Raw genomic sequence first — 54,234 nt, forward strand, 5'->3', positions numbered from 1 at the left:
GCTCACGAAGATCATTCGATAACGGTGCGGTCATGAGATGCCGGCCTCCATCCAACCAGTATCAGTGAATCAGAACAAAGCCGATTTGGGAATCCGGTATGATTCTGAAAAATGCGGAAACGCTCTAACGGAAAGGCTAATCATCTAAGCGCCTTGAGAAAGGATTGAGGACCAGTTCAACGCAGGTCGGCGCCTGCCTTTACCTTTGCTTTAGAGGAAGCCGTCTTACTGCCTTTAGAGATTTCCACCGTTGGAGTCCTGGGTTCCGCTGTTTCCCTTGATCGGGCCGCCTAATGTGGCATTGAACCACTCGACCACCCGGTTGATGATCGGGGGCTGATACCAGGTGAGATCACCGTGACCGGCGCCCTCGACAAGAACGTATTCGACCTTCTCGCCCTTCTTCTTCAGGGCCTCAAAAAGCTGGACGCTTTGCCTTGGCGAAACCAGCGTATCGGCACTACCATGCAGGATCAGAAAGGGTGGCTTGCTGCCCGCGACATGGCCCATGGAGCTCGCCTGCAAGGCCTTTGCAGGATTGCTGCTGATCGATGCCCCGGGGAAATCAGCAAAAGCCGTGCCGTTCACCAGCAGCGCCTCGGTCACCGCTGGCGATTGATGCACTTTAGCGATGGCATCCGGGAAGCCGTCGCCGATCTCAAGCAGATTGGAGATTCCGTACATCGTCACGGCCGCCTGGACATCGGAGGATTTATCGAGAAACTGGCCAGTGTCAAAGGCCTTCTCGCCATTGGTCATGCCAATCATCTGCGACACGTATCCACCAGCGGAATCACCGAGCACGCCGATGCGGGCAGGGTCTATTCCATACTCGTCGGCATGTTCGCGCAGATAGCGGATAGCCGCCTTGCCGTCCTCGACAAGTGCCGGATATTTGTTGGGACCGTGCGATATTGTGCGGCTGCGACCACGAATCCGGCCTTGGCGAGCGCCATGCGCAGATCGATGAATTTCTCATGATCCGCTGATATGAAGCCACCACCCGGGAAATAAACAATTGCCGGTTTAAGATCTTTCGTCCGGGGCACAAGCAGTGACATTTCGAGCTGGGTGATGGCTCGAACCTGCTTGATTTGCGTATAAACCACACCGCTGATCTCATCGATCTGGCCTTGTGTTTTTTCGATGCGGACAACCTGCGCACCCTCCGCGTAGCCCGGAAGCGAGGTCTTATCGTCAGCTTGAGCAAGACTGCTGGCCACTATGGTTGCTCCCAAGAACAAGGTGCCAAGACGTATTTTTTGCTTCGTCTTCATTTCGATTTTCTCCTAGGGAAGGGTGGATCAGATCACACTTTAGACGGTGGTTGGTAATTGCAGAACAAGAGCCCGCACGTCCGGCGGCTCAGTCACACTGACGGTTATGCCGGCTTTCGCTTGGATGCACTTTCGACCGTCGTCCAGAATTTCTCTGCCAACTCCGTCATCCTCGATCGGGATCGGATCAGCACGATCTTGACCGGGACCATCCACTTCTCGTCGCCGGCGATTGCGAGCTTTCCTTCAGGCTCCAGCTCGGATTTGGCAAGGCTGCGTGGTATCCAGGCGACACCCTTCCCCTCGAGTGCCAACGCTTTCAACACCATTGCCAGATGAGATGTGAACACACGAGCGAGATGCAGTTCGCTCCCGACGTGGGGCAGATTAGCCGCCAGGATCCGCCCCATGCCTGATTTCTCGTCAAACGATATATGAGCGATGGGCTCGGATGGTGTGCCTGGCAGTTTATGGATCGGCGTTCCATTTTTATCTTTTTGCGCCACCGGGAGAAGAACGTCGCTGGCCAGTTCCACGTGCTTGAAATCGGCTTCATGCAAGCGAATTTCGCTGTTCGGATGGAAGTGGCAGAGAAGAAACTGGGCTCGGCCTTCCGCCATCATCTTCTCACACTCGTTCATATTGTCCGAAAGAAGCCGGATCGGCACGGTAGAGACCGACGAGCCGAGGCTTTGGACCCAACCCGGGAAAAACGTGAAGGACAGAGCGTGCGTTGCCGCAAAGGTCAGGGTCGCGGTGGCGGATCGTTCCTGGCTCAAGTCGTGGACGGCCCGTTCGATCCTTTGAAGAATATCGTTTGCGGCATCCAGCATGATTTCGCCAGCAGGCGTGATCCTGATGCGGTGCGTCGACCGGTCGACCAGAACGGATCCGCTCCAGTCCTCGAAAGCCTTTATCCGACGGCCAAACGCGGGCTGGGTAATGTTGCGCACCTCCGCCGCTCTCGAGAAATTCAGCGTATCGGCGAGTGCCCACAAATCCAGAAGCCAGGCTGTATCCATCTCTTTTCCTCACTTGCGGCACCAATTGAAGCCGAAACGGCATTGGACCGTCAATCGCTTGTTCGCGAATGTTGTCTTGAGGAGTGCCGTTGTTGGAGACGACGGCTAATGGAGGAAGAAAATGAAGTTACTACCGATCATAGCGGCCTTTACGCTATCAGTCACCCAGGTTTTTGCCGCAGACTACCCGGAACGCAATATATTCATGGTGGTCCCCTACGCAGCGGGCGGGCCAACCGATACCATTGCCCGGCTTACCGCCGACGCCATGTCAAAGTCGCTCGGCAAGCAGATCGTCGTGGAGAACGTCGCAGGCGCAGGCGGTACGATTGGTGCCCGGCGTGTGGCCGACGCAGATCCGGATGGATATACGATCCTCATCCACCATATCGGAATGGCGACAGCTCCCGCACTCTACAGGCAGTTACCCTATAAACCGACGGAGGCTTTTGAGCCGATTGGCCTGGTCAGCGACGCTGCGATGACGGTGATCGCGCGCAATGAGTTCCCGGCTTCGACGTTTCAGGAACTCGTCGCCTACATCAAGCAGAACAGCACACAGGTCACCTATGCCCACGCCGGCATCGGCGCTGCGTCCCATCTCTGCGGAACGCTGTTCATGTCAACGATCGGAACGCAGATGACGACCGTTCCCTACAAGGGGAACGGGCCGATCATGACGGATTTGCTCGGTGGTCAGATCGATATGACCTGTGACCAGGCGACGAATACCGTCGGGCCGATCACGCAAAAGCAGGTGAAGGCATACGCGATCACCAGTGAAGCAAGGGCTGCCACGCTGCCCGACGTGCCGACGTCCACTGAGGCTGGATTGCCCGAATTCAAAGTCGGCGTCTGGCATGGCGTGTACGCGCCCAAGGGTACTCCGAAAGATGTCCTGGGCAAGCTGACGTCGGCTCTCCAGGCCGCAATGGACGACGCCGTGCTGAAAGAACGCTTTGCGCAGATCGCCACTATGCCTGCGACGAAGGAGCAGGCGACCCAGGAGGCGCTCCGTACCAAACTCGCTACCGAAATCAAGCGGTGGGATCCCATCATCAAGGCTGCCGGCCAGTTTGCGGATTAACGATGATGGTTCGGCTGCGGGTAAAGCCCGCAGTCGAACGGAGGATTTCATGGATATCAAGAACATTGCCGCTTCAGGCACGCTGCTGGCTGTCGGGCTCGGGTTCGGCATTTCGTCCGTGTTTACAATGGACGTCGGCTCTGCACTCCGCATGGGGCCGGGCTATTTCCCTCTGATCCTGTCGATCGTCATCACGGTGATCGGCATCGCCATTGGCATAAAGGCCCTCAGGGACAATGAAGTCTTTCACCCGCAGATCGCACCCTTGAAGGCTCTGGCCGCTATTATCATTGCCCCGATCCTGTTCGGCCTGACCGTCCGTGGCCTGGGCTTCGTTCCGGCAGTGGCGCTCACCTCGTTGTCTGCCGCAACTGCCGCGACCGGGCAAAAACCGCTTGTCGTTCTTGCCATCACGCTCGGCATAACCGTGTTCTGTCTGGGCGTTTTCTATTATGGCCTCGGGCTGCCCGTCCGTCTTATCGGCCCCTGGTTGGGAGTTTAGGCCATGATGGATCTGATCGGAAATCTCGGGCTCGGCCTGAGCGCTGCGCTGACGCCCTACAACATTCTCTTTTGTTTCGTGGGCACGCTGCTTGGAACACTGGTTGGCGTTCTCCCGGGGATCGGCCCGACCGCGACGATCGCCATGTTGCTGCCGATTACGCTGTCGCTTTCGCCCGAGACATCCCTGATTATGCTTGCCGGCATCTACTACGGCGCACAGTATGGCGGCTCGACGACGGCGATCCTCATCAATCTGCCAGGCGAATCCTCGTCGGCCGTGACGGCTCTGGACGGATACCAGATGGCCCGGCAGGGGAGGGCAGGACCGGCGCTTGCCGCCGCGGCGCTCAGTTCCTTCTTCGCCGGAACCATCGCGACTGTCGTCGTGGCCGCCCTTGCGCCGCCCTTGACGACAATTGCGTTGAAATTCGGCTCGCCTGAATATTTCGGCCTGATGGTGCTCGGGCTCGCTGCCTCCATCGTTCTTGCGCGCGGATCGGTGTTGAAAACGATCGCCATGGTCTCGATGGGCCTCGTCTTCGGACTTGTGGGAACAGACATCAACACCGGCGCAATGCGCTTCACACTTGGTCGGCCGGAGCTGGCGGATGGTTTGAACTTCGTCGCCGTTGCCGTGGGTCTGTTCGGCATCGCGGAAATACTACGAAACCTGGAGACGACGATCGAGCGAACCGCCGTCATCAGCCGTGTTGCTGGCCTCTGGCCAAGTCGCGCAGATTTCAAGGCCATGATCGGGCCGGCATGCCGGGGCACGCTGTTGGGGTCGGCACTTGGCGTTCTTCCGGGCGGCGGCGCGATCCTGGCGTCCTTCGCATCTTATGCGCTGGAGAAGAAAATCTCCAAGACACCAGAGCGCTTCGGCAATGGCGCGATCGAGGGAGTTGCGGGACCGGAGGCTGCGAACAATGCCGGGGCGCAGACCTCCTTCATTCCCATGCTGACCCTCGGCGTGCCCGCCAATCCCGTCATGGCGCTCATGATCGGCGCGATGATCATCCAGGGCATCGTGCCGGGACCGCAGGTCGCGACCGAGCAACCCGTTCTGTTCTGGGGCCTCATCGCCTCGATGTGGATCGGCAACCTGCTTCTCGTCGTGCTCAACCTGCCATTGATCGGCCTGTGGGTTAAGCTTCTGACCGTTCCCTACACGGTGCTGTTTCCGGCGATCCTCGCCTTCGCCTCGATTGGCGTCTACAGCGTGAACTCCAACACGTTCGATCTCTATGTGATGGCAGCGTTCGGTGTGTTCGGTTACGCGTTGTCGAAGCTGGATTTCGAGCCCGCGCCCATGCTGCTGGGCTTCGTCCTCGGGCCCCTGCTGGAGGAGCATCTGCGCAGGGCGATGACGATTTCGCACGGCGACGTTTCCGTCTTCTTTACCCGGCCCATTAGCGCGGGACTTCTGACGGTTGCCCTCATCGTGCTGATCGTCGCCTTTCTCCCCAACATCGCGAGACGTCGCAACCAGGTCTTTGTCGAGGAAGACTGATCGAATTGGAGCATGACTTTGGAAAAAAGAACCAACCGCGTACACAAGATCGCCTCCATCGCCGGAGACGGCATCGGCAAGGAAGTCGTTCCCGAAGGCCTCCGGGTTCTTGAAGCGGCGTCGAAGAAGTTCGGCTTCGAGCTCCAGATCGACACTTTCGACTTCGCATCGTGCGACTACTATGTGAAGCACGGGCAGATGATGCCGGAGGACTGGAAGGCGCAGATCGGCAGCCATGACGCCATCTTCTTCGGCGCAGTCGGCTGGCCGGAGATCGTTCCCGATCATATCTCGCTCTGGGGCTCGCTCATCCAGTTCCGGCGGGAGTTCGACCAGTATGTCAGTCTGAGGCCCGTGCGGCTGATGCCCGGCGTCACGTCGCCTCTGGCCGGGCGCGGCCCCGGCGATATCGACTTCTACGTCGTTCGCGAGAATACCGAGGGTGAATATTCATCGGTCGGCGGGCGCATCTTTCCGGGGACCGAGCGGGAAACGGTTCTTCAGGAAACGGTGATGACGCGTATCGGCGTCGACCGGATCCTGAAATTCGCCTTCGAACTCGCGCAGACCCGGCCCCGCAAGCGGCTGACCTCAGCCACCAAGTCGAACGGCATCTCCATCTCGATGCCCTATTGGGACGAGCGCGTCGAGGAGATGGCTAAGTCCTATCCGGATATCACCTGGGACAAATACCATATTGATATTCTCTGCGCGCATTTCGTACTCAATCCTGACCGCTTCGATGTGGTGGTGGCATCGAACCTGTTTGGCGACATCCTGTCGGATTTGGGTCCTGCCTGCACGGGCACGATCGGCATCGCGCCTTCGGGAAACATCAATCCGGAGCGAAAATTTCCCTCTCTTTTCGAGCCGGTTCACGGAACGGCCCCCGACATTGCCGGGCAGGGGATAGCTAATCCGATTGGCCAAATCTGGTCGGCAGCGATGATGCTCGAACATCTCGGAGAGCATGAAGCTAGCGCCGCAGTCATGAATGGGATCGAGACCGTTCTGGCAGACGAGCGGCTTCGCACGCGTGATCTCGGCGGCACCGCGGATACCGTCACCTGCGGAAAGGCTGTTGCCGACACGCTTTAAGTAAATGCCTGCTGCGCGTGCCACTCGTGCGCGCAGCACGGCTGAAGCCGGGATGGCATAGGAGGCGACGGCCCACTGTGAACCTTGATCAAGGCGCGCAGTATTCAGTGCCGAAATGGCATCAATACAAATTATTTATGCATTGGGACGCTCGATCCGGTTCCGGTAGCTTTCGCCTCAGTCGGCTTGTCCGGCGCTGCGGAGGTCAGCAAATAAGAGGAGGTCATCATGGCACGACGGTTGCTGGGACAACTATATATTCAGGTCCTCATCGGGATCGGCATCGGTATCATCGTTGGTCTTGTATTCCCCGACGTTGCCACGAAGCTTCAGCCGCTCGCCGATGGCTTCATCAAGCTGATCAAGATGCTTCTTGCGCCGGTCATCTTTGCGACCGTCGTACTCGGCATCGCCAAGATGGGCGACATCAAGGAAGTCGGAAAGACGGGCGCCCGCGCGCTGATCTATTTCGAGGTCGTCTCCACCATCGCCCTCGTGCTCGGCCTGATCGTCGTCAACATCATGCAGCCGGGCGTCGGCATGAACATCGACGCCAACACGCTCGATGCCGGCGCCATCTCGCAGTACCAGCAGACCGCACAGACGCAGGGCGGGTTCGTCGAGTTCGTGATGAACATCATTCCGACCACGATGGTCGATGCCTTCGCCAAGGGGGCGATGCTTCAGGTCATCCTTCTGGCCGTGCTGGTGGGTATCGCCCTCGTCCAGATCGGCGAGCGCGGCAAGCCTGTCGTCGACGTGCTCGACGCGTTCCTGCTCGCCCTGTTCCGCATTGTCGGCATGGTCATGCGGCTTGCGCCCATCGGCGCCGGCGCCGGAGTCGCCTACACGATCGGCAAGCACGGCATCGGCACGCTCGGGTCGCTTGGCCACCTGATGCTGGCCGTCTACCTGACCTCGGCTCTGTTCGTCGTCTTCGTCCTCGGCACTGTCGCACGCTGGTCCGGCTTTCCGTTGCTGCACTTCTTCCGCTACTTCAAGGACGAGATCCTGATCGTTCTCGCCACCTGCTCGTCGGAAGCCGTGCTGCCGCGGATGATGGTCAAGCTCGAGCGTCTCGGCTGCAAGAAGTCGGTGGTCGGCCTGGTCCTGCCGACCGGCTACACGTTCAACGCCGACGGGACCTGCATCTACCTGACGATGGCCGCCGTCTTCGTCGCGCAGGCCACCAACACGCCGCTCGGCATCGAGGGCCAGTTGCTGATCCTCGGCGTCCTCCTCCTGACGTCGAAGGGATCGGCCGGCGTTGCGGGTGCGGGCTTCGTGACGCTTGCCGCCACACTGTCGAGCTTCCACGCCATTCCGATTGCGGGCCTTGTGCTGTTGCTCGGCGTCGATCGCTTCATGAACGAGGCGCGGGCCGTCGTGAACCTCATCGGCAATGGCGTTGCGACCATCGCCATCGCCAAGTGGGAAGGGGCTCTTGATCGGGCCACTGTTGAGGCTGTCATCGCCGAACAACACGGGGAAATTCCCCGCAGGATCACGGCTTCGGGCCAGGCTCTCGAAGTCCAGCACTAATCAAACCATCAACCCAACTCAGTGAAATGGAGATCCAGCATGCGTATCGTAGACGTCTGCGAAGTTACCAAGCCAATCGCGTCGCCCATCCGCAACGCCTATATCGACTTCTCGAAAATGACGGCCAGCCTCGTTGCTGTCGTGACCGATGTCGTCAAGGATGGCCGTCGCGTCGTCGGCTATGGCTTCAACTCGAACGGCCGTTACGGCCAGGGCGGCCTGATCCGCGAACGGTTCAAGGATCGCATCCTGCAGGCAGACCCGGACAGCCTGATCAACGACGCCGGCACGAATCTCGATCCGCACAAGGTCTGGTCGACCATGATGATGAACGAGAAGCCTGGCGGTCACGGCGAGCGCTCGGTGGCCGTCGGTACCATCGACATGGCCATCTGGGATGCGGTCGCAAAGATCGAGGGTAAGCCGCTCTTCCGCCTGCTCGCCGACATGAAGGGCCGTGAGGCGAACCCGAAGGTTTTCGTCTACGCCGCCGGCGGCTACTACTACCCCGGCAAGGACAACAGCGCGCTGCGCAAGGAAATGCGCGGCTATCTCGACCGCGGCTACAACGTCGTCAAGATGAAGATCGGTGGCGCCTCCATTGACGAGGACCGCGGCCGCATCGAGTCGGTGCTGGAGGAAATCGGTTCCGAGGCGAAGCTGGCAGTGGATGCGAACGGCCGCTTCGATCTGGAGACCGGCATTGCCTACGCCAAAATGCTGCGCGACTATCCGCTCTTCTGGTACGAGGAAATAGGGGATCCGCTCGACTACGCGCTGCAGGCGGCCATTTCTGAGTTCTACGACGGCCCGATGGCGACCGGCGAGAACCTCTTCTCCCACCAGGATGCCCGCAACCTGCTGCGCTACGGCGGCATGCGTGCCGACCGCGACTTCCTGCAGTTCGACTGCGCCCTGTCCTACGGTCTTGTCGAGTACCTGCGTACGCTGGACGTCCTGCGCCAGTTCGGCTGGTCGCCGTCGCGCTGCATCCCGCATGGCGGTCACCAGATGTCGCTCAACATCGCCGCAGGACTTGGGCTCGGCGGTAACGAGAGTTATCCGGATCTCTTCCAGCCCTATGGCGGCTTCCCGGACGGCGTGAAGGTCATCGACGGCCACATTACCATGCCGGACCTGCCGGGCATCGGCTTCGAAGGAAAATCCGACCTGATCAAGGTCATGCGCGAACTCGCCAAATAAGGGCGTCGGCCGTGGGGGGCGTTCATGTCGCTCCCCACGCTTTCACTTCACGGATACCTCGCCATGATCGATCTTTTCGCTGCAATACTGCCGGGGGTAGGCTCAGCAACCTGCTAAGTTGCTTGCGGAGATAGCAAGCGGATTGTCATCGCTGCGATGCAATTTTGCTGCGTGTCACCAAGCTTCGTCGGATCGCCGGTGGGCCAGACCACGCCACGAGAATCTGCTATCGCTGCGTGGTCCTGACACCAATGACGGTAGCTATCGGAACCGTCCACCGGGGTACGAATGGCGATAACTGGGTATTTTCTGCCGGTATCATACCCCCGAAACAGATCGCAAGCCGTTCGGATATCGCCAACTGCGCCGATTCAATGCTCGCGAAACCGAGCTGTCGTGATCCCCGAATGACCTTGTCGTGCCATCCCGCCCGTTCTATGTCGTGGCCCCTCCTCGACCTGTCCAGACCACCCCAAGTCCTAGTGCCGTCGACCACGACGCGTGGCATCGTCAACATGACCGCCCTGGTGGTGACCGAAGGCGTCAGCAATTGGTAAGGCGATTAGATGACGATTCCCTCCGCAGCCGAATTCGATCAGGCGAGCCTCCGGACGATGATCGATACGTTCCGTTCCTCGGGCAGGCGAGTGTTCGTTGCTTTCACTCGATGCAACTCTCCGTTCACGGCAGGATGCGCGGATCGAGCCCGTACTGGGGCGGTGCGCCGAGATGGTCGCGCAGGGTCGTTCCCTCGTAGTCGCGATGAAACAGTCCGCGATCCTGCAGGAGAGGGACCACTTCATCAACGAGCGCATCGATGCCGTCCTCGTAGACGTCGGGCGATACCCAGAAGCCGTCGGCCGCACCGGCCTCGAACCAGGACTGCATATGATCGGCAGCCTCGACGGCGGGTCCGGCGGTAACAGGGTGATAGTCGATCACCCCATGCGCCAGAATGTCCCGCAGGCTCCAGCCCTGCCGAGCGATATCGAGCGCATGCGCTGAGCGGGGATCGCGCGGCGACGGGCGGGCCGCCGAAAGCTGAGCCAAGGACAGCGGCTCGTCGAGCCGGGTCAAGTCGAGCTGCAACCCCAGCATCTGCCCAAGATAGCCGACGCGCTGCGGGAAGGTTTGCCCGCTCACGGCAATCCGGCGATCGAGCCCGCTCCGTCGGTCGGGCGTGATCGTCGTCATCAGGCCCGCAAAGAACTTGACGTCGTCGGGATCGCGCCCGGCACGTTCTGTCGCGTTGCGAAGCGCGGTGCGCTGAGCACGGGCCGCCTCGATCGTGTAGACTGCACCGATCACCCCGCTCGCATATCGAGCTGCAACCTCCAATCCCTGATCGCCCCCGCCAGCCTGAAAGATCACGGGTTGGCCCTGTTCGGACGGCGGTAACGGCAGTGGACCGCTGGAGCCGACATGGCTTCCGCGCAGGTTGACGGGCTGAATCCTGGAAGCGTCCGCGAAACGCCCCGATGCGGCGTCGTGCACCCAGGCGTCCTTTTCCCAACTGCCCCAGAGAGCCTGAACGATCTGGATCGACTCATGGAGCCGCTGGTACTTTTCGCCGCGGGACGGAAGGTCGCGACCGTAATTGGCGGCGATCGCCGGATCGCTGCTGGGGACCGCATTCCATCCCGCCCGGCCATGGCTCATCAGGTCGAGGGCCTTGAACTGGCGCGCCAGATTATAGGGCTCGTTGAATGTGGACGAACCGGTCGCGACCAGCCCGATCCGTTCGGTGCCCCGCGCGACGGCCGCAAGCGTCATCATCGGATCGATGTTGATCATCGGGGCTTCGATCTCGACATTACCCGTCAGCACCGGAAAGTCCGGCATGAACAGGAACTGAAACTTGCCGCGTTCCGCTGCCTGGGCGTATCTGACCTGGCTGTCGAAGTTCGTGTAGTTCCTGGAATCCACACCCGGCATTCGCCACGCACCCGGCTGCGAACCGTAGCCGTTCCCGAAAAGCATGCCGATGATCATTTGTCTGGTCATGATTATCCTCACGGCTGCTGCCGTCCACGTTCCGCTACCTTCAGGATGCGGCTCTTATTTGTTGAGTGTTCTTTCCGCCTGCATGGCAACCGTGCCCGCACGACCAGCCTTGTTCTCGGCATCAGGTTCGGACCGGTCGTGGTCTCGCAAGACTCTGGGTCGCCCCTCTTCAGTCCGTCGGAACGCGAGGTAGCCCAGGCAGATTGAGAGTGCATCACGTTGGAGATCAGAAGCGGCGGGCGGCGGCTCGACAGCTGCCACCTTCGTATTTACCTGTAGATCGCCCTGTTGAGGTTTACCAGATAATCTCCAAACGGCCCTTTCTGGCCACTCTCGATCCTTTCCTGGAAGGCAGCAGCGGCAAGGTCGCGTCTCTTGGGAAGGCGGGTCTTTTCAGCTGAAGCCAAAGCCCCTGGCATTTCGTCGCGCGTCAAGTCGGTGCAATATGCCGGCGAACCGGGTTGTTGCCGCCATGATTCTGAAATTGCGCCAGCATCGTAAGCCGTGAAACCGGTGGCTTCGACCAGGGTCATGCCAACCTTGCGGTCACGGTCATCGTCGGCCGCCACAGGAATAGCGATCCTATCAGGGTCGCCCTCAGGTTTGTTTTTGTAAGCAAATGAGTCTGTGCCGATCGCGTTCCACGCCTTCACGATAGGGCGACCCAGGTGTTCGCTGACCCAGACACTTTCGACTTTCCCCTGTTCCAGTTCGTCGATTTTGCCGTCGCGCATCGGATAGTAGTTCGACGTGTCGATGACGACCGTCTCTGCCGGCACAGACGATACCAGCGAGGCGATGTCGCCAATGCGGTTGAGAGGAATCGAAAGTATCAAGGCTTCTACATCCAAGGCGGCTTCCTGGGCCGTCACAGCGCGGGCACCCGAAGACAGGACGTCTGCATCGATCGTTTCGGGCCCGCGCGAGTTGGCGACCTTGACGTCGTGTCCTGCCGCGCTCAAGCGCTGTGCGATGGTTTTGCCGATATTGCCGACACCAATGATACCGATTTTCATTTTGTTCTCCTTTTTGTTGAATTCGTAAGGATGTCAGACGTAGAGCGTGCGCTCACGCGCAATCGTCTTGCCTACCGACACCAGTTGGCCGACGAGGATCGTAGGCGCACCTGCGATCCCGCGCCCACTGAGTCGCCGACAGCACAGCAGCTCGCTCATCGTCACGGGTGATAGTTCTGCACGGAATGTGCGTTTGCGGGCGACGTCACGGATTGTCTCCAGTCATGAGGTTCTCTCATTCGTCATTGCAGTTGATGGTGCTCCGAAGAGTAGGTACAACTGCAGCAATGGGCAAGAACCCACCAAAGGGTGTGTAACCCACATGGAGGTAAGTATGGCAGTAGAGCGTGACTGGCGCTGTGACGATCCCAAACAGCAACTGATCTGGGCGGCCGCGACCAGGGATGCATTACAGGTACTGGAGGGCAAGTGGAAAATTGTCATCATCTGCCAGCTGTTCGGTGCAAAGGGGCCGCTTAGATTTTCGGAACTCGAGAAGCGTGTAGAGGGCGTGAACCAGAAGATGCTCATCCAGCAACTCAAAGAGCTGGAAAAAGACGGAATCGTCACGCGGACCGTGTTCCCTCAGGTTCCGCCAAGGGTGGAATATGCGCTCAGTGAGATGGGGATCGCGCTTGGTCCATCCATGGCGGAACTTATCGACTGGGCTTTCATGCGACGCGACGCACGCGCTGCGGTGTCACTGGATCCGGCGTAAACGGCAAATACCGCTTCCAGCCACCACCCGTCGCGCATTGCCAGAACGAGAGAAGTGCGCTGCCCGGCAGCCTCCCATCTGCGGAGATTGATCCGCTTGCCTCGCTTCCGATCCCGTAAACGTCATCAAATAGTCCCGGCCTTCTGGGCGGGTGTCAGTCCATCAAACAAGATGCTCTCCGAAGAATGACTGTAGCTTTTTCGAAGGGAATCTCGTCATCCCGTCCGCTCCAGGTTCTCATTTTGATTGTATGTGGGCAGAATATGCGCGCCACAGCATAGATTAGGTGGGCGGGTAAACAGGTAGTTGAACTGGCGAAGATGCGAGCCTAGGCCGCTAGCTTTGGAAGACGCTTTTCAACCAGCCGCAGGAATGGTTGGTTGTGAGCCCCCACAACCAATCCCTTCTCCGCGCTACGCGGCTCTGCATGGCACCGGTGGCTCAGCAGGCTCGTCGGCTACTTATTTGGTGTCGATGGCCAACTGAAGGCCGTGCCAGCCCGCATATTTATCGCCCGTCTCTCGAATGTGCGTATATCGCTTAAGGCTGACCCACGATCGATGCCCGCTGACCGCTGCGACATGGGGAATATTCCAACCCATCTCAAACAATCGTGAAACTCCCTCGTGGCGCAGGTCGTGAAAGCGTAAATCCTTGATATCCAGTAACTTGCAGGTGCGCGTGAAGTTGGCTGTGATGGCATCGGTGGAGTAGGGGAAGATCTCGGGCTTGCTCCTGGGCATGCTTTCTATGATCCGGATCGCCTCGTCGGGAAGGTCCACCCACATGTCATTGCCGATCTTTTCTCCTGGGTGCTTCATATCGCGGACAAGAATACGTTCGTGCTCCTTCTGAAATTCGTCCCAGGCTACGCGAGTAATCTCTCTTGGCGGCGCGCGGAGAAGAGCGCGAAAACAATGACCTTGTGCATCGGCATCGCTTGAGGGACCTTCTTGCGGCGTTCCATGAAATGGGCGAGCAGTTGATCGAGTTCTTCCAACGTGGGTCTTCGATTGCGCTGGATGGAGCGGGAAACGATGCCCATACGGCGTGCGACCTTGATCGCATCCTTCATCTCCTGCTCGTCGAGCCGGTAATCCCACATCGGCCGCGCGATCGCGAAGATTGCAGCTAGGTGGCTCGCGTAGTTTCCAACCGTTTGCGGTTTGGCTGTCAGTGACTGCAGAAACGCAACGATGTCTTTTGACTTGATCGTGGAGCAGGGCATATTGGCGATGTCATAGTTCCCGATCGCTTTCAAAACTAGCGCCTTTGTATGGCCTATATCCTTGATGGACTCCTCTGTGTAACGATCGATGGCTTTCGCCAATGTCGGGTCAGCCGCTATAGCGCCAGCGATAGCTCCCGGCTTCGCGAGTTCCCGCTCGCGCTTCTTCATCCACGCAGCCGCCGCCGGCCATCTGTTAAAAGTCTCCGTCTCGTGATAAGTCACGCCATCCCGCATAACTCGCACGCGTGCCATGTAGCTGACGCTGCCATCCTTTAGCGCACGCGGGGTGGTAGCGCCTATGACCGCATCCTCGTTTGGTAGATGGCGATTCCAGTTGGTACAATGTATCAAGCCATGTCCGAAACGGGCGGATTTGGTACAAGATGAGCTTGAACAAAACGGAGAACAGAGTGTTACAAGAGCCTGTAAAACAAGAAAAAAATAGATACTTCAAGGCTCCAGTTTTCGCCGTTGCGCCGATGATCGATTGGACGGACAGGCATTGCCGTTTCCTGCATCGGCAATTGTCGAAATCCGCGCTGCTCTATACCGAGATGGTGGTGGCCGATGCGATCATTCATGGGCCGCGCGACAGGCTCTTGTCCTTTTCGCCGGCCGAACATCCGGTCGCGCTGCAGCTCGGCGGTTCCGACCCGGCAAAGCTGGCCGAGGCGGTGCGGATTGCTGCCGATTTCGGCTATGACGAGATCAACCTCAATGTCGGCTGCCCGTCGGACCGGGTGCAGTCGGGCACTTTTGGCGCCTGCCTGATGCGGGATCCGGCGCATGTGGCCGACCTCGTCACCGCGATGAAGCGGGTGTCGAGCGTGCCGGTCACCGTGAAATGCCGGATCGGCGTCGACGACCAGGAGCCGACGGACGTGCTGCCGGATTTTCTCGCCCAGGTAATCGGGGCGGGGGCGGATGCGGTCTGGATCCATGCCCGCAAGGCCTGGCTGCAGGGGCTTTCGCCGAAGGAAAACCGCGAAGTGCCGCCGCTCGACTACGAGCTGGTCTATGCCATGAAGCGGGCAAATCCGGACGCGTTCATCGGCATCAACGGCGGCATCGCCGACTTCGAGCAGGCGGCCAACCATCTCGCCCATATGGACGGGGTGATGCTCGGCCGCGCCGCCTATCACAATACCGGGCTTCTGGCCGGGGTGGATGCGTTTCTGAAGGATGCCAGCCCTGCGGGGGTCGCAACCGCCGAGTTCGACTGGCTGGCGCTGCGCGACACGATGGCGGACTATGCGGCGGAGCTGATCGGCCGGGGCGGGCGGCTGCATCACGTCACAAGGCACATGGTCGGGCTGTTCCAGGGGTTTGCAGGCGCACGGCGGTTTCGCCAGATCCTCTCCACCGACGCCACCCGCCCGGGTGCCGGACCGGAGGTCATCGCGGCCGCTTTCGCGGTGGTGGATATCGACGGCGGCCCTCGGGTTCAACACGAGGAGAAGAAGCTGGCTGGGTGAGGGGCGGAGATTTTCGAGCTCCCACAAGACACACTCCTCCCTTGGCGATCCTCGGATCTCCGCCGGTTTCTCCAATGGTATCGAACGGACTTCAAGAATCCGGCGACACCATCCGGTCAGCCACCACCACTGCCAGCAGGTGTATTGATCCTAGATAACAACTGGTGTATTCCTCATGATGAGGTACGTACCTCAGCCAAGCTCTTGTGGCGAGTGGTGGCGAATAGCCGAGGTCAGTTACGTTCCAGACTTTATGGTCGGCGACAGGATCAGAGGCAGTTTAGGAGGTGATCATGACGGGCTTGCAACTCAATCCAGATTTCGCCATCGCGGACGAGGAGTCGCTTCGGAGGCTTTTCGACCCAACTCACTCACTGGCAATACTGAAGAGTCAGGATTCACTGGGCGAGCACGCGCAAGAGTTCATTCGGCGCTCGCCTTTCTTATGCATAGGCACCCAGAACTTGGAGGGAAAGGCCGACGTCAGTCCCCGCGGTGATCCTCCGGGATTCGTCAAGGTTCTTGATGAGCGCACCCTTGCGATCCCGGATCGGCCTGGCAATAACCGCCTTGATACATTGAGCAACATCATCGCCAACCCAAGCGTCGGGCTGTTGTTCGTAATCCCCGGTTTTGACGATACATTGCGCGTAAACGGGCGGGCAACACTCACCAACGACCCTCAACTCTTGAAGGGCATGAGCATCACTGATCGAGTCCCGAAACTCGCTATCATCGTAAGAGTGAGCGAAGTCTTCATGCATTGCGCCAAGGCGTTCAGACGGTCCCGCCTGTGGAGCCCGGATCATTTCCAGGGCCGCACCGAGATGCCCTCACTGATAAAGATCATTCTGGATGAGACGACAGGGGCGCCGAGGGACAGGGATGAAATGCGAAAGATGGACGAAGAACTCGAACAAGACTACCGAAGGACACTCTACTAACTGCCCGGAACGGACCGAAGCGGGCTCCGCTATCGCCCCCCCTCAATCCCGCTTGATGCTCATCAGCACGGCCCACATGTCCGCGCCCGTCTCGAACGCTGCCGCGTTGGCCGCATAACCCTGTGCCGAGGTGAAGGCGTCGAGCATTTCGCTGGCCATGTCGACATTCGAGCTTTCGGGGAAGGTGACCGAGGTCGACGGGGTGACGGTGGTGGTGACGCCGCCGGAATTGGGGAGCGAGGAGACCTGGGTGTCGAGGCGGTTGTAGCCGGGGGTCTGGGCATTGGCGATGTTGTGGGCCGCGGTCGCGAGGCGTTTCGCCTGGGCTTGCATGCCCGAAACCGCAATGTTCATCACCGACGACAGACCCATGGCAAAGCATCCCCAAACCCGATGACAGATGTTTTAGGGCAAGAGCTTCAAGGAAGACTGAACGGGAAGGGTAAGGGAAACGTATTGCGGCGCGGCACAGATGTGCCGGAACGGGGCGGGGACCTGTCGGGAAGGCGCTATCTGCGCTTGAACGCGTTTCCGTCGCGTGTCCCGAGGCATCCTCGTCGGACGGATGCCGTCGCAATGACGGAGGCCGGCGCCCAGGCGGGTCAGATCGGGGGCGTCAGGTGTGGCTGCGCAGGTCCAGATGCACCACGACCCCGGATTCGGTGTGCGCCCGCTGGCGCTTCATCACGCGGGAACCGGACAGGAAGACGGCGACCGCGGCCAGCCGCGCCGGATCGGTCAGTCCGCGCCTGTAATAGCGGAAGACGATCCAGGCGAGCAGCTCCGTTTCGGTGGGGTCAACGGGAGGGCGGATGGTCTGCGCAAGTCGCACCGCTTCGCGCATCGCCTGCAGATCATGCATGGTCATGACATGCGGAAAAAACGTCCAATCATCGGACATGGGGGCTGTCCCGGTTCTGGAAACTGCCCTGATAGAATATCAAAAACGGCAAAGCTGTCAGGGAAAGTCCGGTAGCGTACCGAAGGGCCGAGCTCCGTCCCTGGTCGGCTTCGATTGCGCGCTGCGGTAGTTCACAGAAGGTCGGCCGGGATCACTTCGCGGATGGCGTCCGGAACAAAAACCTCCGCCAGCATCTCGCCTTCAGCGCTGCAGATCCGGGTGCTGCGAAGCGTGAACTTCGCCTGTGCCGCAAGGGAATCCGCGGCGAGTTCGCGGATGGCACGGCGCGCCGAATTTTTCGCAGCGTCGAGATCGGCGAATTCCACCCCTTCGGGATCGGTGACGAATTTGCCGGTAAAGTTGATGTGAAAAAAGAACCGCTGCATGGCGAGCTCCTTTGCCGCACCCCGCAAACCATGGGGCGGCGTCGGAGTTCCCGTGCGGTAGCGTACAAAGAGGGCGTCGGGTGGATCGCCTCGCCTCCGGGGATCGATCCGGGGCGAGGCGAGATGGAGGGGTAATTTACTCGGCTGCCTCCGCGTAAGCCTCCAGCGGCGGGCAGGTGCAGACGAGGTTGCGGTCGCCATAGACATTGTCGACGCGGTTGACCGGGGACCAGTATTTGTCGACGCGGAAGGCGCCCGGCGGGTAGCAGGCCTGCTCACGGGAATAGGGGCGGTCCCATTCGCCGACCAGGTCTTCCACCGTGTGCGGGGCGTTCTTCAGCGGGTTGTTCAACCGGTCCATGCGACCGTCCTCGATGGCGCGGGCCTCCTCGCGGATCGCCAACATCGCATCGCAGAACCGGTCGATCTCGGCCTTGGTCTCGCTTTCGGTCGGCTCGATCATCAGCGTGCCGGCGACCGGCCAGCTCATGGTCGGCGCATGGAAACCGCAGTCGATCAGGCGTTTTGCGACGTCGTCGACGCTGACGCCGGCCGAGACGTTGAGCGGGCGCGTGTCGATGATGCATTCGTGCGCGACGCGGCCTGCCTCCGACTTGTAGAGCACGTCATAGGCTTGCCTCAGCCGTGCGGCGATATAGTTGGCGTTGAGGATCGCCACCTTGGTCGCCTGGGTGAGGCCTTCGCCGCCCATCATCAGGCAATAGGACCAGGAGATCGGCAGGATCGACGGGGAGCCGAAGGGGGCCGCCGAGACGGCACCCTCACGGCCGTCCGTCGCCGGATGGCCGGGGAGGTGTGCCGCCAGATGCGACTTGACGCCGATCGGGCCCATGCCGGGACCGCCGCCGCCATGCGGGATGCAAAAGGTCTTGTGCAGGTTGAGGTGGGAGACGTCGGAGCCGATGTCGCCGGGGCGGGAGAGGCCGACCATGGCGTTCATGTTGGCGCCGTCGAGATAGACTTGGCCGCCATGCTTGTGCGTGATCTCGCAGATTTCGCGCACGGTTTCCTCGAAGACGCCGTGGGTCGAGGGGTAGGTGATCATGCAGGCCGAAAGGTTTGCCGCATGCTGCTCGGCCTTGGCGCGAAAGTCTTCGAGGTCGATATCGCCGTTGTCGCGGACCTTGACGACGACCACCTTCATGCCGACCATCTGGGCGGACGCCGGGTTGGTGCCGTGCGCGGACGTCGGGATGAGGCAGACGTCGCGATGGGTATCGCCATTGGCGATGTGGTAGTTGCGGATGGTGAGCAGGCCGGCATATTCGCCTTGCGCGCCGGAATTCGGCTGCAGGGAAAAGGCGTCGTAGCCGGTGATCTGGCAGAGTTTGGCGGAGAGATCGTCGATCATCTCCTTGTAGCCGAGCGCCTGGTCCGCGGGCACGAAGGGATGGATGTCGGCAAATTCCGGCCAGGTGATCGGCAGCATTTCCGCCGTCGCATTGAGTTTCATGGTGCAGGAGCCGAGCGGGATCATCGCCCGGTCGAGCGCCAGGTCCCGGTCCGAGAGCCGGCGGATATAGCGGGTCATCTCGCTTTCGGCGCGGTTCATGTGGAAGATCGGGTGGGTCATGTAGTCGGATTTGCGCAGGAGCGCGATCGGCAGGCGCCAGGTGGGCTCGAAATCCGAAACCTTGAAATTGCCTCCAAAAGCCCGCCAGACGGCTTCGAGCGTCGCGGGGCGGGTGCGCTCGTCGAGCGACATGCCGATGCGGGTTTCGCCGACCTTCCTGAGATTGACGCCCTCGGCAACCGCGGCGCGCATGATCAGGCCCTGCATATGGCCGACCTCGACGGTAATCGTGTCGAAGAACGTGTCGGGCTCGATCGTGTAGCCGAGCTTTTCCAGGCCCTTGGCCATCAGCACGGCCTTGCGGTGGACCTGCTGGGCGATCGCCTTCAACCCGTCCGGACCGTGGAAGACGCCGTACATAGAGGCCATGACGGCGAGCAGGACCTGGGCGGTGCAGATGTTCGAAGTCGCCTTTTCGCGGCGGATATGCTGCTCGCGGGTCTGCAGCGACAGGCGGTAGGCGCGGTTGCCGCGGCTGTCGACCGAGACGCCGACCAGGCGCCCGGGCATGGCGCGCTTGTGAGCGTCCTTCACCGCCATATAGGCCGCGTGCGGGCCGCCGTAGCCGACCGGCACGCCGAAGCGCTGGGAGGAGCCGATGGCGATGTCGGCGCCCATTTCGCCGGGGGATTTGAGGAGCGTCAGCGCAAGTGGATCGGCGGCGACGGCGGCGACCGCGCCGGTCTGGTGCAGGCGGGAGATCAGGCCGGTGAAATCGCGGACATGGCCGTTGGTGCCCGGATACTGGAAGATCGCGCCGAACACGTCGACCGGGTCGAGATCGGTCATCGGGTCGCCGATGACGACGCTCCAGCCGAGCGGGGCGGCGCGGGTTTCGATCAGCGCGATCGTCTGCGGGTGGCAGGCGGCATCGACGAAGAAGGCTGTCGCCTTGGATTTGGCCTGGCGCTGGCAGAGCGCCATGGCTTCAGCAGCGGCAGTCGCCTCGTCGAGCAGCGAGGCGTTGGCGACGTCGAGGCCGGTCAAATCGCAGATCATCGTCTGGAAATTGAGGAGCGCCTCGAGGCGGCCCTGGCTGATTTCCGGCTGGTAGGGCGTGTAGGCGGTGTACCAGGCCGGGTTTTCAAGGATGTTGCGCTGGATGACCGGCGGCGTGATCGTGCCGTAATAGCCCTGGCCGATCAGCGAGACGAGCGCCTTGTTGCGGTTGGCGGTGTCGCGCAGCTTGTCGAGCGCCTCGCGTTCGGTCAGCGCCGGACCCCAGGCAAGCGGTGCCGTCTGGCGGATCGAGGATGGCACGGTGGCGTCGATCAGGGCGTCGAGGCTCTTGTAGCCGACCACCTTCAGCATCTCGGCCATTTCGGCCGGCGAGGGACCGATATGGCGGCGGTTGGCGAAGTCGTAGGGCTGGTAGTCGGTAAAATGGAAATCGGTGCTGTCGGTGGTCATGCGATCAGTTCCTGGTAGGCGGCCTCGTCGAGCAGGGCGTCGGCGTCGGAGGCGGTCTTGAGCTTCAGCTTGAAGAACCAGCCTGCTCCTTGAGGATCGGAATTGACAATCGAGGGATCGTCGACGATCGCCTGGTTGACCTCGGTGACTTCGCCGTCCAGCGGACAATAGACGTCGGAGGCTGCCTTGACGCTCTCGACGGTCGCGGCATTGCCGTCCTTGGTGAGTATGGCGCCGACTTCCGGCAGTTCCACGAAAACGAGGTCGCCGAGCTGTTCGGCGGCGTGGGAGGTGATGCCGACGGTCGCGATACCGTCTTCGAGCTTCAGCCATTCGTGTTCGGCGGTGAATTTCAACATGGTTCTCTCCGGAGGATTATCGTTTGTAGGTGGGGGTGATGAAGGGCAGGGCGGCGACCGTGAGGCCTAAGTATTTGCCGCGCACCTCCGCGAAGATCTGACAGCCTGGTTCGGCAAAGCGGGTCGGGACGTAGCCCATGGCGACCGGGCCTTCGACCGAGGGGCCGAACGTGCCGGAGGTGACTTCGCCGAGTTCGGTCTGCCCCTCTGGATCCGCGTAAAGCTTGGCGTGGGAGCGGACGGGCGCCTTGCCTTCCGGCTTCAGGCCGACGCGGCGGCGGGAGGTGCCGTTCGCGAGCTCACCGAGGATACGGTCGGCGCCCGGAAAACCGCCGGCGCGGACGCCGCCAGCGCGGCGGGGTTTCTGGATCGCCCACTCGAGTGCGGCCTCGATCGGCGAGGTGGTCGTGTCGATGTCGTTGCCATAAAGGCAGAGGCCGGCCTCTAGGCGCAGCGAATCGCGGGCGCCGAGGCCGATCGGCTGGCAGTGCAGGTCTTCGAGCAGCGCCTTGGCGATCTGTTCGACCTGGTCTGCCGGAACCGAAATCTCGAACCCGTCCTCGCCGGAATAACCGGAGCGGGAGATGATGCAGTCGACATCGTGCAGGGACGCGTCGCGGACGTCCATGAACTTCATGGAGGTGACATCCGGCCAGAGAGCCGCCAGTGCGCCCTCTGCACGCGGACCCTGGAGGGCGATGAGCGCGCGGTCTTCGAGGAGTTCGACGTCGCAATTGGTCAGATGCGCCTGCAGGTGGGCGAGGTCGGCCTCCTTGCAGGAGGCGTTGACGACGACGAACAGGTGATCGCCGCGATTGGTGATCATCAGGTCGTCGAGGATACCGCCGTTGTCGTCGGTGAAGAAGCCGTAGCGCTGGCGGCCGGGTTTGAGGCCGAGGATATCGACCGGCACCAGGGTTTCGAGCGCAAGTGCTGCATCCTCGTAAGCACCGGATTTCGCACGGATGACGACCTGGCCCATATGGGAAACGTCGAAAAGCCCGGCGGCGGTGCGGGTGTGCAGATGTTCCTTCAGCACGCCGGCTGGATATTGCACAGGCATGTCGTAGCCGGCAAAGGGCACCATCCTGGCGCCGAGCGACAGATGGAGGGCGTGAAGCGGGGTGGTCTTGAGAACGGTTTGATCGTCCAAGGACGCCTCCAGGGTTGGCGCATTTCAAGCGCCGGCTCAGATTCAGGCGCAGTGATGCACCGGTTATGAGCCCCCTCTGTCCTTTGCGCCTGAGATTGTTATCCCTTCGGCGAGCCCTCTTCGGGCTTCTCTCCAGAGTTCCTGTCGGTCGACTGCTGGTCCTTTTGCCTGAGAGTTTCCGGGGCGGTTGCTCCTTCGGCACCGCATTTAAGCGGCTTCTCCCAGCGAGTCTGGGCGGTATTATCGGCCTCGATCACCATTTGGCAAGCCCTCCATGTCGCACGAAACACTATTTTTGTCGCAATGCAGCAAACGCGATTTGACCTAATGCAACGGCTGGCGAAATGACTGAAAAAAACGCGGCAAAAAGGGCTTTTGCGCTTTGCCACGATTTGGGTTATTCCGGCAGGCATTCGGACAGGCGAGACGATGACGACACGGCTCAACACGGCGGCGAACTCAACGCGCATTTTCTGCGCGATGCTGCTGCTTTTGCTGGGATTTGCCCATCAGCCGGTCCAGGCGGCAGCGCCGCTCGATTCCTACAGCGAAGCCTATCGCCTGCCGGACGGCACGTTTGCCGACATCTGCTCGGAAGGCGACCACGGCCATCAGATGCCGGCGGCAAAGCCGCTCTGCGAAGTCTGCCTGCTCTCCGCATCGGTCATCCTGCCGCCGCCGGAGAATGAAGCCTGGCCTGGCCGCGAGCGCGCCTCGCTCGCCAACCCGCTGCGCCAATTTTCGCGACTGCTCGGCACGAGTGCCGTCGCCCGGCCGAAATCCCGCGCGCCCCCGATTTCGATCTGATGCTTTAACGCTCTCAGATCAATCGCGGTCGACCGGCAAGAATGCTGTCACCGCATGGAGATATTCCATGAAGACTTTCACCAAACTCGCTTTCCTCGGCATTTTCGCTGCGACCGGCATTATTATTGCGGGAGCTGCGGCCGCTCAGGAGGCGCCCACCAAGCTCGCCGACCTGGAAATCACCAGTGCCTTCACCAAGGCGATGCTGCCCGGCCAGCCGGTTGGCGGCGGTTATCTCACCATCAAGAACAACGGCAAATCCGACGACATGCTGGTTTCGGTCTCGTCGCCGGCCTCGGGCACCGTGGAGATGCACGAGATGGCGATGCAGGGCGAGGTAATGAAAATGCGCAAACTCGATACCGGGATCGCCATCCCGGCGGGCAAGACCGTCGAACTGACGCCCGGCGGGCTGCACCTGATGTTCATCAAGGTCAAGGAACCCTTCAAGCAGGGCGGCAAAGTGCCGGTGACCCTGACGTTCGAGAAGGCCGGCAAGGTCGACATCACGCTGCCTGTCGAAGCGGCGGGGCCGGGCGGCCACATGCACAAGTAAGATTCGATGGAGCCTGCTCCCCGGAGCAGGCTCTTCGTCTCTAGCGCAGCAGTTTGAGGCTGCCGGTCAACGACTTTATCCATTTCGAAGGCCCGGCGAGGCCAAGGCCGTCGATCTCCTCTTCCGCGAGATCGCGATCGGGGAAGGCGGCCTCGTAGTCGTGGTAGTCGTGCAGCGATCTGGCGAAAGCCGGAAAGGGCACGACGGCGCGGTTCTCGGTCTGCTCCATGGCCTTCAGCATCAGGGATCGGATCGTATCCGCCTGCGCCTGCAGGATCGGCACCGGCAGGGAAGAACTGATATCGATCGTGCGACCCTGGCGATCGGTCAGCCGGCGAGCCGCGAGCGCAGGCACGCGAGCGCCAAGGCCGATCGAGATGGCGCCGGCCGTGTTGGCAAGGAGACCGAGCGGCAGGGTAGGGTTGACGATGATGGCGATGCGGGTGTCGTCGGTCATGGGCAGGCAGGATATCCATTCATGGAAGGGGATCTGCACATTACTCCGCATCGCCCGGTCGATCCTGCCTTTTACTTCTCCCTTTCGGGATTTTGGGGTAGGATCTACCTCTTAATGTGGAACTATGGGTAGAGTTTGATGGCAAACGACGTTGAGCCGGCGGATATACGAATTCTGGAAGCGTTGCAGGACGATGGCCGCCTGACCAACCAGGCGCTCGCGGACAGGATCGGCCTTTCGACATCTCCGAGCTGGCGGCGCGTGCGGCATCTCGAGGAGACGGGCGTCATCCAAGGATACAAGGCGGTGCTGAACCGAAAGGCGATCGGTCTCGGCGTACTTGCCTTCATCCGCGTCAAGATCGACAGTCATAGCGAAGAGGAGGCGGAAGCGTTCGCGGCCGAGGTGATCGGGCTCGACGAGGTGGTCGCCTGCTACAGCATCGCGGGTGACGCGGATTTCCTGCTGCAGGTCGTCTCACCGGATCTCGACGCCTATGCGGATTTCGCCATGTCGACGTTGCGGCGATTACCGCGCATAAAGGAAATGCAGACGACCTTCGTCCTCAAGGAAATCAAGGCCTTCGACGGATTTCCGCTGCGTTTTGCCGGCAAGCGGACCTAGCGAGCCGACGGGTTTCCGCCCAAGCGGCGCAACCGGCGGGGTTTTAGAAATTGCTTCGATACAACCTGATCGAGTTGCATCAAGGAATCTTAACAGAAGTCCGCGATGAATATCGCCAACACCTCTCATCAAAGGTTTCGGCAATGGAACTGCGGCGTTCTCGGGTGATTGCGGCGGCCATTTTCCTCGGCCTGCTGGGGGCAATCGTACCGATTGTCGCGATGGTCTACATTTCGTGGGTCATCACGGTCGAGAAACAACAGAACAATCTCGAACGGCTCGCCGAGCAGACGATCATGCGTGCGAGCCGGACGTTCGAGGATGCGCGGGCGGCGCTCGATTCGCTCGCCTATCCGCGCCTGGTGCCATGTTCGGACCAGCATATCGCCCGGATGCGGGTGATCGCCTTCAATACGCCCTCAGTCAAGGAAGTCGGTTATTTCGAGAACGGCCTGTTGAAATGCACCTCCTGGGGGATCGAGGAGCGCAAGGTCGACAGGCCGTGGATCGACTACATGACGCCCGACGGCGTGGAAGTAGCCACCCGCGTGCAGCCGGCTGTCAGCATGGGCAATCCGATGATGGCGCTCCATTACGGCCCCTATAACGTACTGGTCGATCCGGCCCGTTTCATCGATATCCTGGTGGACGCCGACATCTCGCTGGCGCTCGCCAACCGGCAGGGCATGCTGATCAACGAACTCAATTCCCCCGAAACGGACCTCGTCAACGCCCTGATCGACGAGCCGAAGAACGGCATGACCTCCTCGGCGCTCTATGCGGTGGCGCACGACAAGGGGTTGATCGCGATCGCCATGGAGCCACGCTCCAACCTGACTGGCAGGCTGCGGGAGGAACAGCTCCTGCTGCTGCCGGTCGGCGCCTTCGTCGCCATCTTCATTGTCGGCGTGGTGGTCTGGCTGTCCAAGAAAAGGCTGTCACCGCTCGGTGAGCTGGCGATCGCAGTGCGCAAGCGCGAATTTATCGTCCACTACCAGCCGATCATCGAGCTCAAGACCGGCGTCTGCGTCGGCGCCGAGGCGCTGGTGCGCTGGCGGCGGCCGGATGGATCGCTGGTGCGCCCGGACCTGTTCATTCCGCTCGCCGAGGAGAGCGGGCTCATTCTGCCGATCACCGACCAGGTCATCGAAGCGATCACTGCCGATCTCGGAGGGCTGCTCAGGGCGGAAAGTTCGCTGCATATCGCCGTCAACCTTTCCGCCGCCGATGTCACCTCCGGGCGCATCCTCGACGTGCTCGACAGGAAACTCGCAAAGACTGGGATAGCGGCAGGGCAGATCTGGCTGGAGGCCACCGAACGCGGCTTCATCGACATCGAGGCGGCGCGGACGACATTGACAGCGGCTCGGCAAAGAGGCCATTCGGTGGCGATCGACGATTTCGGCACGGGATATTCCAGCTTGCAATACTTGCAGGGGCTGCCGATGGATGCGCTGAAGATCGACAAGTCCTTCGTCGACACGATCGGCCGCAACAGTGCCACCAGCTCGGTCACCGGCCACATCATCGAGATGGCGAAGACGCTCGACCTGCAGATCGTCGCCGAAGGCGTGGAGACGGAGGAGCAGGCGGACTACCTGAAGGCTCACGACGTCAATTTCGGCCAGGGCTGGCTGTTTTCGAAACCGCTGCCGGCCGCCGATTTCATCGACTATCATCGCAACGCAAAAGCCCGCTCGGGGAGCGGGCGGGAGAATATCCGGTGCGTGGCGGCCTGAGGGCCTGCCGGGTGATATCAATCTTCCAGATCGCGATAGGCGGATTCGACCTGGCGGAACGTGACCTGCTGGCGCGGTTTCTGGTCGGCGGTGAGCATGTCGAGCGAGACGGTGGTGGCCGGGATCATGAATTCGGTATCGCCGGGGTCGCCGGCGTTTTCGGCGCGGCGCTGGTTGCGGTCCGAATCGGCCTTGATGTCCTTGACCTGATCCTTGGCCGAGATGCGTCGGCCGGGCTTCAGCGCCTCGATGGCGAGTGCGGCAGTGCTTGCCGATATGCTGACCAGTTGTGTCATCGCGCCTATCACTCTTTTTTCTCAGAATATGATAATTACGGCGGCCCTGATTTGTTCCCCTTTAAACAAAACGTCGGCATTTTACCGATTTGACGATTCTCGTTTCTGTCCTAGAGAAAGTTCCATGACCAACCTGCTTCTCGTCGCCATCGGCGGAGCGATCGGCTCCGTCTGCCGCTATCTCGTCGGGCTCTGGGCGCTGCGCCTGTGGGGGCCGGCGTTTCCGTGGGGGACGCTTGCCGTCAATATCGCCGGCTCGTTCGCGATCGGCTTTCTGGCTGAGCTCATCGTCCGGCGCTTCGATGCGTCGCCCGAGCTGCGGTTGCTGATCATTACCGGCTTTCTCGGCGGCTTCACGACGTTCTCGGCGTTTTCGCTGGATGTCGTGTCGCTGCTGGAGCGTGGCGCGACCATGGTGGGCGTCACCTATATCGTCGCGAGCGTCGCAATCTCGCTGGGTGCGGTTTTCGCCGGACTGGCGCTCGGGCGGGCAATGCTCTAAAGACCGGGCAAAGGGCCGCCGGCCCACACATAGATATGAAAGAGCTTTGATGGCAGGCATCGAGCATATCCGCGTCGAAGCGGACGAAGCGGGAATGCGTCTCGACCGCTGGTTCAAGATCCACTACCCGGGCCTCGGCTTCGGGCCGCTCCAGAAACTGCTGCGCTCCGGACAGGTGCGCGTCGACGGCGGACGGGTGAAGTCCGACGCCCGCATACAGCCGGGGCAGACGGTGCGCATCCCGCCTTTGGACGTGGATGCGAAGAAGACGGGGCCGATCGCCGGCAAGGATCTCAAGCATTCCAGCGATTTCGAACTGCTGTCGCGCATGGTTCTGCACGAGGACGAGAAGGTCATCGTGCTCAACAAGCCAGCCGGCCTTGCGGTGCAGGGCGGATCGGGCGTCGCGCGCCATATCGACCAGATGCTCGACAGCTGGATCAGCCCGAAGGGCGAAAAGCCGCGGCTCGTGCACCGGCTGGACCGCGACACGTCGGGCGTGCTGGTGATCGCCCGCACCCGCGGTGCTGCCCAGAAGCTGACGGCCGCATTTCGCGAGCGCGATACCAAGAAGACCTATTGGGCGCTGGTCAAGGGCGTGCCGCGCAAGCACGAGGACAAGATCTCCACCTGGCTGGTGAAGGAACAGACGCCGGACGGCGACCGCATGCGGATCGCCAGGCACGGCGAGGACGGCGCCGACCACGCGGTGTCCTATTACCGGGTGCTGGAAATGGCGGCACAGACGCTCTGCTGGCTGGAGATGGAACCCTATACCGGCCGCACCCACCAGCTGCGCGTCCATGCGCTGCATATCGGCCATCCGATCATCGGCGACCCGAAATATTTCGACGACGATCACAACTGGGATTTTCCCGGCGGCATCCAGAAGAAGCTGCATCTCCACGCGCGCCATATCGACATCCCGCATCCGAACGGCGGACGGCTGAAGGTCACGGCACCTCTGCCGCCGCATATGGTGCAGAGCTGGAACCTTCTCGGGTTCGACATGGAAAACGGCCGCAGGGATGACGAAGAATGAAACTGGTCCTTTTCGATTGCGACGGCACGCTGGTCGACAGCGCGAACCTGATCCACGAAACCATGCGCCGCACCTTCGCCCATTTCGACAAGCCGGAACCCAAGGTGGAGGACACCAAGGCAATTATTGGGCTGACGCTCGACATCGCGATCGCCCGCATGCAGGGAAAGCCGCATGCGGACGACGAGGCCGTCGAGATGATGGCCTATTACAAGACGCTGTTTGCCGTCGTGCGCCAGGATCTCGGTTTCAGGGAGCCGTTGTTCGAGGGGATTCGCGAGCTGATCGACGCGATCGGTCCGCGCAAGGACCTGCTGATCGGCGCTGTGACCGGCAAATCGCGGCGCGGCCTTAAGCTGGTCGTGGAGACGCACGGGTTCGACAAGTATTTCATGGTGTCGCGCACCGCCGACGACTGCCCGTCGAAGCCGCATCCGGCGATGGTGACCGAATGCTGCGACGAGACCGGCATGAAACCTTCCGACACTCTTGTCATCGGCGATGCCATTTACGATATGCAGATGGCGAAGGCGGCCGGCGCCACGGCGATCGGCGTTGCCTGGGGTTACGCCTCGGTGGACGAGCTGAACAAGGCCGGAGCCGACGCGATCATCCATCATCCGAGCGAGTTGCTGAGCCATATCGGCTGAGGTTTTATTTCCATGCGTGACATGTTTCCCGATCCATCCGAAGCGCTGAGCCATCCGGACCCGACGCGGCGGGCGCAGATCCAGATGCACAAGCCGCTGCCGAAGCGCTTCTACAAGGAAGTCTCGGTTGCCGAGGGCGAGGGCGGCCATGCCATCCATCTCGATGGCCGACCGGTCAGGACGCCGGCCAAGAACGGGCTCGTCGCGCCGACGGCACGGCTTGCCGAACTGATCCGCGATGAATGGGCCAGCCAGGTGGATGTCATCGATCCCGGCACCATGCCGGTGACGCGCCTCGTCAACACCGCGATCGACGGCATCGCCACCGACCCGCAAGCGGTGTTCGAGGATATCCTGCGCTTCTCTTCGAGCGACCTGCTCTGCTACCGCGCCGAAACACCGGAAAACCTGGTCGCCCGCCAGAGCGAACAATGGGATCCGATCGTCGACTGGGCCGCCAACGAACTCGGCGCCCGCTTCATCCTGGTCGAGGGCGTGATGCCCCAGGAGCAGCCGAAGGAGGCGACCGCCGCCTTTGCGGTGACGCTGAAGAAATACGATACGCCGATCGAACTCGCCGTGCTGCACACGGTGACGACGCTGACCGGTTCGGCGATCCTGGCGCTTGCCTTCGCTGAAGGCCGGCTCACCGCCGACGAGGCCTGGACGCTCGCCCATCTCGACGAGGACTGGACGAACGAACATTGGGGCACAGACGCGGAGGCTGAACATCGCCGCGCCAAGCGGCTCGAGGAAATGCGGGCGGCGACCGAAACTTTTCTTGCCCTGAAGCCCTCGGCTTAATCGTTCTCTAACCGTGTTCGTTGGAACATCTGAAGGTGCGCCGTCTAAGGGGTCCCTTCTTGTTTCGTCGTCTCTCACGTTTCTGTCTCATTGCTTTGACGGCCCTGCCGCTGATGTCGTTCCGTCTGGAACAGGCAAACACGGCGCAGGAAAAACTTCTCTATGACGTGCGCGGCGCGTTCGTGACCGCACGGCCCGACGTACCGAAGGGGCTGGTGATCGCCACCGACATGCTGGTCGACGAGGCGATCCGGGCAACCGTCAGATCGATCGCCCTGCCGCGGACGATCATCTCGGTACGCATCGACGAGATGTCGCATATGCCCATGCTGATCGGCAGCCGGCACGAGGCGAAGGTGACGGTGCAGGCGATTTCGGTCAACAGCGGCGAACCGATCGCCAGGGGAACGTTCAAGACGTCGATCTACCTGCTGGACGGGGACACTGCTGACCGCGACCTCGCCGAAAAGATCGCCGACCGCATCTCCAGCGAATTCCGCCTCGACGGCCAACGCCGCCCAACCATGGCGACCGCGCTGTTTCCGTGAGACCTACCCCAGCCGTTCCGCGTGCCAGCGGAGATGGTCGTCCATGAAGGTCGAGATAAAATAATACGAGTGGTCGTAGCGCTCGTGCATCCGTAGCGTCACGTCGATATCCGTTCCCTTGGCCGCTTCCTCGAACAGCCAGGGCCGTAGGCCGTTTTCGAGGAAGCCGTCGGCCTTGCCCTGGTCGATCAGGAATTCCGGAAAGCGCGCGCCGTCTTCGACCAGGGCGCAGGCGTCGTATTGCCGCCAGGTGGAGCGATCCGCGCCCAGATATTTCCCGAAGGCCGGCGCCGACCAGTCGGCGGTCGAGGGCTCGACGATCGGCGCGAAGGCGGAGCAGCTCTTGAAGCGGTCGGGGTTCCGAAGCGCGATCGTCATCGCGCCGTGACCACCCATGGAATGGCCAAAAATGCCCTGGCGGTCCATGTCCATGCGGAAATGCTGGCTGACGAAGTTCGGCAGTTCCTCGGTGATGTAGGTGTACATCTGATAGTTTTCGGCCCACGGCTTTTCCGTCGCATCGAGATAGAAGCCGGCGCCCTTGCCCATCTGCCAGTTGGTGAGCTCGTCGGGCACGTCATTGCCGCGCGGGCTGGTGTCCGGACAGACGATGATGAGGCCGAGTTCCGCGGCCATCCGCCTGTATTCGCCCTTTTCCATGACGTTGGCATGGGTGCAGGTGAGGCCCGAGAGATACCAGACAACAGGGCAGGGCTCCTTGATCGCCTGGGGCGGCACGAAGACCGCGAAGGTCATCTCGCATTTGCAGGCCTCGGAATCGTGCATGAATACGCCCTGCATGCCGCCGAAGGCGGTGTTCTGGGAAAGGACCTTCATCGGTGCTCCTCGAAAAATATCAGTTGCCCATCGACACGACGGCGTTGACGGCCGCGGCGACAAGGACGGTGTTGAAAAAGAAGGACACGACCGCATGCAGGAGGTTGATGCGGCGCATGCCGGTCGTGGTGATCTGGACGTCCGAAGTCTGGGCGGTCATGCCGATGACGAACGAGAAATAGAGGAAATCGTAGGCGCCGGGCTCGTCGGTTTCGGGAAAATCGAGGCCGCCGCGCTTCGCCTCGTTCTCCTCCGCCTGTTCCTCCGGCCGCCAGAAGCGATGGGCGTAGTGCATGGCGAACATGGTGTGGATTGTCAGCCAGCCGAGCACGACGGATGCGAAGGCAAGCGACACGGAAGCAGCGCCCGCGGGCTGCGAGCGGTTCAAGGCCTCGAACAGCGAGACAATGGCGGCGGCGACGGCAAGCAAGGTCACGGCGAGGATGACCGGGGCCGGTTCGTCGTCGTTCTGCCCCTTGTCTCTCAACGTGGGGCCGTCGAGCTTTGGGATGCGGGCGGCCATCATGACGAGGTAGATCAGGAAGAAGACGATGACTGCAATGCCGGGCGCGAGCTCCGGCATGTAGAAGAGCAGGAACAGCAGGCAGGCCAGCGCGGCGATGGTGCCGGCGAAGAACGGCCCGTGCCGGTGATAGGTCAATCTGCGCCAGGGGCTCGGCATCCGGGTTTCCGATCGCTCACGTGGCTGATTTGGAACGGCGGCAGAGCCTGTCCAGCGTTTCCAGGAATTTCGAGCGGTCGCGCGGGGAAAAGGCGGCGTTATAACCCTTGCTTTCGCCGGTCTCGCGCAGATGCGCGCCAAGGTCGCGCATGGCGCTCGCCATGCCGATATTGGTCTCGTCGAAGACGCGGCCGGTCGGACCGGTCACCAGCGCGCCCGATGCTACGCAGCGTACCGCCAGCGGCACGTCGGCGGTAATGACGATATCGGCGGGTCCGGCGCGCTCGGCGATCCAGTTGTCGGCGGCATCGAAACCGGCAGAAACGATGACGTTGTGGACCATCGGATCACGAGAGGGGCGCAGGCCGGAATTGGCGACGAAGGTCACTTCGATGCCGTGGCGTTCAGCGACTTTCAGGACCTCCGGCTTGACCGGACAGGCATCGGCGTCGACGTAGATCATGGATGGATACTCAGGCCCAATCCGGCGACCTCCCGCACAACGGAAGGAAGCGTAGCCCGCCCCAGCGGGCTACGCGCAGGATATGCTTCAGGCGACGGCAGTGGTCAGGTCGTCGACTGCTGCGCCGGGTACGTTTTTCTTGATCGATTCTATGGCCGAAACGGCGGAAGCCTTGGCCGAATAACCTTCGGAGGAGAACATGGTCTGACCGTTCGCAGCCTTGAAGCGAAAACGGTATTCCCCGGCCTTGTCCTGGTAGATTTCGAACTTGTACATCTTCTGCGTTCCTCACATTAAACGGAGTTAAATCCTAAGTCTATTCGCAGCATCGGAGCGTGTTCCGGAACGTGTCGGAACCGCGCTCAATAAATTACTACGCTGCGAATCGATTCGCCGCCATGCATCAGCTCGAAACCCTTGTTGATGTCCTCGAGCGGCATCGTGTGGGTGATCATCGGGTCGATCTCGATCTTGCCCTCCATGTACCAGTCGACGATCTTCGGAACGTCGGTGCGGCCGCGGGCGCCGCCGAAGGCCGTGCCCATCCATGTGCGACCGGTAACGAGCTGGAAGGGACGGGTGGAAATTTCCTGACCGGCGCCGGCAACGCCGATTACCACCGACTTGCCCCAGCCGCGATGCGAGGCTTCGAGCGCCTGGCGCATGACCCTGGTATTGCCGGTGCAGTCGAACGTATAGTCGGCTCCGCCGATCTGGTCGGCGCCGCGCTTCGTCAGATTGACGAGGTAAGGGACGATGTCGCCGTCGACTTCCTTCGGATTGACGAAATGGGTCATGCCGAAGCGTTCACCCCAGGCCTTCTTGTCGTTGTTCAGGTCGACGCCGATGATCATGTCGGCGCCGGCCAGCCGCAGGCCCTGGATGACGTTCAAACCGATGCCGCCGAGCCCGAAGACGATGGCGGTGGCGCCGATCTCCACCTTGGCGGTGTTGATGACGGCGCCGATGCCCGTCGTCACGCCGCAGCCAATGTAGCAGACCTTGTCGAAGGGGGCGTCCGGGTTGATCTTCGCGACCGCGATTTCCGGAAGGACCGTATAATTCGCAAAGGTCGAGCAGCCCATATAGTGATGGATCTTGTCCTTGCCGATCGAAAAACGCGAGGTGCCGTCGGGCATCAGGCCCTGGCCCTGGGTCGAGCGGATGGCGGTGCAGAGATTGGTCTTGCGCGACAGGCACGACGGGCATTCGCGGCATTCCGGCGTATAGAGCGGGATGACATGATCGCCCTTCTTGACCGAAGTGACGCCTGGGCCGACGTCGACGACGATGCCGGCACCCTCGTGGCCGAGGATCGCCGGAAAGAGGCCTTCCGGATCGGCGCCGGACAAGGTGAAATCATCGGTGTGGCAGATGCCGGTCGCCTTCACCTCGATCAGCACTTCGCCGGCGCGGGGGCCCTCGAGCTGCACGGTCATGACTTCGAGCGGTTTGCCAGCCTGAACGGCAACGGCGGCGCGGACATCCATGATGTTCTCCCTTGAGGCTTTTTAGATTCGGCGCGACCTTGGCACAGGCGAGGGGGCCGGCTCAAGCCGGAACGAGCCGTTCGCGGTCGCATTTCGGTGAGCGGATCAGGGACCGATCAGGGGCACGTGCGGCGATGTCGTGCGCGGCGCCAGGTCGGTCAGCCGCGGATCGTCGAGCACTTCGACCATCAGGGCGTAGGGTGTGAACCCCGACCGCTGGTAGAACTGCATGGCGGCCGGGTGGTCGAAGTGGCAGGTATGCACCCAGAAACGGCGGATCGGATGCGCCCAGGCCCTCTCGATCGCCCAGTTCATCATGAAACGCCCGGCGCCCTTGCCGATCGCACCGGTAACGAGGCCGAAATAGACGAGCTCGCATTCGCCCTGTTCCCGGAAATCGAGCTCCAGGAGGCCGATGCGGCGGCCGCCGTCGAGAAGCACGTAAATCTCGACCTGCGGATCGCCGAGGACCGAGGCAAGTTCGTCGTCACTCATGACCAGTCGCGAGACCCACATCCAGTTCTCGCCGACCGCGCGGAACAGCGCGCGGTATTCGTCGGGAGCAGGAGACTGCCAGCGTTCCAGGGTAAGCGTGTCCGGCGCCGTCGCGGTTTTCCTGCGCGGCTTCTCGAACATTTCGAGGCAGGTCACGACGGTGGCAATCTTGCCCGGAGGGACCGCGGAATAGCCGGACGGCAGTGTGGGGTTTTCGCTTTTCATGTAACCTTTTGAGCCGCTTGGCGGGTTGATGTCAATGGGTGGAGGCGTCGATCGCACGTGATATCGAAGGTGGGTGATCACCCGAAAAGGCGGTCGCAGGCGTAGACGATACCGTGCGAATGGATGGCGACCGCGGCATAGAGGCCGAGGCCTGCCATCAGCCGCTCACCCGGATGCATGGGGTCGAGACTTTCGCGCGGCTTGGCGGACGAAATGCCCATCAGGCTCATCAGCGTGAAGACGGCAAGTGCCGCGATCAGAGCGGTCGATGACAGGCCGATCCGGTAACCGACCCAGAGCATCAGAAGCGTGATCCCGAAACTGCCGGCAACGAGCAGGCTGCGGGTGGGAAAGATCTGCCTCAGCACCCGGCCGCCGTCGAACTGGGACATCGGCAGAAGGTTGAGGAGGTTGAAGGCCCCTAATATCAGCAGGAAGACCAGAGCCGGTTCACGCAGGGACGAGGACAATAGGTGGGCGTTTGAGAGGTCGTGGACGGAAATCACCACCGGTACGAGGAAGGCGGACATGCCTGCTCCCATGAGCGCGCATGTGGCGACTTCGAAGCGGCTGTTATAGGGCCGGCCGCCGATAGCGATGCCTCCGAGAAACGGCACGAAGATCATCCTCACCCGTTCATGCCCGAAGGCGCGATAGGCCGCCATGTGCCCCAGTTCGTGCAGCACGATGACCAGGGTCAGGATTATGGAGATCGTCAGGCCCGCCGCAGTCAGCCCGAAAAAGGGCCAGAGCAGCAGCGTCGAGAGGAGCGCCAGGACGATCTGGACAACCGGATGTTCGATCATGCCGCTTGTTTTCGGCCGGCCGTTCTTCAGCCAGGCAGTCAGCGACGAAAGCTCGCGGCGGATCATGAAATAGCGAAACAGGTAGACGGCGAAGCCGCGATAGTCGTCCGTCTGGGCAAGGGTGACCGTGGAGCCGCCGGGTGCAGCCGACACGGCACGGTATTCCTCGAAATTGCGCCAGAAGGAAATGTCGAGCGCTGTGTCGTCGACGACGCGTGCACGGCTCTCGTAGCTGAGCTGGGCACCGTCGATAGTTTCCTCCACCTTGAAGACCCGCCGGATCGGCGCACCGTGGCGATCGGGATGGCTGTAGGCGATCTCGATCCCGCCGCGGTTTTTTTCCGTCCCTGAGGAGAGGATCGAAGGGTTCCAGCTCGCTTCCTCGCCGCCGGGATGAAAGGCGTGCCACAGACGCTCCGGAGCGATTTCGAGTGTCCGGCGCAGCGCGATGGTGCGGCGGCCGACGGGCGCAGCCATCAGCAGCCAGAGCAGACCGAGATTGATCGTCAGCAACAGGACTGCGGAAACGGTAGGCGTCATATCGACCTCGGAAGCCTGTCGGCTCGCCATCGGCCGATCATCAAGGACACCATTAGGCCGATTGATTTTCCAGGCGGTTTAGCCAACCGATAAAATGCGAACGAGCAGCTGTGCAACGCGTCGCGGCCGGCGGTTCGTCAGGCCGCCACCTCCTGCGTCAGGCGATGCCCGGCATCGGTCACCAGCCAGGGACCCGACCGCAGCACTTCCTTCGGCCTTTCATGTGTCGTCACCGCCGCGATGATCTCCCGCCAGGCGGGATGATGGGTCTTAGCATCAGCCAGTTCGTCGATCTCGCGCAGGACCAGCGCTTCGACCGGCGACAGCATCAGCCGGCCACGTTCCGTCGCTCCCCGCAGAACCCGCCAGATATAGATGAGGTCAAAGGCGGTGATGCCGGCAGAGGCCGGGCGGATGGCACGATAAACGCCCCGCGCGCCGGGCTCGAGAGCCAGGCGGATCTGGTCGAGCGCGAAGGCCGAGAGACTTTCCGGCACCTCGGATGCGACTTCCATGGCATGCAGCAGCAGTTCGAGCTCCAGGGCGGAACGGACGGCACCATCGGCGGCGATCGTGCGCATCAGCCAGCCGGCTTTCGCGTCGTCGATGCGTCCCAGCGGCTCCGTGCCGCGCACGAGATATGCCGCCAGGCTTTCGACGAAATAGGTCGACCATTCGGGGCTTTGTTCGGCACAGGAATCATTCAGCGCAAAAAGGGCAAGCGCGTCTTCGGAGGAGCAAATGCCATCCGGGAATGCGTATTTGCGCAGCATCAAAATATCGTCGGCCACAATCCGACCCTTCCCGGCGATGACACATGCCGGAAAAGAAAAGCGGAACCCGCTCATCTTTATTTCTCCGTTTCATCATGAAACCAATGTGGGTGATAATTGAGAGAAGTTGAGGGGTGGCCAACAAGCGCGGTTAATCGGCAGGAAACAGGGCTGTCAAACGGTTTCGAGCTGCTTCGATTTGGAACGCTCTCGCCAGATGATGAACAGGCCGGAGGCGACGATGACGGCGATGCCGAGCCATTTGGAGGCGGTCGGGAAATCGCCGAATAGGGCGTAACCGAGCACGGTCGCCGAGATGATCTCGAAATACTGGAACGGCGCAAGCAGCGAAAGCGGCGCCAGCCGGAAGGCGCGAACCACGAGCAGATGCATGTAGCCTGATATCGAGCCGAGCAGCATCAGCAGGATGAGACCGAGCCAGGAGGCGGGGAGCGACGGCGTAAAATCCGCAGCCCCTGTGCTATCCCCGATGACCAGGGCCGCGGCCATGAACAGCGTTCCTCCGACGCCGGCCATGGTCTGCATGACGAGCGGCGAATCGGCTTCCCCGATCGCCCGGTTGAGGAAGAGGTAGAGCGTGAAGAGGAAGGCGCAGGCGACCGGCAACAGTGCTGTCCAGCCGAAGATCGCATAGCTCGGCTGGATGACGATCATGGCGCCACTGAACCCGACGACGATCGCCAGCCACCGCCGCCAGCCGACCTTTTCCCGCAAGAAGATCGCCGACATCATGGTGAGCATGAAGGGTTCGACGAAATAGATGGCGAAGACATCGGCGAGCGGCATGTATTTGACCGCCGCGAAGAACATCAGGCTGGCCGCCGCATGCAGCACGCCGCGCAGCAGGTTCATCCAGGGGCGTTTCGGCCGGAAGATGGCAGCCCCTGTGAAGACGGCGAGCGGCAGGATGCAGACCAGCTGAAAGAAGAACCGGTAGAATGTCACCTGAGCGGGCGACATCGCCTCGAAGGTCGCCATGTATTTGGCGATGGCATCCATCAACGGCAGGATGACCATGCAGGCGGCCATGATGGCCATGCCCTTCAGCGGATTTTCAGGTGTGGAAGAGGGCATGCCCGGCACTTTCGAGGAACCGGGTTCTTCAACCACAGCGGGCGGCAATGTTCAAGTCGGGATCAGATCACGGTGGTCTCGGAAACGGTGGCCCCGAAGATTTCCTCGAAGGCTTCACGCAGCCGCATGTCCACATCCGCCATCATCACCGGAAGGCCGAGATCGACGAGGCTGGTCACCCCATAGGCACTGATGCCGCAGGGCACGATGCCGGTGAAATGCGAGAGGTCAGGCTCGACATTGAGGGAGAGGCCGTGGAAGCTGACCCAGCGGCGCAGCCGGATGCCGAGAGCGGCAATCTTGTCCTCCGCCATCGAACCGTCCGGCAGAAGCGGTTTTTCCGGCCGGCGCACCCAGACGCCGACGCGGTCCTCGCGCCGCTCGCCGCGCACGTTCATCATGTCCAGGGTGCGGATTATCAGCTCCTCGAGCGCCGCCACATAGGCGCGCACGTCCTGGCGCCGGCGTTTGAGGTCGAGCATCACGTAGGCGACGCGCTGGCCGGGACCATGATAGGTGTATTCGCCGCCGCGGCCTGTGGAAAACACTGGAAACCGGTCCGGTTCGATCAGGTCTGCGGCGTCGGCGCTGGTGCCGGCCGTATAGAGCGGCGGGTGTTCGAGCAGCCAGACGAGCTCGTCGGCATGGCCATCGGCGATCGCCGCCACCTCGCGCTCCATCTCGACCACCGCTTCCTCATAGGGAACGAGTCCCTCGGAGATTCGCCAGCGCACCGGCGGCGAGCCTGTTTGCGGCAGCATGGACAGATTGAGGTCGGTGCGTGTGAGCATGGAAAATCTTCTGGCAAAAACAAAAGGGTGCGGCAAGGGCCTGGTTTCGGCCAGGTTTATATAGGCATTCACACCTGGAATTTTTATCCTTCAAAAATCTGTCACGGCGCACTTGTGCACCCCAAATGCTTTTGCTACATGCAGCCCCGCCGGCGCAAGTCGGCATCTACCACGATGCGGTCGTGGCGGAATTGGTAGACGCGCAGCGTTGAGGTCGCTGTGTCGCAAGACGTGGAAGTTCGAGTCTTCTCGACCGCACCAAAATAAGAAACCCGCTTCGGCGGGTTTTTTGTTGCCCGGATGAAATCGCATCTGAGAAATTAGGCCGATCTGCCGCTCCGATGGCAAAACATCGAGTCATATCGCCCATTCCGGATGCGATCCTGAAATTCCTCGCTTATCTATTGGCCTGATCCAAGCTCGTATGTGCAAGGTAAGGACAAACAATGGTCGAACTGAAAGTAAAGACACGGCCGATCGGAGCGACCGCCGTGCTCGGGCGGCTCGGTCACCCGCAGGTGACGAGTGAGACGGGTGGTCAGGTGGAAGTGGTGACCGGCGCTTCCGAGCCGGGGTTCAACCCGCTCGACCTGATGTTTTCATCGCTTGCCGCCTGCCTCGTGCTCAGCGGCCGAATCGCCGCAAGCAAGCTCGGCATTCTCGACAGGCTGAGCGAGGTGAGGGTGCATGTGACCGGCGAAAAGGCCCATGAAGGCCCGTCCCGGATCACCAGGTTCATCGTGGATTTCCGTATTGAAGGGGATTTCGACGACGAGCAGAAGAAGCAGATCGCCCATATGGCCGAGGAAATCTGCACCGTCAGCAATACGCTGAAAAGTTCTCCGGAGATTTCCCTGACGATCGATTAGTCGTCGTCGGGAATGTGGCTGTCGACGCCTTCGAGGCGCAGGTTGTTGACCAGTTGGCGGACGCCGGCGACACGCTGGATCCGGCGGACGATCTTGCGCGAGGTCGCCGCATCGTCGACGGCGCCTTCGAGCGTGACCGTGCCATCCTCGACATGCACGTCGATCGACGCCATGTCGATCATGTCCAGCTCCTCGATCGCGTCGGTGATCCGCTCTTCGAGATCGTCAGCCTCCTCGATCCCCTTGGTGCCGGGGCGGATGCTGTCTGCCAGGCGCTCTTCCGAGCCGTCGCGTTCCACACTGTCCACCTGATAGCCTCGGTTGCGGTCGGTGTCGAAATTGGCCTTGGGATCGCCATAGGCGGCGTTGTCGACGGGGCGAGCGCCGGCTGCATCGTCGTAGGGCCAACCTTCGTCGATATTGCGGTCGTCGTAGTCGCGAAAATCTTCCTCGCGGGAAATGTCGTCAGCTTTTTTCTTGCCCGGCACCGCAGTCTCCTATCATGCCAACATGGGACCCGGCGCACCCCCTGCTGAAAGGCCGGTGCGCCGGGTATTTCGGCTCAGTGGCTCGTGGATGCGCCATTCCTTGGACCTGTCAGGGTCAGGTGGCTTTCGACATCATGTACGCCATCCACGGTTTCCGCGCTCAACACCGCCTTGCGGGCGGAGAACACGGTATCGACAGAACCCTCGAGGACAACCTTGGTTCCCTCGGCATGTGGTTCGATCATCGACGAATCGACGTCCGGCAGTGCAGCCAGGCGTTCGGATACTTTTCGCTCGAGCTCGGCTGCGGTCTTGTCTGCTGTCGCGTTCATGGTCGTGGATCCTCGCTGGACTTGCGACCTCACAACGGGCGAACGCGAATTTGGTTCGGCCGCGTTTTCATTTTCCCTTGTCCCATTTGCGCAGCAGCCGGTCGCGCTTCAGGCGGGACAGCCGTTTCAGCCAGAAGATGCCGTCGAGCTGGTCGATCTCGTGCTGCATGCAGATGGAATAGAAGCCTTCGGCGTCCTCCTCACGGACGGTACCGGTGAGGTCCTGGTAGCGGAACCGGATCCTTTTCGGCCGCTCGACCTCGTCATTGGCGCCGGGCATGGAGACGCTGCCCTCCGTATGACGCATCAATTCGTCCGAAGAGACCAGGATTTCCGGATTGGCGTAGAAGCGCGGGCCGTTTTCCCTCGACAGTTCCAGCACCACGAGCCGGGTGAAGACGCCGACATGCGCGGCGGTGATGCCGACGCCGGGTGCCGCCCGCATCGTATCGAGGAGATCATGGGCCAGCGCCGTCAGGGCCGCATCGAAAACGGTGACCGGTTCGCACGGCCTGGAGAGACCCGGATCGGGATATTTCAGGATGGTTCGGATGGCCATTTTCGAACTCCTCTTTCTGCCTTTCGGGCTGACTTCCCGGTTTTTCCGCATCGTTTCGTCATGCGCTCTGGACCCGGAACGGCAATTGTTCTAGCAGGAAAACCGGTGGCATGAGCAATAGCGCCGGATGCAGCTATCCAGTTGTTGACAATATGTTTTTTGCCGCCATTCTCCTTTTGTCAAAGACCAGCAGCGAGGGCGGCAGATGAGCGATATCGGCGAAGACCACCGCCTGCGCACAAAACCCGACGATGCCGGGGACGACATCTATTCCGAGGACGGCGCGATCCGCGCCGACTTCCTTGCCATGGTCGGCGCCGCAATCGCCGACCGCGACACGCTTTTCCTGCGTAGCCATGTGGCGCGGCTGCACGAATCGGAACTCGGCGATCTGCTCGAGGCGATCCTGCCAGACCAGCGCCATGCGCTTGTGCGACTGCTCGGCGACGATTTCGACCTCACCGCACTCACCGAGGTCGACGAAAATATCCGCATGGAGATCGTCGACCAGATGCCGAACGCGCAGATCGCGGCGGCGATCGGCGAACTCGATTCGGACGATGCGGTCTACATTCTCGAAGACCTCGACCACGAGGACCGGGAAGAGATCCTGGCGCAGCTGCCGTTCACCGAGCGAGTGAGGCTGCGCCGCGCACTCGATTATCCCGAACAGTCGGCCGGCCGCCGCATGCAGACGGAATTCGTCGCCGTGCCGCCGTTCTGGACCGTCGGCCAGACGATCGACTACATGCGCGACGAGGAAGACCTGCCGGAGAGCTTCACCCAGATCTTCGTCATCGACCCGACCTTCAAGCTGCTCGGCGTGCTCGACCTCGATCGCATCCTGCGCGCCAAGCGGCAGGTGAAGATCGAGACGATCATGCGGGAGACGAACTACCCAATCCCCGCCGACATGGACCAGGAAGAGGCGGCCCAGCTCTTCGAGCAATACGACCTGCTCTCGGCAGCCGTGGTCGACGACAACGGCCGCCTCGTCGGGGTGCTCACCATCGACGATGTGGTCGACGTCATCCAGGAGGAGGCGGAAGAGGACATCATGCGCCTCTCGGGCGTCGGCGACGAAGAACTGTCCGACTCGGTCCGGGAAACCTCGCGGTCGCGGGTGCCGTGGCTGCTGGTCAACCTCTTCACCGCCTTCATTTCGGCGTCAGTGATCTCGCTGTTCGAGGCGACGATCGAACAGGTGGTGGCGCTCGCCATCCTGATGCCGATCGTCGCCGGCATGGGCGGCAATGCCGGCTCGCAGACGATGACGGTGACGGTGCGGGCGCTTGCGACCCGCAATCTCGACATCCACAATGCCTGGCGCGTCGCTCGACGCGAGGCGGGCGTCGGCCTGATCAACGGCGTGGTGATCGGCTGTCTCGTCGGCATGGTGGCCGGCCTGTGGTTCCACGACGTCCATATCGGCGGGCTGATCGCTACCGCCATGCTGATCAACATGTTTGCGGCGGCCATGGCCGGCATCACGATCCCGCTGCTTCTCGACCGGGCCGGGGCTGATCCGGCGGTATCGTCGGCGGTGTTCGTGACCGCGATTACCGACACGACCGGCTTCTTCTCGTTCCTCGGCCTCGCGACCTGGTGGTTCATGCTTCCCTGAGCCAAAAAATTGACTGTTACGTAAAAGTCAATTAGTTTGGCTGACGAGTAGCAGGACATGATCGTGAACAAGTATTATAGCATTACGGAGCTGACGCGTGAATTCGGGGTATCGACCCGCACGCTGCGCTTCTACGAGGATGAGGGTCTCATCCACCCCGAACGCCGGGGTCGTACGCGGCTTTTCCGGGCAACGGATCGGCGGCTGATCCAGGAAATCCTGCGCGGCCGCCGGATCGGCTTCACGATCGCCGAGATCCGCGAAATCATCCAGGTCTACAAGGAGCCGCCGGGAGAGCTGGGACAGCTCAAGCTGTTGATGACGCGCCTCGACGAGAAGCGCAACGACCTGCGCCAGAAGCGCAAGGATATCGACGACACGCTGAGCGAACTCGACAATGTCGAGGAAGCCTGCCTGACCCGACTTGCCGAAATCGGCGTCGGGACCTGATTTCCCACAATCTGGCTATTGCGCTTCGATCGAGCATTGTTCGGCGAGCGACTGCACCCTTTCGTCCTGCGCGGCGATGGCGCCGGACTGCAGCGGTGTCATCAGCGACTGCGCGATCAGCTTGTCGGCGGTGCAGCCGCAGAACTTCTGGCAGAGGCCGGCGTCGTTGCCCTGGCCCGTGCAGCCCGCCTCGCAACTTCTGACATAGCCGACCCGCGGATCCGGCGGCGGGGCGGGATGCACCAGCGAGAAGAGATAGACCAGCGCGATCAGCACCGGCTGGTGGACGAGATAGACGATCAGGCTGTGGCGACCGGCCTTCGAGAGAAGGTTCTGCCGCGTCTGGACCGCTGCGAGCTTCGGAAGCCAGTTTTTCGATAGCGCCAGCCGCGTAACGGCCACCCCGGCCAGAAGTGCCGCGATCCAGGGAAACAGCGGCACATAGTCGTTCGAACGCGGCGGGATTTCCGCAAAACCGAGCCAGCTCAGGTAACGGGCGTTGAATAAAGCCCCGTCCAACGCGCCGGGGAAAAGACTGTAGTCGACGATCATAGCTGCCGCGATGAGGACGACGACGGCACCCGTCAACAACGGCGGCAGGCGCAGGAAGGCGAGGCCGATCAGGCTCGACAGCGCGATATTGTGCAGGATGCCGAAATAGATCCATTCGCTCGGAAAGGCGATCAGGGTCGCGATGCTGATCGCGAGTGCAGCACCTGCGACCATCGCAAAACGCTTCCAGAAGGGCTCCCAGCGGATCTTCGGGAAATGCGCGAGGACGAGGCTGACGCCCGCCAGGAACAGGAACGAGCTGGCGATCGAGCGGGCGTAGACCTTGAAGAACCCTTGGGTCGCCGTGCCGGGATCGACATAGCCGAAAAACTCGAGATCCCAGGTGAAGTGATAGGTCGCCATGGCGATGAGAGCGACGCCGCGCAGCGTATCGATCAGCGTGATGCGGGGTCTGCGCAGGGAGGGATTTTCGGTTTCGGCAACGGTCACTGCTTGTCTTTCCGGATCAGATCTCAGGGCGTCCCACGGTCCATGATCGCCAGCCGGGCCTCGGAGAAATACTGGCGGCGGGTGAGCACGACAATCACGACGACGGTCATCGCGATGAACATATAGGGCCCGATGAACCAACCGAGATAGCCGATCGACAAAAACAGCGCGCGCAGGCCGGAATTGAAGTGACCGGCCGCGATCGTGTTCATCCGCACCACCTGATCGGCCGCCCGCTCGGCGGCTGCCCGGTCGGCATGGGTGTCGTGCAGCATCGGCAGGGCGCCGAAGAGAATGGTGCAGTAGTTGAACAGCCGGTAGGACCAGCCGAATTTGAAGAAGGAATAGCCGAACAGGAAGGTGAGGCCGGCCACCTTGAGTTCAAAGGCGGTGCGGCCGCCGTAAGCGACGAAGGGCAGATCGCGGAAGACCGCTTCCACCTGTTCGGTGGCGCCCAGCAGCGCGAAACAGCCGCCGATCGCAAAGATAGACGTCGAGGCGAAGAAGGCGGTGCCGTTCTGCAGACCCGCCAAGATCTGGGTGTCGATCATCTTCAGGTCGCGGCGGAGCGAGTTGTAGATCCAGTCCTTCCGCCGTTCGGCCATCGCCCGGTTGAGGCTGGCGCGCGGAAACAGCCGCGAGCCGGCGCCGGCGGTTATCCAGGAATAAAGGGCCCAAAGCACGGCAAAGAGGGCAAGCGCAACATAATCAGCGTTCGTCATAGGCCTCACCGTCGGAATCGGTCTTGATCCGTTCCGTCATGCTTTGTTTCGGTTTCGGCGGCAAGCCTCCTGCATCGGCAAGGGAACTATTTGGGGCAGGCAGGCGTTGCGAACATGACCAGCCTGGAGTTCCGCCATGTTTCCGCCATTTTTGGATTGCGCAGGCGGCGGGATTTTAATAGACCATTAGCCATGACGACCCGGAGCGGACGTTTATCAATGCGGCAAGAACCTGGAGACGACATGGAAGATACCGTTCAGAAGTCCTGCTGGGGCGTGACCTTCAAGGCGCTGGTAGGATTTGCAGGTGCCTTGGCCCTCGCATATCTTTTCGGCGCTATCTGACCGTCTCAGTGAAATTCCGGAATTTCGGTCCTCGGCGTGGTATTCGTACCGCGCCGTTTCTATTTTAAGGCCATGTCGCGGCCGGCTCACCGGATGTCGGGCAACCGCCAAGCCACGGCGACAGTCTGACATAGGTTTGGCTGATATAGACTTGGCCATCCCTCGTATCACCGCACGGATTCTCATGTTCCTGTCCGTTTTCGACGTTTTCAAGATTGGTATCGGTCCGTCGAGCTCCCACACGATGGGACCGATGTCGGCAGCCAACCGCTTCCTGGAGCTCATCCTGTCCAACGATTGGCCGCGGCCGACCGGGGCGCATGTCGCAGCGCTGAAGGTGAGCCTGCATGGGTCGCTTGCGTTCACCGGGATCGGTCACGGGACGGGCAGGGCGGTGATATTAGGCCTGGTCGGCGAGGAGCCGCACGCCGTCGATCCCGACAGGATGGACGAGATCATCGGCGAAGTGGAACGCAGCGGCCGCGTCACGCCGCCCGGCCATCCGGCTTACGAGTTCCAGCCGAAGACCGACCTGATCTTCGACAAGAAGCAGCCGTTGCCGGGCCATGCTAACGGCATGAGTTTTTCCGCCTTCGACCGCGACGGCCGGCTTCTCCTGAAGCGGATCTACTATTCGATCGGCGGCGGGTTCGTGGTGACGGACACCGAGCTGGAAGCGATGCGTACGCCTAAGAAATCGGCAGGTGATGCGCGCATTCCGTATCCCTTCGCCTCCGCCCGGCAAATGCTCGACATGGCGCGCGGTTCGGGCCTGACGATCGCCCAGATGAAGCGTGCCAACGAAGAAACCAAAATGAGCTCCACCGAACTCGATGCCGGTCTCGACCGCATTTGGGAAGCGATGTCGAGCTGTATCGACCGCGGCCTCAAGGTCGACGGGATCATGCCCGGCGGGCTGAAGGTGAAGCGTCGGGCGAAGTCGATCCACGACAAGCTGAACGAGGAATGGCGCAGCAACCGGCTGAACCCGCTGCTCGCCAACGACTGGCTGAGTGTCTATGCCATGGCCGTCAACGAGGAGAATGCCGGCGGCGGACGGGTGGTCACGGCACCAACCAACGGCGCGGCGGGAGTCATTCCGGCGACGGTACGCTATTACCTGCATTTCCATGAGGACGCGACCCAGGCCGACGTCCACAACTTCCTGCTGACGGCGGCCGCAATCGGCGGCATCATCAAGCACAATGCCTCGATCTCAGGCGCCGAAGTCGGCTGTCAGGGCGAAGTGGGCTCGGCTGCCGCCATGGCCGCGGCAGGGCTTGCGGCCGTCATGGGCGGCTCGCCGGAGCAGATCGAGAATGCCGCCGAGATCGCGCTGGAACACCATCTCGGCATGACCTGCGACCCGATCGCCGGTCTCGTGCAGGTGCCCTGCATCGAACGCAATGCGCTCGGGGCCGTCAAGGCGGTCACGGCCGCCTCGCTCGCCATCAAGGGCGACGGGACGCATTTCGTGCCGCTCGACGCCTGTATCGAGACGATGCGCCAGACCGGCAACGACATGAGCGAGAAATACAAGGAGACGTCCACGGGCGGCCTTGCGGTCAACGTCGTCGAGTGTTGAACCGTCCCCGCTGTGGAGTGAACCGAGCAAACGCTTGACCTCACGTGCGGATGGGTCTTCAACCAAACCATGGCTCTACATCTCATCAAACTCTGCGTCGGCGCCGATTCGATCCAGGATCTCCAGGACTGGGTCGCCGAGCGGTCGCTTAATGCGATGGCTGCCGGCCTTGAGCCGCACAGCATCCATACGACCCGCATGGCGCCGAAGCGCATGGAGGAACTGCTTGACGACGGATCGCTCTACTGGGTGATCAAGGGGCAGGTGATGGCGCGGCAGAAGCTGCTCGATATCCGCACGGTTACCGGCGGCGACGGCATCCAGCGCTGCCAGCTGGTGCTTGGGCCCGAGGTTATCGAGACCGCGCCGCAGCCGAAACGGCCTTTCCAGGGATGGCGGTATCTGAAAAGCGAAGAAGCGCCGCGCGACCTCGGCAAACTGGGCGAGGACGTGGCGGCGCTTCCGGAAGATCTGCGGCGGGAACTCGCCGAACTTGGACTTCTGTAGCGGCTGATCTTGCGATCAGCGAAGCCTGATGCGGACCGGTGCACGGCCGGCGCGTATGCCGATATGCAGGTGGACATTGGCTTCCGGCTGGGAATGCCGCCAGGCGCGGGCACCGTGGCTGAGCAGCATGGCGACCAGGTCGCGGGTCTTTTCCTTGGAACGGTTCAAGCCGAGACCGGCAAGCCGCATGGCCGCCTCGTGAAGCGGGTTGAGGGCGACGCCCTTCGCTCTGGACTTCTGAGCCGGCTTGAAGGCCAGTTCTGCGCTGTTTTCATTCATTGCCATCGGAAACCCCGTCTACTCGTTACTCTCGAGATCCCTCCGCGCCGAACTCCCGGCGCGGGTATTTTCCTTGATCGCCGGCGACGCTCACTGAAGCGACGCCCAGCAGCTGATGCCCTTCTTCTTCAACAGGTTGCAGGCATCGATGGCCGTCTTCTGGTCGTCGAAGCCGCCGAAGCGGGCGCGGTAGATCTGTTCGCCATTGTTGCTGAAGGCGACAGTGAAGGGTTTGGCGGAACGCAATACCTTGCCGCCTTTATCCTGCGCATTCTGCAGGAGATTCTGAGCTTGTTTCTGGTTCGGCGAGGCGCCGATCTGAATGACCCAGCCGTTCGCCGCCATCGACGCCTCGGAGGAGGGCTTTGCGGATGCCGCGGAGGCAGAGGCCTTGGTAGAAGCGGTCGTCACTTCATCGACGGCCGAGCGGCTCGTCCGGTGCGCCACGGCCACTTCGGTCTTGGCCGGCATGTATTCCGGAGCCGGCGTCGGGACGGCGGAGGCGCCGGCCATGGCCGAGCTCATCGCCTGGGTGATGACCTTCTTCTGTTCCGGTTCCGCGGCATAGGCCGATGCGGCGGGAGCCATGGCTGCGGCCTGCTGCTCGGCATAGCGGGCGCCCGGCAACGGGCCGCTCGGCGGCAGGTCGAGGGCGGCCATCTGGCGTGCGTCGGACTGGGACGCAGCGACCGGCGAAGCGGACCTGACCGGCGCAGAGGGAGCGGGCGCAGCCGGGGCCACCTGGGCGATCAGGTTGTTGTTGCCGCCGCGAGATGCCTCCGGAAGATATTCCGCGACCAGCTTGCGCATCGTTGCGTCACGGGCAGCACTGGAGCGGCCACCGAGCACGACGGCGACGATCGAACGTCCATCGAGCTGGGCCGAGGTAGCAAGATTGCTGCCGGCGGCGCGGGTGTAGCCGGTCTTGATGCCGTCGACGCCCTTGACGTTGCCGACCAGGCGATTGTGATTGCCGATCGTCTGCTTGCCGAAATTGAAGCTGCGGATCGCGAAGTAACCGTAATATTGCGGGAAGTGCTGACGCAGGGCCATGCCGAGACGCGCCTGATCGCGCGCCGTCGTCATCTGCGCGGTATTCGGCAGGCCGTTGGCGTTGCGATAGGTGGTACGGGTCATGCCGAGCGCACGCGCCTTGCCGGTCATCAACGATGCAAAGCGCTCTTCGGAGCCGCCGATGAATTCACCGAGAGCGGTGGCAATGTCGTTGGCGGAGCGAGTGACCAGTGCGCGGATGGCCTGGTCGACCGAGACCGAGCCGCCGGCGCGAACGCCGAGCTTGGAGGGCGGCTCGGATGCAGCATGAGCCGAGACCGGGACTTGCGTGTCGAGGCTGATCCGGCCGGCTTCAAGCGCTTCGAAAGTCAGGTAGAGCGTCATCATCTTGGTGAGCGACGCGGGGTAACGCAGACCATCCGGATCCTCGGAATAGAGAACCTTGCCGGTCTTGGCGTCGACGACGATACCGGCATATTTCGGACCTGCGGCAGCCGGCGTCGAAAACATCGAAATCGCCACAGCCAATGTGAAGAGAAACCCGAGGAAACGTCCCGGAACCGTCGCATCACCCTTCGAAGGGAATGCAGAGAACATTTTTTTCGACACTGCCGCACTCATCGCTTGCATCACATCAGTCATATCCGGACGCGCCCCCGCCACGACCGTTACCCGTCAATCTAGGGGATTAGCGTTACCAAGAGGTTTATGATGAACAGCAGCTTGCTTCGATATACTGCATTTTAGACATCAACTTGGGGCTTGGACCCGACCCGTCCGCGGCGGCTTATTTCGCCAGCCGGTTTTCGACAAAGAGGCGAACTGCGGCATCAATATGTTGCCAATCCCTCAAAAGCGCACTGGAGAAGCGATAAAGTATCGTCAGGTCCTGCCCGATGTGGATATCCCGCTGGCAGTCGCCGCTGGTCGCCCTCTCGCCGGCAGCCGGCAGCACGCAGCGAACGACGTAGTCCGGCGCGCCGGCGACCCGCCCTGTCAGGACGATCTCGTTGCCATAGCCCGAGTCGGCGCGCAGCCGGTGAAGCGTCAATCCGAAGGCCGCCTGCTGCGGCGCGCCGTCGAACAGTTTTGAGTATATCGGCTCCAGCCGGCCAGACATGTCGCGAGACATGGTGCTCTGGGATAATTGCAGGAAAATCAATGAGGAAGACTGGCCGACATCATCGAAGCGAGACCGCAGGCCGGCACTGTAACCTTCGAGTTCCGGCCAAGTGAGATAGAGGTCGACGCGCTCGGTGATACCGGCCCGGCGCTGGTCGCGGAAGCGGATAGTGTTGGCCGGAAGCTTGAGCTTGTCCTGGCCGATCCGGATCAGGAACTCTTCGGTACTGTCGGTATGGCCGGCAAGCGCGATACGCTGGCCGAACCAATGACCGCTGATGCTGATCGCCGCCGTCAACAGAGCAAGGACGGCGATGACGACAGTCAGCCGATAGACGAAGCGATTGGAGAGGAGCGGTGTTTCTTCTGCAGCCGAGAGGTTCCGGGCCGGACCTGCCATGACGTGCGCTCCATGTTCTCGTTCGAGAGGGGATTCGCCAGCGCCGGAACGGGACAGGAATACGGGAAGAGGCCAGGCGATTTGGCCGCAGTCTGGATCGTTATGATTAACGCTTCGTAAAGCAGATCAAGTCCGGGACAGTTCGGGCGATCGCCTGCAGAGGTGCGATCGTGCCCATTGACCGCGGCTCGGGTCGCCGCGGTCTCCCGCCGATAGGAGAGGTGGGATTACTGGCCGACCGAGCCGACGGCGGTGGCGCGACCGTCCTGCAGCTTGACCCAGCGGGCGGGATCGTCGTTCGCCTGGCGCTTCAGGAAGGTATATTCGGTATCCGACCAGACCATGACCTTGTTGCGCATGTTGTCGAGCACGAAGTCGCCGCGATCGGTGCGGACCGTCAGGACCGCGTGACCTTCGCCATTCGGCTGCAGGACGACGGTAATCAGCAGGTCGGACGGCGAAAAGCCCTTCGAGATCAGCATCTTCCGCTTCAGAAGCACGAAGTCCTCGCAATCGCCGACGGTGCGGGGATAGGCCCAGCGCTCTTCGACACCGTAGATGGCCTGATCGGTCATCGGCGTGATCGAGGAATTGACCGTGTAGTTGATGTCCAGAAGCGTGCGCCACTTGTCTTCGGTTAGCGCCAGCGGGCCGGCGTCCTTGTAGGTCGCGGCGCATTCGCTGACATAGGTCTTGCAAAACTCGTAATGGCCGAGCGGCGGATTGGCCTGGCCGAGAACCCGCACGGAGCCGCCCGGCATGCCGAACGAACTTCCGGCGGTAAAGAGTGCGACGGCGGCGGTGATGGCGGCGAGGCCCAGTCCCTTGCTGCACTTCATTTTTATGTCTCCCCGTTGTGGGAAGAACACTGCCAGACAGGGTTTGATCGACTGGAAAATCTCGCAGTAAAATCAATATCTTATTTGAATTCAATTCGTCTAAAACATAGCTCAAATGCAGCTCGAAATTTCATAAAATTCGAGGCAAATTTGCCATTGGTTTTCATAATATGCGCTCTGCCGGCGACGGCCGGCATTGCCGCTTTCCCGCTATCCGCCTGTAATTCAAGCACTTCTTGCGAAGGGCTGGAGCAGCCGCCGGAGCGTCGACAACCCGGAAATGGCGGCGGTTGGTTGTGTTGGAGCAGGAAAGGAAAGGGCGGAGTGAGGGTGCACCACAGTCGAATCGGGCTCGCCGAGGTCGATTCCCGGCCTCAAAAAAAGTGCCGAAAGGGGACATTTTTTTGAAAGAAAGCCCCTTTTCGGCACAAGCCGCCGGCTTTTCCCGGCCTGTCCAGCAACGAAACGGGACGGCTGGCGGAGGCGGACAACAAAAAAGCGCCCCGAACGGGACGCTTCCGGATGGCGATAGTAAGAATGCTTTTAGAGGAATTCGGTCAGCGTTTCGCGCGACTGGATCGAATTAAACTCGATCGCTACGCCTTCCATGAAGTGGCGCACGACGCGGCCGCGCATGTTGCCGAGCCGGACGGGCGTCCCGAGCGCCGGGCGGATATCGATATCGACGGCCGCGCCGGACAGCGAAAGGTCCACGATGCGGCAGGCATAACGCCGGCCGTCGTCGAGCGTGATCTCCGTGCGGGTAATGCGCGGCGCCAGGCGATCATGGCGGCGATCTTCCGGCAGGCCGAGTTCATGCTTGTTGGCGATCCAGGTCAGCTGGGCGGCCAGTTTCTCGCGTTTGCGGTCCGTCGCGTTGATCGACATCACGAAGCCGGTGTCCGACACACTGACGACCATGCCTTCCAGCCGGCCGATATGCTCTAGATAGGCAATCACGCGTTCGCCGACGAGAGGGCGACCGACGCAGGCAAAACTGACGTCGCCCGGCGACATGTCTACGACGTTGCAGGGAAATTCCTCATGCGTCGCCAGCATCAGCCGTCCTGGAATATTGACGGATACGCGCTGAAAGGAACGCTGTGCGGGAACGCTGGGTGTAGATGGAGTATGAGCCGGCTGAAATGAATACATTTGAGAGAGCTTTTCTCTTCTAAGTCTATCGTTAAGAGTATTAGCGCGCCTCGGTTAACAGAAGGTTTTGGAAGGCGCTGCCGCTGCTACCTGCCGCGACCGGCATTCGCTCTCATGAGGGAGGGCGGTCGGACGGAAGCCGAGCTGGCGTGTTGCGGAAAATCCCGCGATCGCCCGTGACCGGTACGCCGAAATGCGAACCGCTGCCAGTCAGGAACGTCCAGTTCTCGAGCGTCAGGAACGTGGCCGGCGTCGCCGTTACGGGATAGGGAGAGAGCCGGGGCAAGAGGGCGCCGAAGATGCGGTCGCTCGCCGCCGTCTCCATCGAACGGATTGGCAGAAGCAACATCTCATAGGCATGGCGGATGTGGCCATTCGAGGCGAGGACGTCCAGAAGCGCCGGCTGTTGCGAGTGAATGACGTTGTGGGCGATTTCCACCGGCTGCCGGTGGTCGGTTTCCGGCCAGACATCCGCAAAAGCCTGGCCCCGGAATTCACGGTCGAACAGGTCGCAGATGCGGGTACCAGCTAGGCGGAATACCAGCGTGCCGGCAGGGTCCATGGCAGCCATGAAAAGATGCGGAAGAAGATGACGCAAGGCGGCTGGATCGATCTCGGTCTTGAGGGGAACTGCCCCGTCGTGCTTGAGATTGATCCAGTAGTCGAAGATCGCCCGGCTGGCCTGGTTGCGCATTCATCTTACCTGTTGCATTTCGAGACAGATCGCGCTTCATGCGCGGCTGGTCCTTCTTCAGCAGCGAAATCCGTGCCACGGCAAAGGGGTCATGGTTAACGATCCATGATCTGCCGATGCGCTGGCGTTACTGTGATCCCGGTATGCTTTCATTTGAACGGCCGCTCCTATATGGCTGTCGGCCATTCCGCCGGGGAATGAGAAGACGGAAGGGACTGGCATGAACGACGGGCCGGATATAGCAAACGAGCAGCCCGAGGCGGATGACGACGCCGAGCGCTCGCAGCCGATTTTCAATCTTCCGCGGAGCCTTGTCGTGACGCTGGCTCTACTTGCGGTCATCTACATCGTGCAGGATTATGTGCTGGACGAGGATACGCGCGCCTACATGGTCGTCAATCTGGCGTTCACGCCGTTGCGTTACGTCTATCCGCTCGGCGAGCAGGGTTTTGCATGGGCGTGGACACCGGTCACCTACTCGCTTCTGCACGGCGGCATCGAACACATCCTCTTCAACGCGCTTTGGCTGATGGCCTTCGGGACGCCGGTCGTGAGACGGATCGGCACCCTGCGCTACGTGATCTTCTGGATACTCTCAGCGGTGGCCGCCGCCTTCTTCCACGCCGCGCTCAACTGGGGCAACGAGACGCTGCTGATCGGCGCGTCGGGGGTCGTCTCGGCGCTGATGGGAGCCGCCTGCCGTTTCGCCTTCCCGGAACGTCGGGGCTATGACCGCACCCACGGCCATCTTTATCCGCGTCAGTCGATCCTCGGCTCCTTCCGCAACCGCACCGTGGTGATCTTCACTGCCATGTGGTTCGCCGGTAACCTGCTGATCGCCTTCGGGGTGACACTGTTCGGCGCGGATATGGGACCGATCGCCTGGGACGCGCATATCGGCGGCTTTCTCTTCGGCTTCCTGCTGTTCGGGCTTTTCGATCCCCTGCCACGCCGCGTCATGCCGCTCGCACGTCCTTGATCTCTTTCTTGATCTCTTTCCCGCCTCGCTCTACACTTCCGCATACGTGCAGGGACGGTTCCTCCACCCAGGCGCTTTGCTTTCGGGAACGGACAATGTCCAAGCCGAACTGGTTGCGAGGAGAGAGCCATGGCAATAGTCGTCAAGAACATGCTGGATGCAAAGGGGCGTGACGTGGTGACCGTCGGTCCCGACAAAACGCTGCTCGAAGTCGCCGGTATCCTCAACGACAAGAAGATCGGTGCCGTGGTGGTGATCGGCATGGAAGGCCGCATCGCCGGCATCTTCACGGAACGCGATCTGGTGCGTGCCGTCGCCGGCAAGGGCGCCGCCGTTCTCGATCAGCCGGTCAAGTCGGCAATGACCACTTCGGTGCAGCGCTGCAAGGACGAAACGACCGTCGACGAACTGATGGGGATGATGAGCTCGGGCCGTTTCCGCCACGTGCCCGTCGAGCAGGACGGCAAGCTTGCCGGCATCATCTCGATCGGTGACGTGGTGAAGTCGCGCATCCGCGAGATCGAACTCGAGGCCGAACAGATCAAGGCCTATATCGCCGGCTGATTTTGGCCGGGCCTCGCCGAAAGGCGAGGCTCTTTACATATGTGGCGAG

62 protein-coding genes, 1 tRNA gene and 2 riboswitches are annotated in these 54,234 nt (G+C 61.4%); of the genes, 27 read left to right on the top strand and 36 right to left on the bottom strand.

What is annotated here, in order from left to right:
- Positions 1–234 precede the first annotated feature (234 nt).
- The 3 genes from C5J22_RS31630 to C5J22_RS10155 form a co-directional block, all read right to left on the bottom strand.
- On the bottom strand, positions 235–936 hold the full coding sequence (locus tag C5J22_RS31630) for an alpha/beta hydrolase fold domain-containing protein (RefSeq protein ID WP_371412608.1): 702 nt from the start codon (positions 934–936) through the stop codon (positions 235–237).
- Complete coding sequence (locus tag C5J22_RS31635; protein ID WP_245440339.1) at positions 822–1,277, bottom strand: alpha/beta hydrolase; 456 nt, start codon at positions 1,275–1,277, stop codon at positions 822–824. Before C5J22_RS31635 ends, C5J22_RS31630 begins: the two co-directional genes overlap by 115 nt.
- Positions 1,278–1,381: 104 nt before the next feature.
- Positions 1,382–2,299, bottom strand: a complete 918-nt coding sequence (locus tag C5J22_RS10155; protein WP_105438147.1) for a LysR substrate-binding domain-containing protein — start codon at positions 2,297–2,299, stop codon at positions 1,382–1,384.
- A gap of 121 nt (positions 2,300–2,420) precedes the next feature.
- Between C5J22_RS10155 and C5J22_RS10160 the strand changes: the two genes are divergently transcribed.
- From C5J22_RS10160 to C5J22_RS10185, 6 genes are all read left to right on the top strand, one after another.
- Positions 2,421–3,386, top strand: a complete 966-nt coding sequence (locus tag C5J22_RS10160; RefSeq protein ID WP_172746589.1) for a tripartite tricarboxylate transporter substrate-binding protein — start codon at positions 2,421–2,423, stop codon at positions 3,384–3,386.
- Between the two features lie 49 nt (positions 3,387–3,435).
- Entirely contained in the window at positions 3,436–3,888 is a 453-nt protein-coding gene (locus C5J22_RS10165) for a tripartite tricarboxylate transporter TctB family protein (protein ID WP_105438148.1), read from the top strand.
- A 6-nt stretch (positions 3,889–3,894) separates the two neighbouring features.
- On the top strand, positions 3,895–5,400 hold the full coding sequence (locus C5J22_RS10170) for a tripartite tricarboxylate transporter permease (RefSeq protein WP_105438491.1): 1,506 nt from the start codon (positions 3,895–3,897) through the stop codon (positions 5,398–5,400).
- 12 nt (positions 5,401–5,412) lie between these two features.
- Entirely contained in the window at positions 5,413–6,498 is a 1,086-nt protein-coding gene (locus tag C5J22_RS10175; RefSeq protein WP_105438149.1) for a tartrate dehydrogenase, read from the top strand.
- A 228-nt stretch (positions 6,499–6,726) separates the two neighbouring features.
- The gene (gene dctA, locus C5J22_RS10180) at positions 6,727–8,040 is read left to right on the top strand and encodes a C4-dicarboxylate transporter DctA (RefSeq protein ID WP_105438150.1); all 1,314 of its coding nucleotides are present in this window, start codon (positions 6,727–6,729) and stop codon (positions 8,038–8,040) included.
- 39 nt (positions 8,041–8,079) lie between these two features.
- Positions 8,080–9,243 (top strand): mandelate racemase/muconate lactonizing enzyme family protein, encoded by a 1,164-nt coding sequence (locus C5J22_RS10185; protein WP_105438151.1) that lies wholly within the window; start codon positions 8,080–8,082, stop codon positions 9,241–9,243.
- A 681-nt stretch (positions 9,244–9,924) separates the two neighbouring features.
- On the opposite strand, the gene C5J22_RS10195 is transcribed toward C5J22_RS10185, so the two are convergent.
- Together C5J22_RS10195 and C5J22_RS10200 are read right to left on the bottom strand one after the other, a co-directional pair.
- Positions 9,925–11,247 (bottom strand): NtaA/DmoA family FMN-dependent monooxygenase, encoded by a 1,323-nt coding sequence (locus C5J22_RS10195; RefSeq protein ID WP_105438153.1) that lies wholly within the window; start codon positions 11,245–11,247, stop codon positions 9,925–9,927.
- A 269-nt stretch (positions 11,248–11,516) separates the two neighbouring features.
- On the bottom strand, positions 11,517–12,263 hold the full coding sequence (locus C5J22_RS10200) for an NAD(P)-binding domain-containing protein (RefSeq protein ID WP_105438154.1): 747 nt from the start codon (positions 12,261–12,263) through the stop codon (positions 11,517–11,519).
- A 334-nt stretch (positions 12,264–12,597) separates the two neighbouring features.
- Between C5J22_RS10200 and C5J22_RS10205 the strand changes: the two genes are divergently transcribed.
- Positions 12,598–12,981, top strand: a complete 384-nt coding sequence (locus C5J22_RS10205) for a helix-turn-helix domain-containing protein (RefSeq protein WP_105438155.1) — start codon at positions 12,598–12,600, stop codon at positions 12,979–12,981.
- A gap of 461 nt (positions 12,982–13,442) precedes the next feature.
- On the opposite strand, the gene C5J22_RS32045 is transcribed toward C5J22_RS10205, so the two are convergent.
- A complete protein-coding gene (locus tag C5J22_RS32045) occupies positions 13,443–13,763 on the bottom strand; it encodes a tyrosine-type recombinase/integrase (protein WP_371412589.1) in 321 nt (106 codons plus the stop codon).
- 86 nt (positions 13,764–13,849) lie between these two features.
- On the bottom strand, positions 13,850–14,380 hold the full coding sequence (locus C5J22_RS32050; RefSeq protein WP_371412590.1) for a hypothetical protein: 531 nt from the start codon (positions 14,378–14,380) through the stop codon (positions 13,850–13,852).
- 311 nt (positions 14,381–14,691) lie between these two features.
- On the opposite strand from C5J22_RS32050, the gene dusA reads away from it, so the two are divergent.
- Positions 14,692–15,687, top strand: a complete 996-nt coding sequence (gene dusA / locus C5J22_RS10215) for a tRNA dihydrouridine(20/20a) synthase DusA (RefSeq protein WP_245440340.1) — start codon at positions 14,692–14,694, stop codon at positions 15,685–15,687.
- A 293-nt stretch (positions 15,688–15,980) separates the two neighbouring features.
- Positions 15,981–16,631 carry a pyridoxamine 5'-phosphate oxidase family protein gene (locus C5J22_RS10220; protein ID WP_105438157.1) on the top strand — a complete coding sequence of 217 codons (651 nt, stop codon included), beginning with the start codon at positions 15,981–15,983 and terminating at the stop codon, positions 16,629–16,631.
- 42 nt (positions 16,632–16,673) lie between these two features.
- On the opposite strand, the gene C5J22_RS10225 is transcribed toward C5J22_RS10220, so the two are convergent.
- The 6 genes from C5J22_RS10225 to gcvT form a co-directional block, all read right to left on the bottom strand.
- On the bottom strand, positions 16,674–17,003 hold the full coding sequence (locus C5J22_RS10225) for a flagellar basal body protein (RefSeq protein WP_105430318.1): 330 nt from the start codon (positions 17,001–17,003) through the stop codon (positions 16,674–16,676).
- A gap of 244 nt (positions 17,004–17,247) precedes the next feature.
- Complete coding sequence (locus C5J22_RS10230) at positions 17,248–17,532, bottom strand: hypothetical protein (RefSeq protein WP_105438158.1); 285 nt, start codon at positions 17,530–17,532, stop codon at positions 17,248–17,250.
- A 131-nt stretch (positions 17,533–17,663) separates the two neighbouring features.
- A complete protein-coding gene (locus C5J22_RS10235) occupies positions 17,664–17,918 on the bottom strand; it encodes a hypothetical protein (protein ID WP_105438159.1) in 255 nt (84 codons plus the stop codon).
- 136 nt (positions 17,919–18,054) lie between these two features.
- Entirely contained in the window at positions 18,055–20,922 is a 2,868-nt protein-coding gene (gene gcvP / locus C5J22_RS10240) for an aminomethyl-transferring glycine dehydrogenase (protein ID WP_105438160.1), read from the bottom strand.
- Positions 20,919–21,281: a glycine cleavage system protein GcvH gene (gene gcvH, locus C5J22_RS10245; protein ID WP_046636238.1), complete on the bottom strand. Its 363-nt coding sequence runs from the start codon at positions 21,279–21,281 to the stop codon at positions 20,919–20,921. The genes gcvP and gcvH overlap by 4 nt, the downstream gene beginning before the upstream one ends.
- Positions 21,282–21,297: 16 nt before the next feature.
- Positions 21,298–22,434 carry a glycine cleavage system aminomethyltransferase GcvT gene (gene gcvT, locus C5J22_RS10250; RefSeq protein WP_105438161.1) on the bottom strand — a complete coding sequence of 379 codons (1,137 nt, stop codon included), beginning with the start codon at positions 22,432–22,434 and terminating at the stop codon, positions 21,298–21,300.
- A 66-nt stretch (positions 22,435–22,500) separates the two neighbouring features.
- Positions 22,501–22,580, bottom strand: a riboswitch (glycine riboswitch).
- Positions 22,581–22,668: riboswitch (glycine riboswitch) on the bottom strand.
- A gap of 195 nt (positions 22,669–22,863) precedes the next feature.
- Between gcvT and C5J22_RS10255 the strand changes: the two genes are divergently transcribed.
- On the top strand, positions 22,864–23,241 hold the full coding sequence (locus tag C5J22_RS10255) for a hypothetical protein (protein ID WP_105438492.1): 378 nt from the start codon (positions 22,864–22,866) through the stop codon (positions 23,239–23,241).
- Between the two features lie 67 nt (positions 23,242–23,308).
- Complete coding sequence (locus C5J22_RS10260) at positions 23,309–23,797, top strand: copper chaperone PCu(A)C (protein WP_105438162.1); 489 nt, start codon at positions 23,309–23,311, stop codon at positions 23,795–23,797.
- A gap of 40 nt (positions 23,798–23,837) precedes the next feature.
- Here C5J22_RS10260 and C5J22_RS10265 read toward each other — a convergent pair whose 3' ends face one another.
- Positions 23,838–24,254, bottom strand: a complete 417-nt coding sequence (locus tag C5J22_RS10265; protein ID WP_105438493.1) for a DUF2000 domain-containing protein — start codon at positions 24,252–24,254, stop codon at positions 23,838–23,840.
- A 138-nt stretch (positions 24,255–24,392) separates the two neighbouring features.
- Here C5J22_RS10265 and C5J22_RS10270 point away from each other — a divergent pair, with 138 nt between their 5' ends.
- A complete protein-coding gene (locus tag C5J22_RS10270) occupies positions 24,393–24,878 on the top strand; it encodes an Lrp/AsnC family transcriptional regulator (RefSeq protein WP_105438163.1) in 486 nt (161 codons plus the stop codon).
- 143 nt (positions 24,879–25,021) lie between these two features.
- Positions 25,022–26,617, top strand: coding sequence for an EAL domain-containing protein (locus C5J22_RS10275; protein WP_105438164.1), 1,596 nt, complete (start codon positions 25,022–25,024; stop codon positions 26,615–26,617).
- A gap of 17 nt (positions 26,618–26,634) precedes the next feature.
- On the opposite strand, the gene C5J22_RS10280 is transcribed toward C5J22_RS10275, so the two are convergent.
- Positions 26,635–26,913 carry a hypothetical protein gene (locus tag C5J22_RS10280; RefSeq protein WP_105438165.1) on the bottom strand — a complete coding sequence of 93 codons (279 nt, stop codon included), beginning with the start codon at positions 26,911–26,913 and terminating at the stop codon, positions 26,635–26,637.
- Positions 26,914–27,037: 124 nt separating this feature from the next.
- Here C5J22_RS10280 and crcB point away from each other — a divergent pair, with 124 nt between their 5' ends.
- From crcB to C5J22_RS10305, 5 genes are read left to right on the top strand one after another with little or no spacing between them, the layout of a single operon-like run.
- Entirely contained in the window at positions 27,038–27,415 is a 378-nt protein-coding gene (gene crcB, locus C5J22_RS10285; RefSeq protein WP_105438166.1) for a fluoride efflux transporter CrcB, read from the top strand.
- Between the two features lie 49 nt (positions 27,416–27,464).
- Complete coding sequence (locus C5J22_RS10290; RefSeq protein ID WP_105438167.1) at positions 27,465–28,457, top strand: RluA family pseudouridine synthase; 993 nt, start codon at positions 27,465–27,467, stop codon at positions 28,455–28,457.
- The gene (locus C5J22_RS10295) at positions 28,454–29,107 is read left to right on the top strand and encodes an HAD-IA family hydrolase (protein ID WP_105438168.1); all 654 of its coding nucleotides are present in this window, start codon (positions 28,454–28,456) and stop codon (positions 29,105–29,107) included. The genes C5J22_RS10290 and C5J22_RS10295 overlap by 4 nt, the downstream gene beginning before the upstream one ends.
- A gap of 12 nt (positions 29,108–29,119) precedes the next feature.
- Entirely contained in the window at positions 29,120–29,911 is a 792-nt protein-coding gene (locus tag C5J22_RS10300) for an ATP12 family chaperone protein (RefSeq protein WP_105438169.1), read from the top strand.
- A gap of 59 nt (positions 29,912–29,970) precedes the next feature.
- Positions 29,971–30,459, top strand: coding sequence for a hypothetical protein (locus C5J22_RS10305; protein ID WP_105438170.1), 489 nt, complete (start codon positions 29,971–29,973; stop codon positions 30,457–30,459).
- Between the two features lie 3 nt (positions 30,460–30,462).
- Here C5J22_RS10305 and fghA read toward each other — a convergent pair whose 3' ends face one another.
- The 10 genes from fghA to lipB form a co-directional block, all read right to left on the bottom strand.
- A complete protein-coding gene (gene fghA, locus C5J22_RS10310) occupies positions 30,463–31,296 on the bottom strand; it encodes an S-formylglutathione hydrolase (protein WP_105438171.1) in 834 nt (277 codons plus the stop codon).
- A 19-nt stretch (positions 31,297–31,315) separates the two neighbouring features.
- Positions 31,316–31,978, bottom strand: coding sequence for a DUF1345 domain-containing protein (locus C5J22_RS10315; protein WP_105438172.1), 663 nt, complete (start codon positions 31,976–31,978; stop codon positions 31,316–31,318).
- 16 nt (positions 31,979–31,994) lie between these two features.
- Positions 31,995–32,441 carry a YaiI/YqxD family protein gene (locus C5J22_RS10320; protein ID WP_105438173.1) on the bottom strand — a complete coding sequence of 149 codons (447 nt, stop codon included), beginning with the start codon at positions 32,439–32,441 and terminating at the stop codon, positions 31,995–31,997.
- 87 nt (positions 32,442–32,528) lie between these two features.
- A complete protein-coding gene (locus C5J22_RS10325; RefSeq protein ID WP_105438174.1) occupies positions 32,529–32,717 on the bottom strand; it encodes a YegP family protein in 189 nt (62 codons plus the stop codon).
- A gap of 86 nt (positions 32,718–32,803) precedes the next feature.
- The gene (locus tag C5J22_RS10330; protein WP_046636211.1) at positions 32,804–33,931 is read right to left on the bottom strand and encodes an S-(hydroxymethyl)glutathione dehydrogenase/class III alcohol dehydrogenase; all 1,128 of its coding nucleotides are present in this window, start codon (positions 33,929–33,931) and stop codon (positions 32,804–32,806) included.
- 105 nt (positions 33,932–34,036) lie between these two features.
- Positions 34,037–34,651 (bottom strand): GNAT family N-acetyltransferase, encoded by a 615-nt coding sequence (locus tag C5J22_RS10335; protein WP_105438175.1) that lies wholly within the window; start codon positions 34,649–34,651, stop codon positions 34,037–34,039.
- A 77-nt stretch (positions 34,652–34,728) separates the two neighbouring features.
- Positions 34,729–35,997, bottom strand: coding sequence for a hypothetical protein (locus C5J22_RS10340; protein ID WP_105438494.1), 1,269 nt, complete (start codon positions 35,995–35,997; stop codon positions 34,729–34,731).
- A gap of 137 nt (positions 35,998–36,134) precedes the next feature.
- Positions 36,135–36,770 carry a hypothetical protein gene (locus tag C5J22_RS10345; protein WP_172746590.1) on the bottom strand — a complete coding sequence of 212 codons (636 nt, stop codon included), beginning with the start codon at positions 36,768–36,770 and terminating at the stop codon, positions 36,135–36,137.
- 174 nt (positions 36,771–36,944) lie between these two features.
- Positions 36,945–37,865 (bottom strand): DMT family transporter, encoded by a 921-nt coding sequence (locus tag C5J22_RS10350; RefSeq protein ID WP_105438177.1) that lies wholly within the window; start codon positions 37,863–37,865, stop codon positions 36,945–36,947.
- A gap of 62 nt (positions 37,866–37,927) precedes the next feature.
- Entirely contained in the window at positions 37,928–38,656 is a 729-nt protein-coding gene (lipB, locus tag C5J22_RS10355) for a lipoyl(octanoyl) transferase LipB (protein WP_105438178.1), read from the bottom strand.
- Between the two features lie 176 nt (positions 38,657–38,832).
- Between lipB and C5J22_RS10360 the strand changes: the two genes are divergently transcribed.
- Positions 38,833–38,917, top strand: a tRNA-Leu gene (locus tag C5J22_RS10360).
- Positions 38,918–39,102: 185 nt separating this feature from the next.
- A complete protein-coding gene (locus C5J22_RS10365; RefSeq protein ID WP_105438179.1) occupies positions 39,103–39,525 on the top strand; it encodes an OsmC family protein in 423 nt (140 codons plus the stop codon).
- On the opposite strand, the gene C5J22_RS10370 is transcribed toward C5J22_RS10365, so the two are convergent.
- The 3 genes from C5J22_RS10370 to C5J22_RS10380 all read right to left on the bottom strand — a co-directional run bounded on the left by C5J22_RS10370 (position 39,522) and on the right by C5J22_RS10380 (position 40,904).
- On the bottom strand, positions 39,522–40,013 hold the full coding sequence (locus tag C5J22_RS10370; protein ID WP_105438180.1) for a BON domain-containing protein: 492 nt from the start codon (positions 40,011–40,013) through the stop codon (positions 39,522–39,524). The two genes, C5J22_RS10365 and C5J22_RS10370, sit on opposite strands and share 4 nt — an antisense overlap.
- A 74-nt stretch (positions 40,014–40,087) precedes the next feature.
- Entirely contained in the window at positions 40,088–40,345 is a 258-nt protein-coding gene (locus tag C5J22_RS10375; protein WP_105424462.1) for a BON domain-containing protein, read from the bottom strand.
- A 67-nt stretch (positions 40,346–40,412) separates the two neighbouring features.
- On the bottom strand, positions 40,413–40,904 hold the full coding sequence (locus tag C5J22_RS10380; RefSeq protein WP_105438181.1) for a peptide deformylase: 492 nt from the start codon (positions 40,902–40,904) through the stop codon (positions 40,413–40,415).
- A gap of 205 nt (positions 40,905–41,109) precedes the next feature.
- Between C5J22_RS10380 and mgtE the strand changes: the two genes are divergently transcribed.
- Together mgtE and C5J22_RS10390 are read left to right on the top strand one after the other, a co-directional pair.
- Positions 41,110–42,528 carry a magnesium transporter gene (gene mgtE / locus C5J22_RS10385; protein ID WP_105438182.1) on the top strand — a complete coding sequence of 473 codons (1,419 nt, stop codon included), beginning with the start codon at positions 41,110–41,112 and terminating at the stop codon, positions 42,526–42,528.
- A gap of 57 nt (positions 42,529–42,585) precedes the next feature.
- Complete coding sequence (locus C5J22_RS10390; protein ID WP_037082306.1) at positions 42,586–42,978, top strand: MerR family DNA-binding transcriptional regulator; 393 nt, start codon at positions 42,586–42,588, stop codon at positions 42,976–42,978.
- 15 nt (positions 42,979–42,993) lie between these two features.
- Here the strand turns inward: C5J22_RS10390 and C5J22_RS10395 are convergent, their stop codons facing one another.
- Entirely contained in the window at positions 42,994–43,980 is a 987-nt protein-coding gene (locus C5J22_RS10395) for a DUF1624 domain-containing protein (protein WP_105438183.1), read from the bottom strand.
- Between the two features lie 23 nt (positions 43,981–44,003).
- Positions 44,004–44,702: a DUF599 domain-containing protein gene (locus C5J22_RS10400; RefSeq protein WP_105404875.1), complete on the bottom strand. Its 699-nt coding sequence runs from the start codon at positions 44,700–44,702 to the stop codon at positions 44,004–44,006.
- Between the two features lie 114 nt (positions 44,703–44,816).
- On the opposite strand from C5J22_RS10400, the gene C5J22_RS31115 reads away from it, so the two are divergent.
- The 3 genes from C5J22_RS31115 (at position 44,817) to C5J22_RS10410 (ending at position 47,139) form a co-directional block, all read left to right on the top strand.
- A complete protein-coding gene (locus C5J22_RS31115) occupies positions 44,817–45,047 on the top strand; it encodes a hypothetical protein (protein WP_172724333.1) in 231 nt (76 codons plus the stop codon).
- A 184-nt stretch (positions 45,048–45,231) separates the two neighbouring features.
- On the top strand, positions 45,232–46,632 hold the full coding sequence (locus C5J22_RS10405) for an L-serine ammonia-lyase (RefSeq protein ID WP_105438495.1): 1,401 nt from the start codon (positions 45,232–45,234) through the stop codon (positions 46,630–46,632).
- 69 nt (positions 46,633–46,701) lie between these two features.
- A complete protein-coding gene (locus C5J22_RS10410) occupies positions 46,702–47,139 on the top strand; it encodes a DUF1489 family protein (RefSeq protein ID WP_046636189.1) in 438 nt (145 codons plus the stop codon).
- A 15-nt stretch (positions 47,140–47,154) separates the two neighbouring features.
- Here C5J22_RS10410 and C5J22_RS10415 read toward each other — a convergent pair whose 3' ends face one another.
- The 6 genes from C5J22_RS10415 to C5J22_RS10440 all read right to left on the bottom strand — a co-directional run bounded on the left by C5J22_RS10415 (position 47,155) and on the right by C5J22_RS10440 (position 52,642).
- On the bottom strand, positions 47,155–47,424 hold the full coding sequence (locus C5J22_RS10415) for a hypothetical protein (RefSeq protein ID WP_046640241.1): 270 nt from the start codon (positions 47,422–47,424) through the stop codon (positions 47,155–47,157).
- An 84-nt stretch (positions 47,425–47,508) separates the two neighbouring features.
- Positions 47,509–49,029, bottom strand: a complete 1,521-nt coding sequence (locus C5J22_RS10420) for a D-alanyl-D-alanine carboxypeptidase (RefSeq protein WP_371412591.1) — start codon at positions 49,027–49,029, stop codon at positions 47,509–47,511.
- A gap of 190 nt (positions 49,030–49,219) precedes the next feature.
- Complete coding sequence (locus C5J22_RS10425) at positions 49,220–49,954, bottom strand: hypothetical protein (protein WP_105438185.1); 735 nt, start codon at positions 49,952–49,954, stop codon at positions 49,220–49,222.
- A 227-nt stretch (positions 49,955–50,181) separates the two neighbouring features.
- Positions 50,182–50,793: a transglutaminase-like cysteine peptidase gene (locus C5J22_RS10430; RefSeq protein WP_105438186.1), complete on the bottom strand. Its 612-nt coding sequence runs from the start codon at positions 50,791–50,793 to the stop codon at positions 50,182–50,184.
- Between the two features lie 543 nt (positions 50,794–51,336).
- Complete coding sequence (locus C5J22_RS10435) at positions 51,337–51,948, bottom strand: PilZ domain-containing protein (protein ID WP_046666919.1); 612 nt, start codon at positions 51,946–51,948, stop codon at positions 51,337–51,339.
- 112 nt (positions 51,949–52,060) lie between these two features.
- Positions 52,061–52,642, bottom strand: coding sequence for a PAS domain-containing protein (locus C5J22_RS10440; protein WP_105438187.1), 582 nt, complete (start codon positions 52,640–52,642; stop codon positions 52,061–52,063).
- Between the two features lie 220 nt (positions 52,643–52,862).
- On the opposite strand from C5J22_RS10440, the gene C5J22_RS10445 reads away from it, so the two are divergent.
- Both C5J22_RS10445 and C5J22_RS10450 read left to right on the top strand, forming a co-directional pair.
- A complete protein-coding gene (locus C5J22_RS10445) occupies positions 52,863–53,621 on the top strand; it encodes a rhomboid family intramembrane serine protease (protein WP_105438188.1) in 759 nt (252 codons plus the stop codon).
- 129 nt (positions 53,622–53,750) lie between these two features.
- Entirely contained in the window at positions 53,751–54,185 is a 435-nt protein-coding gene (locus tag C5J22_RS10450; protein WP_105424449.1) for a CBS domain-containing protein, read from the top strand.
- Positions 54,186–54,234 lie beyond the last annotated feature (49 nt).

This window comes from Neorhizobium sp. T25_13 (assembly GCF_002968675.1).
Taxonomy (GTDB): Bacteria; Pseudomonadota; Alphaproteobacteria; order Rhizobiales; family Rhizobiaceae; genus Neorhizobium; species Neorhizobium tomejilense.

Coding starts and splice junctions, on each gene's coding strand:
- C5J22_RS31635 (WP_245440339.1), bottom strand. CDS start 1,277: ATGAAGACGAAGCAAAAAATACGTCTTGGCACCTTGTTCTTGGGAGCA.
- C5J22_RS10155 (WP_105438147.1), bottom strand. CDS start 2,299: ATGGATACAGCCTGGCTTCTGGATTTGTGGGCACTCGCCGATACGCTG.
- C5J22_RS10160 (WP_172746589.1), top strand. CDS start 2,421: ATGAAGTTACTACCGATCATAGCGGCCTTTACGCTATCAGTCACCCAG.
- C5J22_RS10165 (WP_105438148.1), top strand. CDS start 3,436: ATGGATATCAAGAACATTGCCGCTTCAGGCACGCTGCTGGCTGTCGGG.
- C5J22_RS10170 (WP_105438491.1), top strand. CDS start 3,895: ATGGATCTGATCGGAAATCTCGGGCTCGGCCTGAGCGCTGCGCTGACG.
- C5J22_RS10175 (WP_105438149.1), top strand. CDS start 5,413: ATGACTTTGGAAAAAAGAACCAACCGCGTACACAAGATCGCCTCCATC.
- dctA (WP_105438150.1), top strand. CDS start 6,727: ATGGCACGACGGTTGCTGGGACAACTATATATTCAGGTCCTCATCGGG.
- C5J22_RS10185 (WP_105438151.1), top strand. CDS start 8,080: ATGCGTATCGTAGACGTCTGCGAAGTTACCAAGCCAATCGCGTCGCCC.
- C5J22_RS10195 (WP_105438153.1), bottom strand. CDS start 11,247: ATGACCAGACAAATGATCATCGGCATGCTTTTCGGGAACGGCTACGGT.
- C5J22_RS10200 (WP_105438154.1), bottom strand. CDS start 12,263: ATGAAAATCGGTATCATTGGTGTCGGCAATATCGGCAAAACCATCGCA.
- C5J22_RS10205 (WP_105438155.1), top strand. CDS start 12,598: ATGGCAGTAGAGCGTGACTGGCGCTGTGACGATCCCAAACAGCAACTG.
- C5J22_RS32050 (WP_371412590.1), bottom strand. CDS start 14,380: ATGAAGAAGCGCGAGCGGGAACTCGCGAAGCCGGGAGCTATCGCTGGC.
- dusA (WP_245440340.1), top strand. CDS start 14,692: ATGATCGATTGGACGGACAGGCATTGCCGTTTCCTGCATCGGCAATTG.
- C5J22_RS10220 (WP_105438157.1), top strand. CDS start 15,981: ATGACGGGCTTGCAACTCAATCCAGATTTCGCCATCGCGGACGAGGAG.
- C5J22_RS10225 (WP_105430318.1), bottom strand. CDS start 17,003: ATGGGTCTGTCGTCGGTGATGAACATTGCGGTTTCGGGCATGCAAGCC.
- C5J22_RS10230 (WP_105438158.1), bottom strand. CDS start 17,532: ATGTCCGATGATTGGACGTTTTTTCCGCATGTCATGACCATGCATGAT.
- C5J22_RS10235 (WP_105438159.1), bottom strand. CDS start 17,918: ATGCAGCGGTTCTTTTTTCACATCAACTTTACCGGCAAATTCGTCACC.
- gcvP (WP_105438160.1), bottom strand. CDS start 20,922: ATGACCACCGACAGCACCGATTTCCATTTTACCGACTACCAGCCCTAC.
- gcvH (WP_046636238.1), bottom strand. CDS start 21,281: ATGTTGAAATTCACCGCCGAACACGAATGGCTGAAGCTCGAAGACGGT.
- C5J22_RS10255 (WP_105438492.1), top strand. CDS start 22,864: ATGACGACACGGCTCAACACGGCGGCGAACTCAACGCGCATTTTCTGC.
- C5J22_RS10260 (WP_105438162.1), top strand. CDS start 23,309: ATGAAGACTTTCACCAAACTCGCTTTCCTCGGCATTTTCGCTGCGACC.
- C5J22_RS10265 (WP_105438493.1), bottom strand. CDS start 24,254: ATGACCGACGACACCCGCATCGCCATCATCGTCAACCCTACCCTGCCG.
- C5J22_RS10270 (WP_105438163.1), top strand. CDS start 24,393: ATGGCAAACGACGTTGAGCCGGCGGATATACGAATTCTGGAAGCGTTG.
- C5J22_RS10275 (WP_105438164.1), top strand. CDS start 25,022: ATGGAACTGCGGCGTTCTCGGGTGATTGCGGCGGCCATTTTCCTCGGC.
- C5J22_RS10280 (WP_105438165.1), bottom strand. CDS start 26,913: ATGACACAACTGGTCAGCATATCGGCAAGCACTGCCGCACTCGCCATC.
- crcB (WP_105438166.1), top strand. CDS start 27,038: ATGACCAACCTGCTTCTCGTCGCCATCGGCGGAGCGATCGGCTCCGTC.
- C5J22_RS10290 (WP_105438167.1), top strand. CDS start 27,465: ATGGCAGGCATCGAGCATATCCGCGTCGAAGCGGACGAAGCGGGAATG.
- C5J22_RS10295 (WP_105438168.1), top strand. CDS start 28,454: ATGAAACTGGTCCTTTTCGATTGCGACGGCACGCTGGTCGACAGCGCG.
- C5J22_RS10300 (WP_105438169.1), top strand. CDS start 29,120: ATGCGTGACATGTTTCCCGATCCATCCGAAGCGCTGAGCCATCCGGAC.
- fghA (WP_105438171.1), bottom strand. CDS start 31,296: ATGAAGGTCCTTTCCCAGAACACCGCCTTCGGCGGCATGCAGGGCGTA.
- C5J22_RS10315 (WP_105438172.1), bottom strand. CDS start 31,978: ATGCCGAGCCCCTGGCGCAGATTGACCTATCACCGGCACGGGCCGTTC.
- C5J22_RS10320 (WP_105438173.1), bottom strand. CDS start 32,441: ATGATCTACGTCGACGCCGATGCCTGTCCGGTCAAGCCGGAGGTCCTG.
- C5J22_RS10325 (WP_105438174.1), bottom strand. CDS start 32,717: ATGTACAAGTTCGAAATCTACCAGGACAAGGCCGGGGAATACCGTTTT.
- C5J22_RS10330 (WP_046636211.1), bottom strand. CDS start 33,931: ATGGATGTCCGCGCCGCCGTTGCCGTTCAGGCTGGCAAACCGCTCGAA.
- C5J22_RS10335 (WP_105438175.1), bottom strand. CDS start 34,651: ATGAAAAGCGAAAACCCCACACTGCCGTCCGGCTATTCCGCGGTCCCT.
- C5J22_RS10340 (WP_105438494.1), bottom strand. CDS start 35,997: ATGACGCCTACCGTTTCCGCAGTCCTGTTGCTGACGATCAATCTCGGT.
- C5J22_RS10345 (WP_172746590.1), bottom strand. CDS start 36,770: ATGCTGCGCAAATACGCATTCCCGGATGGCATTTGCTCCTCCGAAGAC.
- C5J22_RS10350 (WP_105438177.1), bottom strand. CDS start 37,865: ATGCCCTCTTCCACACCTGAAAATCCGCTGAAGGGCATGGCCATCATG.
- lipB (WP_105438178.1), bottom strand. CDS start 38,656: ATGCTCACACGCACCGACCTCAATCTGTCCATGCTGCCGCAAACAGGC.
- C5J22_RS10365 (WP_105438179.1), top strand. CDS start 39,103: ATGGTCGAACTGAAAGTAAAGACACGGCCGATCGGAGCGACCGCCGTG.
- C5J22_RS10375 (WP_105424462.1), bottom strand. CDS start 40,345: ATGAACGCGACAGCAGACAAGACCGCAGCCGAGCTCGAGCGAAAAGTA.
- C5J22_RS10380 (WP_105438181.1), bottom strand. CDS start 40,904: ATGGCCATCCGAACCATCCTGAAATATCCCGATCCGGGTCTCTCCAGG.
- mgtE (WP_105438182.1), top strand. CDS start 41,110: ATGAGCGATATCGGCGAAGACCACCGCCTGCGCACAAAACCCGACGAT.
- C5J22_RS10390 (WP_037082306.1), top strand. CDS start 42,586: ATGATCGTGAACAAGTATTATAGCATTACGGAGCTGACGCGTGAATTC.
- C5J22_RS10400 (WP_105404875.1), bottom strand. CDS start 44,702: ATGACGAACGCTGATTATGTTGCGCTTGCCCTCTTTGCCGTGCTTTGG.
- C5J22_RS31115 (WP_172724333.1), top strand. CDS start 44,817: ATGACCAGCCTGGAGTTCCGCCATGTTTCCGCCATTTTTGGATTGCGC.
- C5J22_RS10405 (WP_105438495.1), top strand. CDS start 45,232: ATGTTCCTGTCCGTTTTCGACGTTTTCAAGATTGGTATCGGTCCGTCG.
- C5J22_RS10410 (WP_046636189.1), top strand. CDS start 46,702: ATGGCTCTACATCTCATCAAACTCTGCGTCGGCGCCGATTCGATCCAG.
- C5J22_RS10415 (WP_046640241.1), bottom strand. CDS start 47,424: ATGGCAATGAATGAAAACAGCGCAGAACTGGCCTTCAAGCCGGCTCAG.
- C5J22_RS10420 (WP_371412591.1), bottom strand. CDS start 49,029: ATGTTCTCTGCATTCCCTTCGAAGGGTGATGCGACGGTTCCGGGACGT.
- C5J22_RS10425 (WP_105438185.1), bottom strand. CDS start 49,954: ATGGCAGGTCCGGCCCGGAACCTCTCGGCTGCAGAAGAAACACCGCTC.
- C5J22_RS10430 (WP_105438186.1), bottom strand. CDS start 50,793: ATGAAGTGCAGCAAGGGACTGGGCCTCGCCGCCATCACCGCCGCCGTC.
- C5J22_RS10435 (WP_046666919.1), bottom strand. CDS start 51,948: ATGTATTCATTTCAGCCGGCTCATACTCCATCTACACCCAGCGTTCCC.
- C5J22_RS10440 (WP_105438187.1), bottom strand. CDS start 52,642: ATGCGCAACCAGGCCAGCCGGGCGATCTTCGACTACTGGATCAATCTC.
- C5J22_RS10445 (WP_105438188.1), top strand. CDS start 52,863: ATGAACGACGGGCCGGATATAGCAAACGAGCAGCCCGAGGCGGATGAC.
- C5J22_RS10450 (WP_105424449.1), top strand. CDS start 53,751: ATGGCAATAGTCGTCAAGAACATGCTGGATGCAAAGGGGCGTGACGTG.